The following is a 57,671-nucleotide window of genomic DNA, read 5'->3' on the forward strand; positions in this document are numbered from 1 at the left end:
CCCTCGCCCATTCGGGGGCCCGCCCCGCGGGCCCCGACCACCGGGGCACGCGCCCATGACCCCGGGCGTCCCCGGCGTAGGCTGTGCCCGTGACGACCTACGACCCGCCGCGCCCCTGGATCGCCAGCTACGCCGAAGGGGTTCCGGAGGACCTCGCACCCGTGACCGGCTCCCTTGTCGACATCGTCGATGCGTCGGCACGCGACTACCCGGATGCTGCGGCCCTCCAGTTCTTCGGACGCGAGACGTCGTATCGCTCGCTGCAGGAGCAGATCGAACGTGCGGCCGCGGGACTCCGCGACCTCGGGGTGAAGGCCGGCGACCCGGTCGCGATCGTGCTGCCGAACTGTCCGCAGCACATCGTCGCGTTCTACGCGATCCTGCGCCTGGGCGCGGTCGTGATCGAGCACAATCCGCTCTACACGCCGCGCGAGCTCCGCAAGCAGTTCGAGGACCATGGCGCGAAGCACGCGATCGTGTGGACAAAGGTCGTCGCGACCGTGCAGGACTTCCCCGCCGACCTCGCGGTGACGAACCTCATCTCGGTCGACGTGATCAAGGCGATGCCGTTCGGAACGCGCCTGGCCCTCAAGCTCCCCATCGCGAAGGCCCGCGAAGCGCGCGAGGCGCTGACCGAGAGGGTCTCTGGAACGGTGGCGTGGGAACAGGTCGTCGGATCGTCCCCGCTGCCGGCATCCCACCCGCGCCCCGGCACCGACGACCTCGCGCTGATCCAGTACACGAGCGGCACCACCGGCACCCCGAAGGGCGCCTCGCTCACGCATCGAAACCTGCTCTCGAACGCGGCGCAGGCACGCGCGTGGGTGCCGTCTATCGTGCGTGGAGACGGATGCGTCGTCTACGCCGTGCTGCCGATGTTCCACGCCTACGGGCTCACCCTGTGCCTGACGTTCGCGATGTCGATGGGCGCTCGTCTGGTCCTCTTCCCCCGCTTCGACCCCGACATGGTACTCGACGTCACGAAGAAGCATCCCGCCACGTTCCTCCCGCTCGTCCCGCCGATCGCCGATCGCCTCCTCGAGGCCGCGCGTGAGAAGGGCGTCTCGCTCGCCGGAACCGAAGTCGCGATCTCGGGCGCCATGGCTCTCCCCCACGAGCTCGTCGTGCCGTTCGAGGCCGCGTCCGGAGGATTCCTTGTCGAGGGCTACGGTCTGAGCGAGTGCTCGCCGGTGCTGATGGCCAACCCGGTCGCTGACAACAGGGTGCCCGGCACGGTCGGCCTGCCCCTGCCGGGCACCGAGTGCCGCGTCGTCGACCCCGACGACCCGACCCAGGATGTTCCCGCCGGCGAACGCGGCGAGCTGATCGTGCGGGGCCCGCAGGTGTTCGCCGGCTACTACGGCAAGCCCGAGGAGACCGAGGCGGTGTTCACGGACGGCTGGTTCCGAACCGGCGACATCGTCACGATCGACGACGCCGGGTTCGTGCGCATCGTCGACCGGATCAAGGAGCTGATCATCACGGGAGGCTTCAACGTCGCGCCGACCGAGGTCGAGAATGCGCTCCGCCAGCACCCTCAGGTCGAGGACGCGGCCGTCGTCGGACTCCCGAGCGAGCACTCCGGCGAGGAGGTCGTCGCCGCGATCGTGGTCGCTGGGGGCCAGGAGATCGACGTCGAAGCCGTGCGCGACTTCGCGCGGGGCATCCTCACGCCCTACAAGGTGCCGCGACGCGTCTACGTTGTGGACGAGCTGCCCAAGTCCCTGATCGGCAAAGTGCTGCGCCGTCAGGTGCGCGACCGCCTGCTCGCGCTGAACACGGGATCCTGACGGCTCAGCCCGCGAGCCCGTCGCGCGCGACCGCGATCCGATAGGGATGCAGGGACGCGACGAAGACGCCGGCCGCCACCGCGGGGTCGGCGTTCATGACCGCACGCGCCGCGGGCTCGTCGTCGGCTTCGAAGATCGTGATGCCGAATGTGCCCTCGGTCTCCTGCGTCCGCCCCGCCAGGACGAGGACCCCGCGGTCACGAAGCTCGACCAGGTATGCGAAATGCTCACCCACGATGCGCTGCTCCTCGGGCGTCGCGTCAGCGACCATCTCGGACCGTGAGGGGACGATGCGATAGAGCCACTGCGCCACGCGGTCATCATCCCAGCCGACGCCCGCCGACGCATCGTTCGGAGGGGCGAAGTCAGCCCGCGTCGGGAACCAGGGCGTCGAGCGCCTGGGGTCCTCGCGTCACGAGGATGTGGAATTGCGCGGCATCGAGGATTCGGATGCCGAGCTCCTCCGCCTTCGCGAGCTTCGAGCCGGCACCCGGTCCGGCCGCGACGAAGTCTGTCTTCTTCGACACGCTCGAGGCCGCCTTGCCGCCGGCCTTGAGGATGGCTTCCTGCGCCCCCTCACGGCTGTAGCCCTCGAGGGAGCCGGTCGCGACGACCGTGAGCCCGTCCAGCACTCCCCCGATGCTGACCGCCGCTCCCGGGCCGGGGTGGCCGGGCGTCGCGAGCTGAGCGCCTGCCGCAGCCCACCGCTCGACGATGTCGCGGTGCCAGTCCACCTCGAACCACTCCCGGAGCGAATCGGCGATGATCCCGCCGACGCCCTCGACCGCGGCGAGGTCGTCGCGGGATGCCTCACGGATCGCCGCGACCGAGCCGAACCACTGAGCCAGCGCTCGCGCCGCCACCGGCCCGACGTGGCGGATGTTGAGAGCCACCAGGAAGCGCCACAGCTCTTTGGACTTCGCGCGCTCCAGCTGATCGATCAGCGTGAGCGCCTGCGCCGATGGCTGCAGGTCGGTGATGCCTGCCTTCTTCTCGGCGGGTGTGGGGTTGCGCCGGAACGGCGCCCGCCGAACGACCTCACCGGATCTCTCGTCGACACGAGGCTCACCGGTCTCGGCGTCGCGCACGACCACCTCGATCGGCACCAGCTGCTCCACAGTGAGCTCGAAGAGCGTCGCCTCGGTCTCGAGAGGCGGCACCTCGGGCACCGACGGCTGCGTGAGCGCAGCCGCGGTCACCTCGCCCAGCGCCTCGATGTCGAGCGCACCGCGCGAGCCGATGTGCTCGACGCGACCGCGCACCTGCGCGGGGCACGCCCGCGTGTTGGGGCAGCGCAGGTCGATGTCCCCCTCCTTCGCCGGCGCGAGCGGGAAGCCGCACTCCGGGCAGTCGGCGGGCATGATGAACTCGCGCTCGGTGCCGTCGCGGAGCTCGACCACGGGACCGAGGATCTCGGGGATCACATCGCCGGCCTTGCGCAGCACGACCGTGTCGCCGATCAGCACACCCTTCGCGCGCACGACGTCCTGGTTGTGCAGCGTGGCCTGACGTACCACCGACCCCGCGACGCGCGCAGGAGCCATCACGGCGAACGGCGTGGCGCGACCCGTGCGACCCACCGAGACGACGATGTCGAGCAGCTTCGTGTTGACCTGCTCGGGCGGGTACTTGTATGCGATCGCCCACCTCGGCGCGCGGCTGGTCGCGCCGAGCTCGTCGTGCAGCGCGAGCTCGTCGACCTTGACGACGACGCCGTCGATCTCGTGCTCGACATCATGGCGGTGCTCGCCGTAGTGCCCGACGAAGTCCACCACGCCGTCGATGGCGTCGGACGTGCGGAAGTACGGACTGGTCGGAAGACCCCACTCGGCGAGGAGTCCGTACGTCTCGCTCTGCGAATCCACCGGTGGGCGACTCCACGCGCCGATGCCGTGGACGAAGAGTCGCAGCGAATCCAGCCGAGCCTGCCCGGCCTCGCGCTCCAGGCCGTCCTTCTTGTCGAGCTGCTGACGGAGGCCGCCCGATGCCGCGTTCCGCGGGTTGGCGAACGACGGGAACCGCCGCTCCGCGCTCAGGCGAGCCTTGGCCTCATCGAACGCACGGCCGCGGGCGCGCGTCTCTTCGACGGCGCGGTCGCGCATGTCGGCCTGCAGCGCGTTCAGCGCTTCGAACGCCGCGACCGGGATGAACACCTCACCACGCACCTCGACCAGGTCGGGGTGCCCGCTGCCCTCGAGTCGCTGCGGGATCCCCGCCACGCGGATCGCGTTGACGGTGACGTCCTCGCCGGTGCGGCCGTCGCCGCGCGTCGCGGCCGAGGTCAGCACGCCCCGCTCGTAGCGCAGGCTGATCGCGAGTCCGTCGATCTTGAGCTCGGTGAGCCACCGCACCTTGCGGCCGGCCGCCGTCTCGGTCTTGACGCACCAGTCCCGCAGCTCGTCGAGACTGAACACGTTGTCGAGGCTCAGCATGCGCTCAGCGTGCTCGACCGGGGCGAACATCGAGCTCTCGGCCGCGCCGACCGTCTGCGTCGGCGAGTCCTGGCCCTGGAGTTCGGGATGCAGCCGCTCGAGCTCTTCGAGCCGGCGCATCCACCCGTCGTAGGTCGCGTCGTCGACGAGTTCGGCGTTGCGGCCGTAGTACGCGTCGCGGGCATCGATGATGCGGTCCGTCAGCTCCAGCGCCTCGGTGCGCGAGGCCTCGAGACCGGCGTCGGCGGGGAGGGGAGCCGCCGCATCGAGCGGGGCGGAGGCTGGCGTACCGAGGTCATCCGTCACCGCACCAGTCTAGGAGCGGGGTCGGACACCACCAGGGAGCCGAGGAGTCCGCAGAACCGAGGGGCGCAGCATCCGTCTCGGATCTAGGCGTCGACCGCAACGGCCGAGACGGTGCGATCGATCGTGAACTGCCCGATCACGCGCGTGCCGTCGTACAGCACGGCCGTCTGGCCCGGCGCGACACCGTCGAACGGCTCCTCCGGAACCACCGTCAGCAGGCCGTCTGCGAGGGTCGCGGTCGCCGACACGGGGTCCGCGTGGGCGCGGATCTGCACGTGGCAGGCGAACTCGCCGGCGGGTTGAGGACGCCCGGCCCACGAATACCGCTCCCCCGCGATCTGCGCGGTGGCGAGCGCCTCCTTGGGGCCCACGACCACGGTGTTGGACACGGGCCGCACCTCGAGCACGAACCGCGGCTTGCCGTCGGGCGCCGGAACCCCGAGCTGAAGGCCGCGGCGCTGGCCGACGGTGAAGGCATGCGCGCCGTCGTGCGCGCCCACCACGGCGCCGGTTCGGTCGACGATGTCACCGCGCTCGGCGCCGACCTTCTCGGCGAGCCAGCCGCGGGTGTCGCCGTCGGGGATGAAGCAGATGTCGTGGCTGTCGGGCTTGTGCGCGACGGTCAGGCCGCGCTGCTCGGCCTCGGCGCGCACGAGCGCCTTCGACGGTGTCGCACCGAGCGGGAAGTGCGTGTGCGCGAGCTGCTCGGCGTTCAGGACGCCCAGCACATAGGACTGGTCCTTCGCGGCATCCGATGCCCGGTGCAGTTCGAGACCCTGCGGACCGTCGACCAGCGTGGCGTAATGCCCCGTGCACACCGCGTCGAAGCCGAGCTCGATCGCGCGCTCCAGGAGCGCGGCGAACTTGATCTTCTCGTTGCACCGCATGCAGGGGTTCGGGGTGCGACCGGCGCGGTACTCGGCCACGAAGTCGTCGATGACGTCGTCGCGGAAACGCTCGGAGAAGTCCCACACGTAGAAGGGGATGCCGAGGCGGTCGGCCGCCCGGCGCGCGTCCATGGCGTCCTCGATGGTGCAGCAGCCGCGGCTGCCGGTACGCAGCGTGCCGCCCGCGCGCGAGAGCGCCAGGTGCACGCCGACGACCTCGTGGCCCGCCTCGACGGCCCGGGCGGCCGCGACGGCGGAGTCCACTCCGCCGCTCATGGCCGCAAGGATCCGCATGGGTCCAGTCTACGAACCTCTGCCTGACCGTGGCCCGGATGCCGCCCTCGCGCGCTCGACGACGTCGGGCAGCACCGCGAGCACGGCGTCGACATCGGAGTCGGCGGTGGTGCGCCCCAGCGTGATCCGCAGCACCTGGCGGGCCTCGGCCTCGGTCCGTCCCATCGCGAGCACGACATGCGACGGCTCGGGCACGCCCGCCTGGCACGCCGAGCCCGTGGAGACCTCGACGCCCGCCATGTCGAGCAGGAAGAGCAGCGTCTCGCCCGACGCCCCCGGGAAGAGCAGGTGCGCGTTGCCGGGCACGCGGTCGATCGGGTCTCCGAGCAGCTCGGCATCGGGGATGGTGCTCCGGATGCTGCGCACCAGGCGCTCCCGCAGGGCCGAGAGCCGTTCCGCCTCGGACACGCGTTCCGACTCCGCCAGTTCGGCGGCGACCGCGAAGGCCGCCGCGCCGGGCACGTCCTGCGTGCCGGCGCGCAGCCGCCGCTGCTGGCCTCCGCCGTGCAGGAGAGCGGTGACTTCTGCGCCGCGCGCCACGACGAGTGCGCCGACGCCGGCCGGCCCGCCGATCTTGTGCGCCGAGACGCTCATCGCTGCGAGACCGGCGCGGCCCTCGCCATCGCCCCGCCACCTCCGAAACGACACCGGCACGTGACCGAACGCCGCCACCGCGTCCAGGTGCAGCGGCACGCCCGCCCCGGCCGCCGCGGCCGACAGCGCGGCCGCATCGTTCACCGTGCCGGTCTCGTTGTTCGCGACGAGCGCGGTGGCCAGCGCCGCCCCGTGCAGCGCCGTGGCGAACTCGTCTACCCGGATGCGAGCGGTGTCGTCGATGCCGACATGGCGCAGGAGCGCGCCCTGCGCCTCGAGCCATTCGACCGCGTCCAGCGTCGCGTGATGCTCGCCGTCCGGCAGCACCACGGCGTCGGCGTCCGTTCGGCGCGCCCACCACAGGCCCTTCACCGCGAGGTTGACAGCCTCGGTGCCGCCCGAGGTGAAGACGATCTCGATCGGGTCGGCACCCACCACCGCGGCGACACGCTCGCGCGCCTCCTCGAGCACGCGTCGCGCGTGCTGGCCCGCGCCGTGGATGGACGAGGCGTTGCCCACCGTCGCCGCGGCGTCGACCCAGGCGTCTCGCGCCTCCGGTCGCAGCGGCGCGGTCGCGGCGTGATCCAGATAGATCCGCACGTCGCTCATGACCGGTCGGCCTCCTTCGCGATCGGAGGCGGCGGGCTGCTGCATCCGAGTTCCCTGTCCGGTGGGACCCGGTGCCGTAACACCGCCGACTCGGACCATGGTTATGGTAGTCCGCATGATCAGCCCGGTCTCCGTGATCTCGCCCCCTGACGCGGATCTGCTCGATCCCCGCCTCGACGGACTGGGCGTCGTGCTGCTCGATGGACACGCACGCCTGCGCGTGTGGTCCGACGCGGCGGACGCGATCGACCTCGTCGTCTTCGACGACACCGACCTCGACTGGATCACCGCGACCGAGCCCCTCGTCGCGATCGGCGGGGGCTTATGGGAGATCACGACGCCGCTCCTTCGCCCCGGCACGCGCTACGCGATCCGCGTCGACGGGCCGCAGGCGCCGGGCAACACCTTCAACCGCGGCACGCTGCTGCTCGAGCCCTACTCCCGCGGCCTCGTCCGCACCGGGTACGACGGCTGGCGCTCCGAGGTCGTCGACGGATCGTTCGACTGGGGCGGCGTCGCCAAGCCGGCGATCCCGATGGACCGCACGGTGCTGTACGAGGGTCATCTGAAGGGCCTCTCGAAGCGGCATCCCGACGTCCCCGGCGCACTCCGCGGCACATATGCCGGGCTCGCCCACCCGGCCATGGTGCAGCATCTCCTCGATCTCGGCGTCACCAGCATCGAGCTGCTGCCGATCCACGCGTTCACGACCGAACCGCGGCTGCTCCAGCACGGACTCACGAACTACTGGGGTTACAACTCGCTGAACTTCTTCACCCCGCACGCCGCCTACGCCACCGAGGACGCGTGTCGACAGGGCCCCGAGGCCATCCTCCGCGAGTTCAAGGGCATGGTGAAGCTGCTGCACGAGGCGGGACTCGAGGTGATCCTCGACGTCGTCTACAACCACACGGCCGAGGAGGGCATCGGCGGTCCGCGCTCGAGTCTGCGCGGCATCGACAACCGCGCCTACTACCGCCAGCAGGAGGACGGCGCCTACATCGACGTCACCGGCTGCGGCAATTCGGTGAACACGTCGACGGATGCCGCGGCCCGCCTGGTGCTGGACTCCCTGCGCTACTGGGCGAACGACGTGCAGATCGACGGCTTCCGGTTCGACCTCGCCGCGACGCTCGGACGGGACGCGGGGCACGTGTTCACGCCGCAGCACCCGCTGCTGCGGGCCATCCTCGACGACCCCGCGCTCGCCGGCGTCAAGATGATCGCCGAGCCGTGGGACGTCGGCATGGGCGGCTGGCAGACCGGCAACTTCGGCGACGGCTGGAGCGAGTGGAACGACCGCTACCGCGACCGCGTCCGCAACTTCTGGCTGAGCGACGTCGACTACGCGCGCCGCGCCTCGACCTCCCCGGTCGGCATCGGCGGGTTCGCGAACCGGCTCGCCGGATCCGCGAACACCTTCGCGGACGTCCGCGGTCCGCTCGCCGGCATCAACTTCGTGACGGCCCACGACGGCTTCACGCTGCGCGACCTCGTGTCCTACGACGTCAAGCACAACCTCGGCAACGGCGAGCAGAACCGCGACGGAGCCGACACGAATCGCTCCTTCAATCACGGCGCGGAGGGACCGACCGACGACGAGCGCATCCTCGCGACGAGGCGCAAGGCCATGCGCAACCTCCTGGGGACCCTGCTGCTGTCGGCCGGCGTGCCGATGCTGACCGCCGGCGACGAGTTCGCCCGCACCCAGCGCGGCAACAACAACGCCTACTGCCACGACTCGGTGCTGACCTGGCTGTCGTGGGAACACGCGCCGTGGCAGCAGGACCTGTATGCGCACGTGCGCCACCTGCTCCGCATGCGTCGCGAGAACCCGGCGCTGCGGCCCAGCCGCTTCGCGCGGCTCGGCGAACGAACGCCGTCGGCGTCCGTCATGGAGTGGTACGACGAGCGCGGCGAGACGATGTCGATCGAGCGATGGACCGATCCCTCGCACCGCACGCTGCAGTACGTCGCCGCGTCGACGCCCGAGTTCGAGGGATTCAACCGTGTGCTGCTCATGATCCACGGCACCGAGCGGGCGATCGACGTCACGCTTCCCGACGTGGAGGACGTGACCCGCTACGTCTCGCTGTGGTCGAGCGCCGACGAGACGCCGTCGGAGAGCGGCGAGACCTACGCGCCCGGCGACACCGTCTCGCTCGCCGGCACGTCGATGCGTCTCTTCCGTGCCGAGTAGCTCCGAACCGCCGGGGAGATCGCGGCCCCGCGTCACGTCGCTGTCATCCCGGTCGGGCGCGCGATAGGTTCGACTCGTGGTCACGAAGACGCGCTCCGTGCGCTCCCGCCCGTGGCGGAGCGACTCGGCACTCCCTGTCCGCAAGACCCGCGCCTGGCAGGCGGAACGCGATACCGCAGCGCGGCGCATTCCTCTCGCCCAGCCGACACCGGCGGTCCCGTGGGGCGATTACAAGCCCACGGCGTTCGCCGGCGAGGTCGTGCCGTTCGGGGTGACGTCCTTCCGCGAGGGACATGACCGCATCGGCGTGCAGGTGCGGCTGTTCTCGCCCTCGGGCGACGAATCGCTGCATCGCCTCGAGCCGCTCGAGGACGGCTTCGACCGGTGGCGAACCGAGGTGGCGCTGCTCGAGCAGGGCATCTGGCGCTTCCGGTTCGAGTCGTTCGGCGACGACTTCGCCACGTGGGAGCACGCCGCATCGCTCAAGATCGCGGCGGGTGTGGATGCCCCGCTCATGCGCGAGATGGGCGCTCGCCTGTTCGAGCAGGCCGGCGCCGAGAGAGGCCGCCCTGCGGCGGAACGCCGGGCCCTCGCCGACGCGGCGGCGTCCCTGCGCAACGCCCAGCTCGACGATGCCGGGGCGCTTTCGATCGTCGAGGACCCTGCGATCGCACGGTACTTCCACGACCGGCCGGTGATGTCCCTCGTGACCATCGGCGACGATCTCGAGCTGCTCGTCGAGCGCGAGCGCGCCGGTGTCGGTGCCTGGTACGAGTTCTTCCCCAGGTCAGAAGGGGCCCGTCGCCTCAAGGACGGCACGATCAAGAGCGGCACTTTCCGCACGGCGGCCAAGCGTCTCCCAGCCGTCGCCGACATGGGCTTCGACGTGCTCTATCTGCCGCCGATCCATCCGATCGGCACGCTCAACCGCAAGGGGCCGAACAACACGCTCGACGCGGGTCCGGGCGACCCCGGCTCGCCGTGGGCGATCGGCTCGGCGGCGGGCGGCCACGACACGGTCCACCCCGACCTCGGCTCACTCGCGGACTTCCGATCCTTCGTGCGCCAAGCGCGCGACGCGGGCATCGAGATCGCGCTCGACCTCGCGCTGCAGGCCGCGCCCGACCACCCCTGGGTCGCCGAGCACCCGGAGTGGTTCACGACACTCCCCGACGGCACGATCGCCTACGCCGAGAACCCGCCCAAGAAGTACCAGGACATCTACCCGGTCAACTTCGACAACGATCCGGCAGGGATCCGCGCCGAAGTGCTGAGGGTCGTGCGTCACTGGATCGCCCAGGGCGTGCGCATTTTCCGAGTCGACAACCCGCACACCAAGCCGCTGCAGTTCTGGGAATGGCTGATCGCGACGGTCAGCGCCGACGAGCCCGACGTGGTCTTCCTCGCCGAGGCGTTCACGCGACCCGCTCCCCTGCAGAGCCTCGCGTCCGCCGGCTTCCAGCAGAGCTACACGTATTTCACCTGGCGCAACACCAAGGCGGAGCTCGAGGAGTTCCTGTCGGGACTCGCGCACGACACCTCCGCCTTCCTCCGCCCGAACCTCTTCGTCAATACCCCCGACATCCTCACGGAGTACCTGCAGTTCGGCGGAAGGGCGGCGTATCGCATCCGAGCCGCCATCGCGGCGACCGCCGCTCCCAGTTACGGCGTCTATGCGGGCTACGAGCTCTACGAGAACGTCGCTCGCCCGGGGTCCGAAGAGAACATCGACAACGAGAAGTACGAGTACAAGTTCCGGGACTGGGCCGGCGCGATCGAGCGGGGCGACTCCCTCGCTCCGTTCCTGACGCGCCTCAACGAGATCCGGCGCGCGCACCCGGCGCTGCGGCAGCTCCGCAACCTCAGCGTCCACTGGAGCGACGACGACGCGATCCTCGTCTACGCCAAGCACATCGACGCTGCGCTGTCACCTGACGGACGCAGCGACACGATCATCGTGGTCGTCAACACCGATCCCCACTCGGTGCGTCAGACGATGGTCCACCTCGACACCCGAGTGTGGGGCGTCGAGCCCGGTACGCCGTACGAGGTCGAGGACCTCGTGACCGGCGGCCGATGGACGTGGTCGGATCACAACTACGTGATGCTCGACGCGTTCACCGAACCGGTCCACATCCTCCACGTGAAGGAGCCCCGATGACGCCCACCGACCAGATCCTCGATGCTGTCGCGACGGGCTCGCACCACGATCCCCACGCGGTGCTCGGCATCCATCCCGACACGGATGCCGAGGGCACCGCGACCTGGATCGTGCGCGCCCGCCGGCCATTGGCCCGCAGCGTCACCGCGGTGTTCGCCGATGGCACTCGGGTGCCGCTCGAGCACGTGCACGCTGGGATCTGGGAGGGCACGCGCGCGGGTTCGCCGAGCCGGTACGAGCTGCTGACCACCTACCCCGACGGTCCCGACTTCACCGCCGACGACCCGTACCGTCACTCCCCCACGATCGGCGAGCTCGACCTCCACCTCATCGGCGAGGGACGCCACGAGGAGCTGTGGCGCGTGCTCGGCGCCCACGAGCGCGAGCACGACGGCTCGCTGGGCACCGCCTTCACCGTGTGGGCGCCCAACGCGCGAGCGGTGCGCGTGGTGGGCGACTTCAACGGCTGGGACGGCCAGGGGCACGCGATGCGCTCGATGGGCGCCAGCGGCGTGTGGGAGCTGTTCATCCCCGCCGTCGGCCAGGGCTCTGCCTACAAGTTCGAACTGCGCGCGCGCAACGGCGAATGGGTGCTCAAGGCCGACCCGATGGCCCGGTTCGCCGAGGTGCCGCCGGCCACCGCATCCGTCGTCGTCCAGTCCTCCTACTCGTGGGGCGACGCCGCCTGGCTGGCCGAGCGCGCCACATCGACCCCGGTGTCGCGGCCGATGGCGGTGTACGAGCTCCATCTCGGCTCGTGGCGTCAGGGGCTGTCGTACCGCGACGCCGCCGACCAGATCATCGACTACGTGAGCGCGCAGGGCTTCACCCATGTCGAGTTCCTTCCGCTCGCCGAGCACCCGTTCGGGGGGTCGTGGGGCTACCAGGTGACCGGGTACTACGCCCCGACCAGTCGGTTCGGGCACCCGGATGACCTCCGCTATCTCATCGACCGACTGCACCAAGCCGGCATCGGCGTGATCATGGACTGGGTGCCTGGCCACTTCCCGAAGGATTCCTTCGCCCTGGCCCGCTTCGACGGCGAGCCGCTGTACGAGCACGCCGACCCGCGGCGGGGTGAGCACCGCGACTGGGGTACGTACATCTTCGACTACGGTCGCAACGAGGTGCGTAACTTCCTGGTCGCGAACGCGCTGTACTGGTTCGAGGAGTTCCACGTCGACGGGCTGCGCGTGGACGCCGTGGCCTCGATGCTGTACCTCGACTACTCGCGCGAGGAAGGCGAGTGGGTGCCGAACGTGCACGGCGGCCGTGAGAACCTCGAGGCGATCCGCTTCCTGCAGGAGGTCAACGCCACGGCGTACAAGCGGTATCCCGGCATCGCGATGATCGCCGAGGAGTCGACGAGCTTCCCCGGGGTCACAGCGCCCACCAGCCGGGCCGGACTCGGTTTCGGGTTCAAATGGAACATGGGCTGGATGAACGACTCGCTCCAGTACATCAAGCGCGACCCGATCTACCGGTCTCACCACGAAGGCGAGCTGTCGTTCTCGTTCGTGTACGCGTTCAGCGAGAACTACATGCTCCCCATCAGCCACGACGAGGTCGTGCACGGCAAGGGCAGCCTCTTCTCGCGGATGCCCGGCGACCATTGGCAGAAGCTCGCGAACATGCGCGCCTTCCTCGCCTACATGTGGGGGCACCCCGGCAAGCAGCTGCTGTTCATGGGACAGGAGTTCGGCCAGCTCTCGGAGTGGTCCGAAGGCCGGTCGCTCGACTGGTGGCTGCTCGATCAGCCCACGCACGCCCAGCTTCAGCAGTTCGTGGGGGCGCTCAACCGGGTCTACCGCGAGGAGTCCGCGCTCTGGGCACGCGACAGCGACGGCGCGGCGTTCACCCGGCTGGGCGCCCCGAAGTGGAACCCGAACGTGATCGCTTTCGCCCGCAGAGACTGGCACGGCAACACGATCGTCGTCGCGGCGAACTTCTCCGGGAACCCGATCTCCTCGTACGAGCTCGACCTGCCCGAGACCGGGGTGTGGGACGAGATCCTCAACACCGATGCGCAGCTGTACGGCGGGTCGGGCGTCGGCAACCTCGGCGTGGTCCACGCAGGTGCGGGCGGGCGCGCGTCCCTCGTATTGCCGCCCCTCGCCGTCCTGTGGCTGCGCCACCGGACGGACGCACACATCCCCTCGCCGACGCAGGGCTGAGAATCCTCGGACGCGGACGACGGCCCCGGATGCAGCATCCGGGGCCCTCGTCCGCGAAGCGGATTCCCCCGTCAGGTGCGCGGATCGCTCAGAACAGCAGCGACGCGAGGCGGCCGCGTGCGGCGATGACGCGCGGGTCGGCGTCACCGACGAGCGCGAACAGCTCGAGCAGCCGCTCGCGCACAGGGGTGCGCTCATCAGCCGGAAGCTGGGCGAACAGATCCAGCAGGCGCCCGTAGGCGTCTTCGACGTGCCCGCCGGCGAGGTCGAGATCGGCGACCGTGAACTGCGCGGCCACGTCCTGAGGAGCGGATGCCGCGGCCGCACGGGCGGCCTGCAGATCGACACCCTGCACCCGGTCGAGCAGGCGCACCTGGCCGAGGCCGGCGCGCGCCTCGGCGTCCCGGGGGTTCTCGACGAGTGCCCGCTCGTACGCGGCGATCGCACGGGAGTAGTCGCCCTCCTCGATGGCCGCGAACGCCTCGGCGTGCAGCGGAGGAAGCGGCGGTTCAGCGGGGGCTTCCTGGGGGGCATCCCCGTCGACGGTCGCGGCTCCGGTCACGCCGTTCTGGGCGGCGAGCTGAAGGAGCTGAGCGAACACCTCGCGCACCTGCTGCTCGGGCACGGCGCCCGTGAACATCGGCACCGGCTGGCCGGCGACCAGGGCGACGACCATCGGGATCGACTGCGCGCGGAACGCCTGCGACAGCTGAGGGTTGGCGTCGACATCGACCTTGGCCAGCACGACGCGGCCGCCGAGCTCGACCACGACCTTCTCGAGGATCGGGCTCAGCTGCTTGCAGGGTCCGCACCACTCGGCCCAGAGGTCGACGACCACGGGGACGGTGCGCGACAGCTCGAGCACCTGCGGGAACGTCTCGTCGGTGACGTCCAGCACGAGCGAGGGAACCGCGACGCCGGCGCCGGCGCCGGCCGGAGCCTCCTCACCGGGCGCGGCGGGCGCCGGACGGTTGCGGAGGGAGGACAGGTCGACGGCGCCGCGCAGCGAGGCGCCCAGAGTGGGATCGGTCACTACAGAATCTTCGCATCGAGGATGTCGGACGAGTAACCGAGGAGTCGGATCTTCTCATTCGACCCGGGACCGGGCACGTAGAAGAACACCTGGTCGCTGAAGGTCGTGGCGAATCCGGTCTGCGACTGGTCGACACCGGCGAGCGTCTTGACCGTCCGGTTGTCGTTGACCTTGATCACGGCGTCCGCGTTGGTCGGCTTCACGGTGTCGATCTCGTTGATGTTCACCGCGACGATCGCACCGCTCTCGACCGTCTGCAGGGCGAACGGCGCCTGCACCCCGGCTGCGGAGCTGAACTCCAGGTTTCCGGTCGACGACGCGGTCTTGTTGAACTCCTCGAGCCGCCGCTGACGGTCCGCCGCGATGCTGGCTCGGAGCTGATCGCCATCGGCCTCGAAGAGGTCGTAGTACTGGCTCGACTCGCCGTTGGTGATGATGTCGGCGTAGGCGGCGGCGATCTCGTCGGGCGGCAGCAGGAGGAACGGTGAGTCCGGCTCGACCTGGGGTGCGCCGATGTAGGCGGGCGCCAGATCGGGAAGCGATGTCGATGCCTCGAGGCTTCCGACATACGACAGCTTGTAGTCCGCCCACTGATCCTGCTGCGTGAGCACCATGATGCTCGACGTCTTGGATTCGTCGTCGTCCGCGACGGCGATGACCGAGCGCGGCCAGCCGTCATAGGCCTGCGGCAGGATGATCTCGAGCGGCTTGGCGAGGATCGGAGCCGGCGCCGGGTAGTCGCCGAGGGCAGCGCGCAGCTTGTAGTTGGTGTCACGCGCCGCGAGTGCCGCTCCCTCGAGGCGCGTGTCGGCGAGGTCGCCGTCCATCGCCGCGTCGGCGTCGGCAACCGTGGCGGCGATGCGGGTGAGGATGCGCTCGGCCTGGGCCTTCGTGACGGCCGGTGCCTGCTGGCCGTCAGGGGCGATGACGGTCGCGGTGGGCGACGGAGTGGGCGACGAGCCGAGCTGCGGCCACGCGTCGGCCGAGCAGCCGGAGAACAGCAGCGCCGACACAGCCACCACCGGCAGCACCGCGAACGCCCGTCGCCCGCCGCTCGAGACGGCACGGCGCGTCGGCTTCGCGCTGCTGATCACGCCCTTGTCGTCGTGATCGATCGCGATGTCGATGGGCTCGGTGACAGGCAGCGGCAGACCCTTGCGTCGCGGCCCGCGCTTGCGGCGCGCGTGACGGATGCCCAGGATGTACAGGAACACGCCGACGGCCATCAGGATGCCGCCGCCGACGATGAGCGGCCCCGCCCAGGGCGTCGACGTCTGCAGCGGCCAGGAGACCGTCACCCTGCTCGGCGCGGGAGCGGTTCCGTCCGCGGCGACGAGCACGCTCATGCTCTCGGGCAGCTGCAGCGGCGCGATCAGGAGGTCGGTCTGCTGGTACTCGTCGAGCCAGAGGTCCGATCCGACGGGGCTGCGACCGGCCGTCTCAGCCGTGGCGTCCCCGCTCGTCGTGTCGTCGGCAGCGGCGTCATCTGCTGCGGCATCCTCGGCAGGTGCTTCCGCGGTGGGATCCACGGTCGCGTCGACCTCGGGCTCGACCACCGCTGTCTCGAGACCGCCCTCGTCGTCGAGCGTGACGTGCGTATACGTCGAGTCGGAGAGCCATGCCTCCATGTCCGCTGTGCGGCCGTAGGAGGCGAAGATGTCGCCCTCGGCCTGGGCGCGCAGGGTCTGCGTGCCGGGCATCTGGTTGAGCACGGCGCCGTCGATGAGGAGATACGGAGTCTTCTCCTCGACCGAGATCGCCGTGGTCTCGGTCTTGGGTCCCTGGAAGATCGTCCGCTGGGCGATGCCCGCACCGATCATCACGGTGGCGAGCACGAACGCCGCCACGGCCCACACGAAACGCACGAAGAACACCTTTCCCGGGGCGCGCGGACACGGCGCAACCCTTCGATTCGACAGTTCAGACTAGCGAACACGACCTGTGAGGCGCGTGGGAGGCGGCATTCCCGGGGCTGAACGTCACTGATGCGTATCCTGGGCGGACAGACGAATCGACGCCATGTCGATCTGAGGGGGACCCGATGAAGCTGCACAACCCGTTCCGCACGGCGCTGCTCGCGACGTTGGGAGTCGGCCTCGGGCTGCTGCTCATCGGAAGCATCCAGAACCTCCAGACGATCCTGCTCTATGTCGGCACGGCACTCTTCCTGTCGCTGGGCCTGGATCCGATCGTGGCCTGGCTCGAACGCCGTAAGCTGCCGCGCTGGGCCGCCGTGCTCATCACGATCCTCGGCGTCCTCGCCGCGTTCGCGGGCATCATCCTCATGGTGGTCCCGATCATCGTCCAGCAGATCGGTCAGCTGGTCACGACGATTCAGGATCTGGCCGAGAAGGGCACGTTCGACGACCCCGTCGGCGCAATCCAGGACTGGCTGCACGCGGTCTTCCCTGCTTTGAACGTCGATGAGGTGTGGGGCTACATCGAGGACTGGTATGCGTCGCTCGATGTGGGCGCGATCGGCTCCGAGGTGGGCGGAAGCATCATCACCATCATGGGAGCGATCATCGCCGGGTTCGCCGGCGCGTTCATCGTTCTCATCCTCACGATCTACTTCACGGCGTCGACCCCGAGTCTGAAGCGGGCCGTCTACCAGCTCGTCCCCGCCTCCAAGCGTGCCCGCTTCATGGACCTCGGCGAGCAGATCACCGACTCGGTCGGCTACTACGTCATCGGGCAGTTCTCGCTCGGCCTGATCAACGGCGTGCTCAGCGCCATCTTCCTCACGATCATCAAGGCGCCCTTTCCTGCCGTTCTCGCAGTCATCGCGTTCTTCTTCTCGCTCATTCCCCTCGTGGGAACGCTCACCGGCTCGATCATCATCGTGTTCACGTGCCTGGTGGTGGGCTCCCCCACGACAGCCTTGATCGCCGCGATCTACTACCTGATCTACATGCAGATCGAGGCGTACGTGATCTCTCCGCGCATCATGGGACGCGCGGTGGCGGTGCCGGGCGCGGTCGTCGTGATCGCCGCCCTCGCCGGCGGATCACTGCTGGGCCTGCTCGGCGCACTCGTCGCGATCCCCGTGGCCGCCAGCATCCTGATCATCTACCGGCAGGTCGTGATCCCGCGTCAGAACGAGCGCTGACGCTCAGCCGTCCGCGGCAGGGCCGTGCCATTCGAGCGGCAGCGGCAGGGCGTCGGGGTTGACCGCCGCGACGATCTCGGTGAGCACGCGGCGGGTCTGGTTCTCCCCCACCCACAGGTGCTTGCCGCCCTCGACCGGGATCAGCACGGCCTCCGGGACGCTCGCGAAGCGCTGGGTCGCGGCATCCGGTCGAAGGTAGTCGTCGAACTCGGGGACGAGCACGATCAGGCGGCGCTCGTCGCCCGCCCACGCCGCGACCTCTTCATCGGTCGCACGGTGCAACGGCGGCGACAGCAGCACGGCGCCTTCCACGGCGTGGTCGCGACCGTACTTGAGGGCGAGCTCGGTGCCGAAGGACCAGCCCACGAGCCACGGTCGAGGGAGGCCGCGCTCGCGCACGAAGTCCATCGCCGCGGCGACGTCGAACGCCTCCGCCCGACCGCCGTCGAACGAGCCGTCACTGGTGCCCCGCGGCGAGGTCGTGCCGCGGGTGTTGAACCTCAGGACCGCAAGATCGGCGAGGGCGGGCAGGCGCCCGGCGGCCTTGCGCAGGATGTGCGAGTCCATGAAGCCGCCGGCCGTCGGAAGCGGATGCAGTGTCACGAGCGTCGCGACTGGGTCTCGGGTCTCGGGGAGGGCCAGTTCACCGACGAGGGTCAGCCCGTCGAGCGTCTCGAGCTCGATGTCCTCGCGGCGCGCCGGCAGCAGCATCGGTCCGCGGATCTCCATGTCAGGCCACCTTCCAGCAGTGCTGATGCCAGTGCCGCCGCGCGGCGAGGTCAGCGGCGTCGCCCATCACGCCATCTGCGCGCCACGCCACCAGGTGCGCGACGCCCACGTCGATCTGACGACCGCACCCGGGGCACGTGTAAGGCTTCTGCGCCTGCGCAGGAGAGACCGGCTGCACCGTCCACTCGACACCACGGCGCATCTCGGTGCGCTTCCAGCCTGCGAGCAGGCGCTCGAACGAGTCGTCGCCGCTCGAATCGTGTCGGCGGCGGTTTGAGCGCGGCACGGCTCAGTACCAGCCTGTGCGCTGCGAGTGATCCCACGCGCCGCACGGCGAGCCGTAGCGGCCGCCGATGTAGCCGAGACCCCACGCGATCTGCGTCGCGGGGTTCGTCTCCCAGTCGGCGCCGGCGCTGGCCATCTTGCTGCCTGGAAGCGCCTGCGGGATGCCGTAAGCGCCGCTGCCGGCGTTGTACGCGTTCACGCGCCAGCCGGACTCCTTCTTCCAGAGAGCGACGAGGCAGGCGAACTGGTCGTCGCCCCAGCCCCGAGCCAGCACCATGTCGTAGGCGATGGCCTGCGCGCTGCCCGGATCGGGCGTGACGAACGGTGGACGCCATCCGCCGGATGACGACGACGTGGAGGTCGACGCCTGGACGGTCGGCGTGGGCTTCGGCTTCACGTAAACCGTGTAGTTGCCGCGGTCGAGCGCCGCGGGCTCCGCATCGGCCGCAGCCTCGTCGCCGACGCGGGACTGGACGTCATCGAGCCCGCTGGCGTAGAGCGAGACCTGCGACTCGTCGTCCGCGCTCGCCTGCGCCAGCGCGAGCCCGGTCGGCCCGATGTACGCGACGACGAAACCCAGAACAGCGAAGGCGGCGAACGCGCCGACGACACCACGGCGCCGCGACCAGCGCGGAGCGGTCTTGCGGGGCGGCGAAGACGGCGCCGACAGACTGGATCCTGACACCGCGACCGGCCGCGCAGACCGGGCCGCCACCTCGTGACGTCGGGCGCGTCTGGTCGGGTACAGCTCGTTTCCAGAAGTCACAGTGTCCCGATTCTCGCATACCGGCACGACGAGGTGCCATCCGCGCACCCGCGCGTCTCACTTGACGGCGAGCATCACCTCGACGACGGCATCGAGGACAGCGTCGACCTGGGTCTCACGGTAGCCCCCGCGCTGCATGCGGAACGCGACCGAGCGCACCTGTTCGACAGTGACGGAGTCCCCCGTTTCGAGGAACCGCGCGAGTTTGTCTGTGACGAGGTCGACCTCCGCGATGCGGTAGCCGTAGCGCAGCGGCGACACGCGATCGAAGCGGCGCTTGACCGGCCGGGAGAGGCGGTCCAGCACCTCCTGGGCGAGCTCGCGAGTGTGGCCGACCCACTCCCTGGCGCCCTTGGCCGCGACGGCCGACGAGCGCTCGCGGGCGGCGAAGGCATCCTCGATTCGCCCGAGTGCGGCGTCCACCGATGCGATCGCGTAGCCGTGGCGCACCAGTGGGAACGCGACCTGACGGATGTCGGCGGAGGTGAGTGCGTCGGTGCCGCGCTCGAACGACGCGCGTGCCCGGGCGAGGAACTCGTCGACAGGCTGCTTGTCGTAGCCCTTCTCGCGTCCTCGGGCCTCGGGGAAGGACGTCCGGGCGGTCGTCTCGGATGCCGTCATGATGCCACCATCGGAGTGAAGAGATAGTAGAGGGTCAGCGCCGCGACGACCGACAGCAGGATGGAGTCGAGGCGATCCAGGACGCCGCCGTGACCCGGGAGCCAGGAGCTCATGTCCTTGATCCCGAGATCGCGCTTGATCATCGATTCTCCCAGGTCGCCGACCGTCGCCGTGGCGAGGATGAGGATGCCGAACACGGCGCCCATCCACCACTCGAGGCCGAGCATGAAGAGCCCGACGAGCACGCCGGCGAGGATCGCGGCCGCAGCAGCACCCGCGAAGCCCTCCCACGTCTTCTTCGGGCTGATGCGCGGGGCCATGGGGTGTCTGCCCATCGTGATCCCCGCGGCGTACGCGCCGGTATCGACGGCGACGGCGACGATGATGAACGACAGGACCCACCACTCGCCGCCGTCCTTCGACAGCAGCACGAGCGTGAGGCTTCCGAGGAAGGCGACGTAGAGCTGGAGGAACGTCGCGATGAGCACGTCCCCCAGCACCAGACCGTACGCGCGGCCGTCGTGCGACGCCATCTGGCCGACCAGTCGCCACACCACGACGAACGCCAGTGCGACGAACAGCAGCACCCAGTGCAGCCACGAGTCGACGAAGAACGCCGACAGCACGACCACCGCACCCGCGATGAGCTGCGGGATCAGATCGACCCGGCGACCGCTCGCGATGAGAGCCCGGGAGAACTCGAAGAGCGCGAGCAGCGCCGCCGCCAGGGCGAACGGCACGAACGCCCATTTGACGAACAGCAGCGACCCGAGCAGGACGAGCCCGATCGCGAGGCCGATGAGGATCGCGACGATCAGGTCGCGTCCCGTCCGCTCCTTGATGCGCTCGTTCGCCTCCTCGAAGTCGGCCCGCGCCTGTGCGACGTGGCCCTCCAACTCGCTGCGCGCCGCACGCAGGTGAGACTGCAGTGCGGGGCCCGTGTCAGGGGTCTCGGCGGCACGGCGTGCCTCGCCGGCCTCGCGCCGCGTCTGCGGTGAGGCGGGCTGGTCGCTCCGCGGCGGGTCGGATGCGTCGGTCATCGGCGGACCTCAGACCTCGAGGAGCTCGGCCTCTTTGCGCTTGAGCGCCTCGTCGATGGCGTCGACGTGCGCGCGCGTGAGCGCGTCGAGCTCCTTCTCGCCGCGAGCGAGCTCGTCCTCGCCGACCTCGCCCTTCAGCGCGTCGATGTCGTCCTTCGCCTTGCGGCGGATGCCGCGCACGTGCACCTTCGCGTCCTCGCCCTTGGTGCGCGTGAGCTTCACGTACTCCTTGCGGCGTTCCTCGGTGAGCTCGGGCATCGTGACGCGCACGAGGTTTCCGTCGTTCGTCGGGTTCACGCCGAGGTTCGGGATGTCGCGGATCGCCTGTTCGATCGCCTTCAGCGCCGACTTGTCGTAAGGCGTGATGAGGAGCGTGCGCGCCTCGGGATTGTTGATCGACGCGAGCTGCGCGAGCGGCGTCGGGCTGCCGTAGTAGTCGACGAGGACCTTCTGGAACAGCTGCGGGTTCGCGCGTCCGGTGCGCACCGTGGCGAAGTCCTCCTTCGCTGCCTCGACGGCGCGGTCCATGCGCACTCCGGCATCGGCCAAGACGTCCGCGATCACAGTGTCTCCTTCGCGTAGATGGGGCTGGTCAAGTCTATCGACGCGGGGCGGATCACGCCGTGACCAGCGTGCCGATGGTGTCGCCCAGCAGGGCCTTCGTCACGTTGCCCGCGGGCTCCATGCCGAACACGCGCATGTCCATGCGGTTGTCCATGCAGAGGCTGAACGCGGTCGAGTCGACGACCTTGAGACCGCGCTGCAGCGCGTCGAGATACGTGATGCGATCGATCAGGGTGGCCGAGGCATCCTTCTTCGGGTCAGCGGTGTACACGCCGTCGACGCCGTTCTTCGCGACGAGCACCTCTTGCGCGTCGATCTCGAGAGCACGCTGGGCGGCGACCGTGTCGGTGGAGAAGTACGGCAGACCGGCGCCGGCGCCGAAGATGACCACGCGACCCTTCTCCATGTGCCGCTCCGCGCGACGCGGGATGTAGGGCTCGGCGACCTGCGTCATCGAGATCGCGGACTGCACGCGCGTCGCGGCGCCCGCCTGCTCGAGGAAGTCCTGCAGGGCGAGGGCGTTCATGACTGTGCCCAGCATGCCCATGTAGTCGGCGCGGCCACGGTCCATGCCGCGCTGGCTGAGTTCGGCGCCGCGGAAGAAGTTGCCGCCGCCGACCACGATCGCGATCTCGACGCGGTCGACGGCGGCCGCGATCTCCTGGGCTATCTGGCTGACCACGTCGGGGTTCACACCCAGCTGGCCTCCGCCGAACGCTTCGCCGGACAGCTTCAGAAGGACGCGGCGGCGCCCGGTGTTCTCGTTGATCACTGTGGTCCTCTCGTCTACGACAAACTACCGAAGGGCATGAGAAAAGGCCCGCATCGGCTTGCCGATGCGGGCCTTCTCAGAAGGTCAGGCTCCGACCTTGTAGCGGGCAAAGCCCGTCAGGGTCAGACCGGCGTCCTTCGCGACCTGCGCGACCGACTGCTTGTTGTCCTTCGCGTAGTCCTGGTCGAGCAGCGAGACCTGCTTGAAGAACGCGTTCACGCGGCCCTCGACGATCTTCGGGAGGGCGGCCTCCGGCTTGCCCTCGTTGCGGGAGATCTCGGTGACGATCTCGCGCTCCTTCTCGACCTCGGCCTCGGGGACCTCGTCGCGCGACAGGTACGACGGGTTCGCGAACGAGATGTGCTGGGCGAGGCTGCGAGCCGTCTCGGCGTCGTCGCCCGAGTAGGCGAGGACGACGCCGACCTGCGGCGGCAGGTCCTTGCTGGTCTTGTGGAGGTAGATCTCGAACTTGTCGCCCGAGAGCGTGCTCACGCGACGCAGTTCGACCTTCTCGCCGATGATCGCGGCCTCGTCCGAGATGAGCTCGGCGACCGTCTGGCTGCCGGCGGGCGCGGCGAGGGCAGCCTCGGCCGAGTCTGCGTGCGCGGCGGCCGCGGCGTCGAGAACCTTCTCCGCAAGGGCGATGAAGCGGTCGTTCTTCGCGACGAAGTCGGTCTCGGTGTTGAGCTCGATGATCGTGACCTGACCGTCGACCTCCTTGGCCGCGACCAGCCCCTCGCTCGTGGAGCGGTCGGCGCGCTTGGCGTTGCCCTTCGCGCCCTTGAGGCGGAGGATCTCGACGGCCTTCTCGAGGTCGCCGTCGGCCTCCTCGAGCGCCTTCTTGGTGTCGACCATGCCCGTGCCGAGCTGCTCGCGTAGCGTCTTGATGTCGGCGATCGTGAAGTTTGCCATGGGTGGCGGCTCCTTGAATTGGTGAGTTCTGTGGATGCCTCGGCGGGACCGTCCGGACCGTTCGATCAGGGCGATCCCGCCGGGGCGGAGTGTGTGTGAGCCTTACTCGGCTTCGGTCGCCTCAGCGGCCTCAGCGGCCTCGGGGGCGTCAGCGGCCTCGGCGGCTTCGACAGCCTCCGCGGCCTCGGCGCCTGCCTCGTCGGCGGCCGACTCGGTCGCGGCGGTCTCGACCTCGGCGACATCGGTCACGACCGGCGCGCCCTGCTCGAGCAGCTCGCGCTCCCAATCGGCGAGGGGCTCCGCGTCAGCGGTCTCGTCGGTGGGCTGGTGGCGCTGGATCAGGCCCTCGGCGGCCGCGTCGGCGATGATGCGCGTGAGCAGGCCCACCGAGCGGATCGCGTCGTCGTTGCCGGGGATCGGGTACTGGAACTCGTCCGGGTCGGCGTTGGTGTCGAGGATGCCGATCACCGGGATGCCGAGCTTGGACGCCTCGTCGATCGCGAGGTGCTCGCGCTTGGCGTCGACGACCCAGATGGCCGAGGGGGTCTTCTGGAGGTTGCGGATGCCGCCGAGCGACTTGTGCAGCTTGTCGAGCTCGCGCTTCTTCAGCAGGAGCTCCTTCTTGGTGAAGCCGCTCGCAGCCGGGTCCTCGAAGTCGAGCTCCTCGAGCTCCTTCATACGCGCGAGGCGCTTGGACACGGTCGAGAAGTTGGTGAGCAGACCGCCCAGCCAGCGCTGGTTGACGTAGGGCTGGCCCACGCGGGTCGCCTGCTCGGCGATGACTTCCTGCGCCTGCTTCTTGGTGCCGACGAAGAGGATGGTGCCGCCGTGCGCGACGGTCTCCTTGACGAACTCGTACGCCTTGTCGATGTACGTGAGCGACTGCTGGAGGTCGATGATGTGGATGCCCGAGCGCTCCGTGAGGATGAAGCGCTTGACCTTCGGGTTCCACCGGCGGGTCTGGTGTCCGAAGTGGACGCCGCTGTCGAGCAGCTGGCGAATGGTGACGACGGCCATGGCCGTTCTCCTGTTCCGGCGCGTGCGCGCCTGTTGCGGTTGTTCTCGCGCCGGCTCGTGGCCGGCGTGGCCTGGTGCCCGGCTCATTCCCGCCTCGCGCTCGCTCGCAAGCGTCCGCAAGGACCGTTGGGGATGGATGCCGCGCCGCGCCCTTCGTCAGACTCGGGGCTAGCGGCGCTATGGGCACGCGGAGTCACCCCGGCATGCGGAGTGCGCACCCAGTGTATCAGGAGCGGCCGGGCGGCTCCTCCTCCCCCGGCGACCGAACGCGAGCCTTCTCCACAGGTGTCGGTGCCACCGATCCGCGGATTCGCCAGGAGGGACACGGTGGGATCGTGACGCGGCCCGTTCTCACCCGCAAAGGCGGATCCCGTCGCGGGTCGCGCCGCCGCGCCCTCGGCGCGATCACCCTCAGTGTCCTTCTCGCGGTCGCGCCCACCTCTGCAGCGCCTGCCACCGTCGTCGCGGAGCCCGAGCACCTGCCGGTCGTCGACGGCGGAACGGTGACGCTCACGCGGGACTGGACCTGGCCGGTGCACCCGTTCCGGCTGGTGCGCCCCTTCGTCGCACCGCCGCACGAGTACGGTCCGGGCCATCGGGGAATCGACCTGCTGCCCGCGGGCGACGGCGTGGTGCGCGCCCCGGCACCCGGCGTGGTCGCGTTCTCCGGGCAGGTCGCAGGGCGCGGGGTGATCACTGTGGATCATGGCGACGGCCTGGTGTCGACATTCGAGCCGGTCGACCCCGGGCTCGCGGCCGGGACGCGGGTTGAAAGTTCCATTCCACTGGGCACGATCTCGGTCGGAGGGCACGCCGAGCCCGGCGCCGTGCATCTCGGCGTGCGGCTCGACGGCGTCTACATCAACCCGCTCGTGCTCCTGGGCGGGGTGCCGCGGGCGGTGCTCCTGCCCTGCTGCTAGCCGGTCTTCAGGCCCGCGGGTGCGCGAGGCGGTAGGAGGCCGCCAGCCTCTCGCTGGAGACGTGCGTGTAGATCTGCGTGGTCCCGAGGCTCGCATGGCCCAGCATCTCCTGGACGGCGCGGAGGTCTGCGCCACCGTCGAGGAGGTGGGTCGCGGCCGAGTGACGTAGCGCGTGCGGTCCGACCTGTGCCCCGAGCTCGGGTCCGAGTTCGCGCGACACGAGGTCGTACACCGCGCGCGCGCCGATCCGTCCGCCCCGCGCGCCGAGGAACAGGGCCGGGCAGGGCGCGTCGTCCGCGCGTCTGGCGAGGAGGGACGGCCGACCGCGCACGATGTAGGCGTCGACAGCCCGCAGCGCCGGCCACCCGAATGGCACGATCCTCTCCTTCGACCCCTTCCCGAGGACGCGAGCGGTGCGTCGGTCGCGATCGAGGTCGTCGACGTCGAGCCCGCAGAGTTCGGAGACGCGCATCGCAGCTGCGTACAGCAGCTCGACAATGGCGTGATCGCGCAGCGCGATCGGATCGCCCTCCACCGCGGCCGATGCCAGTCGATCCAGCACCCCGCTCAGGGTGTCGGCTGTCGCGACTCTGGGAAGTGTCTTGCCCCGCTTCGGGGCGACCAGGCGAAGGCTCGGGTCGGACGGGATCGCGCCCGACTCGGTCGCCCAGGCGAAGAGGCCCCGGACCGCCGCGGTTCGCCGCGCTATCGTGGCGCGGCTGTCGCCGCGCTGGACGGCGTGCCACAGCCAGTCGCGGAGGTTCTCGAGATCGACCGCGGCGAGTTCGATGTCTCCGCAGGCGGCGGCAAGTCCCTCGAGGTCGGAGCGGTAGGCCCGCACCGTCGCGGGAGACAGGCGGCGCACGTCCGCAAGGTGGCGCAGGTAGACCGCGGCTCCCTCGTGGATGTCCATGCCTCCAGCTTGCGCCCGCCGGCGCACGCGGCGGTGTTGCGACGCACCGGAGGGCGGTGCGCCGCTCGCCGATCACCCTCCGATCCGTGCCAGCCGCCAGCCCTCGATCCCCGACTCGACCGCGCCATCGAGCGCCAGCAGCCCGAGGATCCCCCCGACGACGTCGGCCGCCATCCCCGCGCGCCGCGCGATCTCGGTGGCATCCCGCCACACGCGGGTGCTCATGGCGTCCTTCACGCGGGTCGCGTCCCCGGTGTACGCCCCGTCTCCGGGGGCTGCGGCATCCGTCTCTCCTGGCATCCCCAGCAGCTCCCGGACGTCATCCGCACTCGTGATGCACTGGGCGCCGTACTCCCGGATGAGCCGGTGCGTACCCGCCGACGTCGCCGATGTGATCTGACCCGGGACGGCGCCGAGGGGGCGCGACAGCGCCGCCGCGTGGCCCGCGGTGTTGAGCGAGCCGCTGCGCCAGCCGGCTTCGACGACGACGGTGGCGGCCGAGAGCGCGGCGATCAGGCGGTTCCGCTGCAGGAAGCGCCACTTCGTCGGCGCGGCGCCGCATGGGACCTCGCTCACCACGACACCTCGTCGGGCGACGTCGTCGATCAGCTGCGTGTGACCCGCGGGGTACGCGCGGTCGGCACCGCCAGCGAGCAGTGCGACGGTGAGTCCGCCGGCGCGAAGTGCGGCGCGGTGGGCTGCCCCATCGATGCCGTAGGCGCCGCCCGACACCACGGCGATGCCGCTGGCCGCCAGTTCGGCGGCGAGCTCCCTCGCCACATGGTCGCCGTAGTGAGAGGCGGCCCGGGCGCCGACGACGGCGACGGATGCCTCGAGCCGGCGCAGCGCCGAGGCATCACCGCGCACCCACAGGCACAGCGGCGCATGTGCGCCGAGGTCGTCGAGCTGCGTGGGCCAGTCCGGATCGCCGCGCGTCAGCAGCGTGACGCCCCGTGCGGCCGCCGCGGCCAGGGAACCGGCGACCGCGCCCGCCGACAGCCGCGGCAGCCATCTCTTGCGCGCGTCGACGAGTTCCTTCGGCGTGAGTTCGGGAAACTCCCCGTCTGCCAGCACGGCTTCCAGCGCCGCGACCGGGCCGCGCGCGCCGATGATGCGGCCGGCGACCGAGTCGCCGGGCTCGATGAGCTGGCACCAGACGGCCGTCGCATACCGTGCCCGCGCCTCCTGCGCGTCGAACTCGATGCCCGCGGGCGACAGCGCCTGCTGGGCGGCGCCTGCGCTCAGGTCGAACGCGATCACAGTGAGATCCCCTTCTTCAGGTACAGGGCGCGCCCGACATGTTCCGCCCCGAGCTGGGCGCGGCCCTCGATGTCGGCCAGTGACCAGGCGACGCGCAGGACCCTGTCATAAGCCCGCAGGGTGAGCGCTCCGCGGTGAAGTGCGGCATCGAGCGGGCGGCGGACGACTGGAGACGGCGCAGCAGGTCCCTCGCGCAGCCATGTGCCCGGCACGTCGGCATTCACCTTCCACGGTGTCTCCGCGAGGCGGCGGCTCGCGCGTGCCCGCGCATCGGCGACCTGCGCTCGTGCGCTCTCGGTGGACACCGTCGGCCCGGTGCCGCGCTGCGCCACTGCGACGCGCGTCAGGGTCAGCTCGATGTCCATGCGGTCCAGGAGCGGTCCGGACAGCCGGCCGAGATAGCGGCGGATCGCTGCCGGTGGACACGTGCACGTGCCGCCGCGGATGCCGTGGTCGCCGCACGGGCACGGGTTCGTCGCCAGCACGAGCTGGAACCGTGCCGGATACTCGGCGTGCGCGCCCGCGCGGTCGATCGTGATGGTGCCGGACTCGAGGGGCTGGCGCAGGGCGTCCAGCGCGCTGGCTGCGAACTCGCCCGCCTCGTCGAGGAACAGGACGCCCTCGCTCGCGCGCGCGATCGCCCCCGGGCGCACCACTCGCGTGCCGCCGCCCACCAAGGCGGCCACGCTCGCGCTGTGATGCGGAGCGACGAAGGGCGGGGTGCGGGAGAGCTCGACCACTCGGGAGCCCGCCAGGCTCCGAATCGAGGCCGCGGTCAGCGCCGCGCGATCGTCGAGTTCGGGGAGGATGCCCGGCAGGCGCCGGGCGAGCATCGTCTTGCCGGCTCCAGGCGGTCCGCACATCAGCAGATGATGACCGCCCGCAGCCGCGACGACGAGCGCCTCGACGGCGTCGCGCTGCCCGATCACCTCCGCGAGATCGAGCGTCGGCTCGGCTGCCTCCTCGTCGTCCGGGAGGGCGACCGGTGCGTCGTCGGCGACTTCGACGTCGCCGCCGTGCCACGCGATCACCTGCGCGAGGTTGACGGCGGCGAGGACCTCGATGCCGTCCACGAGCGAGGCTTCGGGGCCGTTCGCGTGGGGAACCACGACGCGTCGATGCCCCGCTCGCCGAGCGGCGACCACCGCCGGGAGCACCCCCGGCACCGGCCGGAGGCGACCGTCGAGTCCGAGCTCACCGATGTGGATCGCCGACGCGACAGAGACCGCGTCCATGGACGTCTCGGTCGCCAGGGACGCGACCGCGATGGCCACGTCGAATCCGGACCCCTGCTTGGGCAGACTCGCGGGAGACAGGTTCACCGTGAGTCGTCGTCGCGTAAGCGGCGTGCCGGTGTTCGCACAGGCGTTGTGCACGCGTTGGACCGACTCGCCGAGCGCCTTGTCGGGAAGCCCGATGATGCGGAAGTCCGGCTGCTGGTTCGACAGGTCCGCCTCGACCTCCACGCATTCGCCTTCGGCCCCGACGAGGGCGACGGCCCACGTGCGTGCGACCTTCACGGCACCTCCACGTCGACGAGATGCTCCAGGCGCGCGGTGCCGGGATCGGGGCCGATGAGGCCGATCGCGTCGATGCGCAGCCGCCGTCCCTGCACGAGCTCGCGGTGCGCACTCGCCCACGCGATCGAGAGGCGCCAGAGCCTTCCCCGTTTGCGGGCGTCGAGCGCCTCGAACGGGTGCCCGAACCCCTCATCACGCCGCGTCTTGACCTCGACGACGACGACCGTCGAGCGGTCGGCGGCCACGAGGTCGATCTCGCCGTCGCGGCATCGCCAGTTGCGTGCGAGGACGGTGAATCCCCGCGCCTCGAAGTAGCGGGCCGCGCGATCCTCGCCCGCGCGCCCGAGGACGTCTTTATCTGCCATTCCGGCATCGTCGCGCGCGAGTGCAGGCGCGCGGACGCGAGGGTGCGGCATCCGTTCAGAACTCGAGCTGCGTCCCCGAATCGGTGGGCTGGGGAGGAAGCGTCAGGACCGCTCAGGTGTCGAGCGAGAGCTCCTCGGGGAGGTGGAAATCGCGGCGCGAGAGCTCTTCGACGTTGACGTCCTTGAACGTCAGCACGCGCACGGCCTTCACGAAGCGATCGGCGCGGTAGATGTCCCAGACCCAGACGTCGGACATCGAGATCTCGAAGTAGAAATCGTGCTCGGTGTCGCGGCGCACGACGTTGACCTCGTTCGCGAGGTAAAAACGCCGCTCCGTCTCGATCACGTACTGGAACTGCGAGACGACATCGCGGTACTCGCGGTACAGAGCGAGTTCGAGCTCGCGGTCGTAGTCTTCGAAGACCTCGTCATCCATGGTGAATCCATCCTATGGGCGCGGGCGGGCGCGGCGACCCGCATGCGCGTGTGGCGAACGTTCAGAAGAGCGTGGGCGCCTCGCCGATCGACCACGAGGCCCGGTGGTGCCGGCTGATGCCATGCGTGCGGATGGCTTGACGGTGGTCGGGGCTGGCGTAGCCCTTGTTGCGGGCCCAGTTGTATGCGGGGAGCTCGTCGTGCAGTTCGGTCATGAGACGGTCACGCGCGACCTTCGCGATGACGGATGCCGCGGCCGCCGAGGCGCAGTCGCGGTCGGCTTTGATCACCGGACGCACCGTGAGCCCCCACTCGCCGGCGGGACGGATGTAGTCGTAGTTGCCGTCGAGGATGACGATGGCGTCCTCCGGCACGACGCCGTGCGCGCGGAGATCCGCGATTGCACGGATCGAGGCGAGCCCGAGGGCGCGCATGATCCCGATCTCGTCGATCTCCTCGGAGCTCGCCCATCCGACGGCGCTGGCGGCGACCCAGGTGGCCGCGCGTGCCGCGACATCAGCGCGCTTCGGCTCCGGAACGAGCTTCGAGTCGCGCAACCCCTGCGGAATGCGCTTGCGCGATCGCGGGGCGTCCACGACCGCCGCGCCGACCGCGACCGGCCCGGCCAGCGCCCCTCGCCCCACCTCGTCGCATGCGATGACGAGCGCGTGCTCCCGCAGGAGCCGGCGCTCGAGCGTGAGACGGGGCTCGGCGACGGTCACTTCCCGCCGCCCTCCGGCTCCGCGTCGGGAACCCCGGCGAACACGTCGTGGTGGAAGTCCAGCAGTCCGAACCGGTCGAACGGCCACGTCACGAGGAACGCACGGCCCACGAGGTTGTCGATGGGCACGAAGCCCTTGCCTGGCTGATCGGTGTTGTACCGCGAGTCCTTGGATCGGTAACGGTTGTCACCGAGCACCCAGAGGCTGCCCTCGGGAACCGTGACGTCGAAGGGATCACCCGAGGCCGCGGTCTCCCCCGCCGGCAGCTTGAGGTACGCGCTCTCGTCGATCGGCACGTCGTTGACGGTGATCTGCCCGATGGCGTTGCAGCACACGACGTGGTCGCCGGGGACGCCGATGATGCGCTTCACGAGGTGGTCGTCGCTGTCGGGCGCCGCGAGTCCGACGAGCGACAGCACCCACTCGACGCCCTCGACGATCGGAGGACGCGCGGGTGCCGTGCTGGGCGGGAGCCATCCGCCCGGATCCTGGAACACCACGATGTCGCCGCGCTCGTAGCCGCCGAAGCGCGGCGTGATCTCGTCGACGAGGATGCGGTCCTTGACATGGAGGGTGTCCTCCATCGACCCCGAGGGGATGTAGAACGACCGCACCAGGAAGGTCTTGACCACGAGCGAGACGAGCACTGCGATCAGGATGATCACGACGACGTCGCGCACGAACACCAGCCAGCCCCGACGACGCGGCTGAATGGTCGCGGCGGGCTCGGGCCCGGGCGCCGGCTCGGCCGGAGCCGACTTCTCGGTCGTCATGAGTTCCTTCGCGGGCGCCGACGGTCGCGGCGACCCGCCTTCAAGGGTCGCACACTCCGGCCCTTCCGGAGTACGGACGAAGCCCCGGACCTGGTCGGTCCGGGGCTTCGTGACAGCGCTGCGGGGAGAGCGTCAGTTGCTCTCGCGCTTCTCCTTGATCTTGGCCTTCTTGCCGCGGAGGTTGCGCAGGTAGTACAGCTTCGCGCGACGCACGTCACCGCGGGTCACGACCTCGATGTGGTCGATGACCGGGGAGTGCACCGGGAAGGTGCGCTCGACGCCGACCTGGAAGCTGATCTTGCGGACCGTGAAGGTCTCGCGAACGCCATCGCCGGAGCGGCCGATGACGACGCCCTGGAAGACCTGGATACGCGAGCGGTTGCCCTCGGTGATGTTGACGTGCACCTTCACGGTGTCGCCGGCGTTGAAGGCGGGGATGTCGGAGCGGAGTGAAGCCGCGTCGACGGCGTCGAGGATCTGCATGATCGTCTCTCTCTGCGGCCGCCACAGGTCGACCGCGGGAAGGATGGTAAAGGACTGAGCGTGCCGCAGGCCTTCGGCGTGACGCCGTTCAGCTGGTTCCCCTGAGGCAGAACCGGTCAGGGCACAAACAGCCATTCTGCCATGGATGCCGCACCCGGCCAAACCGCGTCAGCTCGCGGGTGGAGTCTGCTTCTCCGAGATGACGATGACCTCGCGCCGAGCCGCCTCCGGCGCGTCGGCTTCTGCGGGGATGTACGCGACGCCCTCGGACGTGTGCAGGACGAATCGCGAGGGCCGCGCCTCGCTCCACAGCTGCCACAGCTCGAGCCAGAAGAGCCCGACGCCCGCGAGGATCGCCACCACCATGACGGGCGCCCACCACGCCTCGGCGAACAAGCCCAGCGAGATGACGAGGAGGTGCCACACGGTGAACCCGAGGACGTCCCACCAGGAGACGGCGCGGTGAGCCCGCACCGTTCCGCGCGCCCGCACCAGCACCGTGAGGAGCAACTGCCACAGGAAGACGCCAGGGATGGCGAGGAACAGCACCCAGAGGAACGCCCAGCCCCCTGCGTTGAACACGGCCCATCCGACCAGGAGCCACAGCGGCAGCAGGAAGGCGGACGGGATCAGCCAGCCGAAGAATGCGCGACGCAGCCACATGCCACCGATGCTACGCCCGCACACGACCCCCGTGGTCCGCTTCCGCGCGCCGCGGAGCATCCTCCCAGCCCGGTGCCGACGGGTCAGACAGAATGGAGGGGAACGAGAGGATCCCCCACATGATCGAGTTGCGCACGCCTGCCGAGATCGAGGCGATGAAGCCCGCAGGGCGATTCGTCGCCGAGACGCTCGCGACGCTGCGCGACGACACGAAGGTGGGCACCAACCTCCTCGCCATCGACCGCCGCGCGCACGAGCTGATCCGCCGCGCGGGCGCCGAGTCGTGCTACATCGACTACCACCCCTCGTTCGGCGCCCGGCCGTTCGGCAAGGTGATCTGCACTTCCGTCAACGACGCGGTGCTCCACGGTCTCCCCTTCGACTACGCACTGCGCGACGGCGACCTGGTCTCGCTCGACTTCGCCGTCTCGATCGACGGCTGGGTCGCCGACTCCGCCGTGTCGTTCGTCGTGGGCACGCCGCGCGACGAGGATCTCTCCCTCATCGCCACCACCGAGCGCGCACTGGATGCCGCGATCGCCGCGGCGACCGTCGGCAACCGCATCGGCGACATCTCGGCGGCGATCGCCGAAGTCGCCCACGGCGACGGCTACTCGATCAACACCGACTTCGGCGGCCACGGGGTCGGGCGGGAGATGCACGGCGACCCCCACGTGGCGAACGACGGCAAGGCCGGACGCGGCTACCCTCTGCGCGCGGGCCTCGTCCTGGCCCTCGAGCCGTGGTTCCTCCAGACCACCGACGAGCTGGTGACCGACCCCGACGGCTGGACCCTGCGATCGGCTGACGGGTCGCGCGGCGCGCACTCCGAGCACACCGTGGCGATCACCGAGGGCGGTCCCATCGTCCTCACCGATCGCTCATGGCTCGGCGTGAACTGACGCGCAGAACGCGCGCTTGCGGTCAGGTGCGCATCTCCGCGCTCGGGGCGTGCGCGGGAGACGTCGTTGGCGTGAGCGCCGCGAGCGACGCCGCGACCGAGTGATCCGCCGCCGCCTCTGCGCGGGGGTGCTCGCACAGCACGATCAGCGACTTCGCGGCCAGGCGGAGCACGTCGCCCGGCTTGACGATGGCGGAGTCCGCGCGCTCGCCGGCGGTGTCGACGAACACCTCCCAGTCCGGGCTGTTCTCGACGACCGGGATGTGGAAGTCGATGATGTCGTCGCCGGCGTTGAACAGCACGATGAAGTGCCGGTCGCGGATCTCGTCGCCGCGGCGGTCGCGCTCGCGGATCCCCCCGCCGTTCAGGAACACGCCGATCGCGCGCCCGAAGCCCGAGTCCCAGTCCTCCGGCTGCATGAGGGTGCCGTCGGGACGCAGCCAGGCGATGTCCGCCAGCGCCCGGCCGACCTCCCGGCGGACGGGGCGGCCCTCGAAGAACCGGCGACGACGAAACGTCGGGTGGTCGCGCCGCAGCCGCGCCAGCGCGGCGGTGAACTCCAGCAGCGGCATGTCCGCGGCATCCCAGTCCACCCACGTGGTCTCGTTGTCCTGCGCGTAGCCGTTGTTGTTGCCGCGCTGGGTGCGTCCGATCTCGTCGCCGTGCAGCAGCATGGGCACGCCCTGGCTGAGCAGCAGGGTCGCGATGAAGTTGCGCTGCTGTCGGGCGCGCAGCGTCAGCACCGCGGGATCGTCGGTCGGCCCCTCGACGCCGAAGTTCGACGAGCGGTTGTCGTCGGCGCCGTCGCGTCCGTCCTCGCCGTTGGCGTCGTTGTGCTTGTCGTTGTACGACACGAGATCGCGCAGCGTGAAGCCGTCGTGGGCGGTGACGAAGTTGACGGATGCCACGGGCCGGCGTCCGGAGTGCTCGTAGAGGTCTGCCGACCCGGTGAGCCGTGAGGCGAACTCGCCGAGCGCCTGCGGCTCGCCGCGCCAGAAGTCGCGCACCGTGTCGCGGTACTTGCCGTTCCACTCCGTCCACTGCGGCGGGAAGTTGCCGACCTGGTAACCGCCGGGGCCGACGTCCCACGGCTCGGCGATGAGCTTCGCCTGCGACACCACCGGATCCTGCTGCACCAGCTCGAAGAACGCCGACAGACGGTCGACGTCGTAGAACTCGCGCGCGAGCGCCGACGCGAGGTCGAAGCGGAATCCGTCGACGTGCATGTCGAGCACCCAGTAGCGCAGCGAGTCCATGATCAGCTGCAGCGAGTGGGGATTGCGCACGTTGAGGCTGTTCCCCGTGCCCGTGTAGTCCGTGTAGAACCGCTTGTCGTCGTCTTCGAGCTTGTAGTAGGCGGCGTTGTCGATGCCGCGCATCGAGAGCGTTGGGCCCAGGTGGTTGCCCTCGGCCGTGTGGTTGTAGACCACATCGAGGATCACTTCGATGCCGGCCGCGTGCAGCGCCCGGACCATGCCCTTGAACTCCTGCACCTGCTGACCGCGGTGACCGGTCGCGGAGTACGCGTTGTGCGGGGCGAAGTAGGAGATCGTGTTGTAGCCCCAGTAGTTCGACAGCCCCTTGTCCTGCAGGATCGCATCGTCGACGAACTGGTGGACGGGCATGAGCTCGATCGCCGTAACCCCCACCTTGAGCAGGTGCTCGATGATCGCAGGGTGGGCGATCGCGCTGTAGGAGCCCCGCATCTCCTCCGGGATGGCAGGGTGCCGCTGCGTGAGCCCGCGTACATGGGCCTCGTAGACGAGGGTCTCGGAGTACGGCGTCCGCGGACGCCGGTCGCCCGCCCAATCGAAGAAGGGATTGACGACGACGCCCTTCATCATGTCGGCGGCGGAGTCCTCGTCATTGCGCGAATCCGGGTCGCCGAAGGTGTAGCCGTACACGGGCTGCCCCCACCGGATGCTGCCCTCCACCGCCTTCGCGTAGGGATCCAGGAGCAGCTTCGCGGGGTTGAACCGCAACCCGTTCGCGGGGTCGTACGGGCCGTGCACGCGGTAGCCGTAGCGCTGACCGGGCTGGATGTTCGGAACGTAGGCGTGCCAGACGTAGGCGTCGACCTCGACGAGATCGACGCGCGTCTCCGCGCCGCGCTCTCCGAACAGGCACAGCTCGACCCGCTCCGCCCCCTCGCTGAACAGCGCGAAGTTCGTCCCGCTCCCGTCGAACGTCGCTCCGAGCGGATATGCCGATCCCGGCCAGGTGTGCACGAATCTTCTCCTTGCCGTCGGGTCGGTACACCTTATCGGAGCAGGATCGCCGAACCCTGGAGCTCACGCGTCCAGCGATCTCGCCGACCGCCCGCGGGAAGCCGTCGAGCGTCGGAACGGCGGAGCGAGCAGCTCGCAGGAGACCGCCCCGCGCGCTCGCGCGCGGCGCAGCATCCATTCCGCTCTTCTCACTTCCTCGCGCCGGGCGGTGTGATCGAAACGTTCGCTCGGGGTAACCGCGCGTGGTCCGACGGTGAAACACCGCGCTCGTAGCGTCAGCTTCACCGAGACGTCCGCCCCCGAGGAGGAGCCATGGCCCACCGCGACCGTGTCAACAGCCGGAAACACGACGCTGACGCTGATGCAACATCGCCGGCGTACGGTGACGGCATGAACGAGACCCCTGCCCTCGGCACCCACGTGGTGATCGTCGGCGCGGGCATGGTCGCGCACCGCTTCGTCGAGAGCCTGCTGAGCCGGGCGGGCGACGAGTGGCGCATCACGCTCATCGGCGAGGAGGGGCGTCACCCCTACGATCGGGTCGGCCTCACCGGATTCTTCGCCGGCGTCTCACCCGAAGACCTCGAGCTCGAGCGCGCGGTGCTCGACGACGAGCGCGTGCGGTTCCTCCGCGGCGAGGCCGTCACCCGCATCGACCGCGCCGCGCGCCGCGTCACGACCCGCAGCGGCACCAGCGTCGCCTACGACCGACTCGTCCTCGCGACCGGCTCGTACGCCGCACGCCTCTCGGTCGACGGCTTCGGGCTCGAGGGGTGCTTCGTCTACCGCACCCTCGACGACGTCGAGAAGCTCGAGCAGTTCGTCGAGCGCCGCTCGGCCGAGCTCGGGCGTCCGCTCGTGGGCACGGTGATCGGCGGCGGACTCCTCGGGCTCGAGGCCGCAGGCGCCCTCCAGGGCCTCGACGTCGACTGCACGGTGGTGCAGTCCTCCGATCGGCTCATGTCAGCGCAACTGGACCTGCCCGCCGGCAACGCGCTGCGCCGTCTCATCGAGTCGCGCGGCATCACGGTCAAGACCGAGGCCGTCACCACCCGGCTCGATCCCGATCGCTCGGGGCAGGTCACCGGCCTGGAGTTCCGGGACGGCACCTATGCCCGCACGGACGTCGTGGTGTTCACCGTCGGCGTGCGCCCGCGCGACGAGCTGGCGCGGGGCGCCGGGCTCGACGTGCACCCCCGCGGCGGCGTGCTGATCGACGCCGGCTGTCAGACCTCCGACCCCCGAGTGCTGGCGATCGGGGAGGTCGCCAACTTCGACGGAATGTGCGTCGGCCTCGTCGCTCCCGGCTATGCGATGGCCGAGGTCGCCGCGACGCGGCTGCTCGGGGGCGAGGCATCCTTCCCCGGCTACGACCTGTCGACCAAGCTCAAGCTCTCGGGAGTCGATGTGGCCAGCTTCGGCGACGCCTTCGCCGAGACCCCCGGCGCGCTCGACGTCACCTACGCCGACCCGGTGGCCGGTGTGTACAAGAAGCTCGTGCTGTCGGACGACGCGAAGACGCTGCTCGGCGGCATCCTCGTCGGCGACGCGTCGGCATACGGGTCGCTCCGCCCGCTCGTCGGAGGCGCGCTCGGCGGTGACCCGGCTGCCTACCTCATGCCCGAGGGCGGTGTGGCCGCGCCGACCGGCGACCTCCCCGACGAGGCGCTCGTGTGCTCCTGCAACAGCGTCACGGCGGGAGCGATCCGGCACGCGGTGCACGAGGAGGGCTGCACGGATGTCGCGGCCATCAAGTCCTGCACGAAGGCCGGGGCCGCGTGCGGTTCCTGCGTGATGATGGTCAAGAAGATCGTCGGCACCGAGCTCGCCAAGTCCGGAGCGGCGCTCAGCAACGCGATCTGCGAGCACTTCGACATGTCGCGCCGCCAGCTGTTCGACGCCGTGCGGGTGTCGGGTCTCACGACGTTCAGCGCCGTCATCGAGCGTTTCGGCACCGGCCGCGGCTGCGACATCTGCAAGCCGGCACTCGCCAGCATCCTGTCGACGCTCGTGCGCGGACACGTGCTCGAAGGCGAGAACGCCACCCTGCAGGACACCAACGACCACGTGATGGCGAACCTCCAGAAGGACGGCAGCTACTCGGTGGTGCCCCGCATCCCCGGCGGCGAGATCACGCCCGAGGGGCTGCTGGTGATCGGCCAGGTCGCGAAGGACTTCGGGCTCTACACGAAGATCACGGGCGGCCAGCGCATCGACATGTTCGGCGCACGCCTCGAGCAGCTGCCCGAGATCTGGAAGCAGCTCGTGGACGCCGGCTTCGAGTCGGGGCACGCATACGGCAAGTCGCTGCGCACGGTGAAGTCGTGCGTCGGCTCGACGTGGTGCCGCTACGGCGTGCAGGACTCGGTCGGCATGGCCGTGCAGCTGGAGCTTCGCTACCGCGGTCTGCGCTCGCCGCACAAGATCAAGCTCGGCGTCTCGGGCTGCGCGCGCGAGTGCGCGGAGGCCCGGGGCAAGGACGTCGGCGTGATCGCCACCGAGGCAGGGTGGAACATGTATGTCGGCGGCAACGGCGGGTTCACGCCCCGCCACGCGGTGCTGCTCGCCGAGGGGCTCAGCGACGACGAGCTCCTCACGGCGATCGACCGGTTCCTGATGTACTACATCTTCACCGCCGACCGCCTGCAGCGTACCGCGCCGTGGTTCGAGGACCTGGACGGCGGGATCGAAGGTCTGCGCGACGTCATCTTCGAGGACGGCCTCGGCATCTGCGCCGACCTCGACGCCGCGATGGCGGCCCACCTCGACTCGTACGAGGACGAATGGAAGGCGACCCTCGAGGACCCCGAGAAGCTCCGCCGATTCGCGTCGTTCGTCAACGCACCGTCGACTCCCGACCCCTCGCTGGCCTACACCGCCGAGCGGGGCCAGCCCCGACCCGCCACCGAGGACGAGCGCGCCGATTCGCGCGTGCTCATCGCCGGAACGACCCTGGAGGTGCGCCGATGACCCTCGTCGACCCGCAGACGGCCGAGTACACCGCCCCCGACGGCTGGGTGCGCGTGTGCGCGCTCGACGATCTCGAGATCGAGCGCGGCCGCGCCGCCCTCCTGGGCGGCACGCAGATCGCACTCTTCCTCCTCCACGGGCCGGACGGCTCCACGGGCCGCGTCCACGCCGTCTCGAACCTCGACCCCTACAGCCACGCGCACGTCATCTCGCGCGGCATCGTCGGCACCCGCCAGGACGTGCCCACGGTCGCCTCGCCGATGTACAAGCAGGTCTTCGATCTGCGCACGGGCGTCTGCCTCGACACCCAGGGCAAGGAGCCGAAGAGCCTGCACGTCTGGCCCGTGGCCGTCGACGACGGACATGTGCTGGTCCGCTGGGAGGGAGAGGGATGACCGGGCGGGCGAAGAGCACCGTCGGCCGCGTCGACCTCATCGGCGGCGGCCCCGGTCCCATCGACCTGCTCACCCTGCGTGCATGGCGCCTGCTGACGCGCGCGGAGGTCGTCGTGATGGACCGGCTCGGTCCGACCGACATCCGCGACCATGTCGGTCCGGACGTGGAGATCATCGACGTCGGCAAGCTGCCAGGCCACCACCCCGTGCCGCAGGACGAGATCAACGAGCTCCTCGTCGACCGCGCCCGCGCGGGCAAGCGCGTGGTGCGCCTCAAAGGCGGCGACCCCTTCGTCTTCGGCCGCGGCGGCGAGGAGGTGGCCGCATGCCTCGCGGCCGGCGTGCCGGTCGACGTCGTGCCCGGCATCTCGAGCGCCGTCGCGGTGCCCCAGGCAGCCGGCATCCCGATCACCCATCGCGGTGTCGCGGGAGCCGTGCACATCATGAACGGGCCGTCAGAGGTGACCGAAGCCACGCTCGCGGCCCTGCGCGACGACAGCGTGACGACGGTCATCCTGATGGGCGTCGGCGCACTGCCCCGCATCGTCTCGGACGCCCTCCACGCCGGCGTTCCCGCGGATCGTCCCGTCGCCATCGTCGAGCGCGGTCACCACCGCGACCAGCGCACGACACGCAGTACTCTGGGGTCGGTCGTGGTCGATGCAGGCCTCGCCGGCGTGCGCAACCCTGCCGTCATCGTGGTCGGCGAGGTCGCCCGAGCCGGGCTGCTGCTTCCCGACCCCCAACTGGCAGGTGACATCGTCCTTTGAGCTCCACCCCACGCCCCACCCTCTCGGCCGCACTCGACGGCTGCACGATCGTCATCGCCGTCGATCGTCGCTCCTCCGAGCTGGCCGCTGCCCTCGAGCGTCACGGCGCTCACGTGCGCCACGCCCCCGCGCTCACGATCGTCCCCCACATCGACGACGACGCCCTCATCGCCGCGACGCGCGAGCTCATCGCGCAGCAGCCCGACGTGGTCGTCGCGACGACGGGCGTGGGCTTTCGCGGCTGGATGGAGGCCGCCGACGAAGCAGGACTGCTCGACGACCTCCACGCCGCACTGTCCCGCGCCCAGATCGTCGCACGCGGCCCGAAGGCGCGCGGCGCGATCCAGCAGGCGGGTCTCACCGCAGACTGGGTGGCGGAGTCCGAGACGTCCGCGGAGCTCGGCGAGTACCTCCTCGCCGAGGGTGTCGCCGACCGGCGCGTGGCAGTCCAGCACCACGGCTCGGGCGCCGACGGCCTCGACGAGCTGTTCGAGGGTGCGGGCGCCGACGTGGTGAGCCTGACCGTGTACCGCTGGGGCCCTCCCCCCGACCCCGCGGCGGTCTCCCGCTCGGTCGTCGCCGCCGCGCAGGGCGAGGTCGACGCGGTGCTGTTCACGTCCGCCCCGGGCGCCGCCGAGTGGATCGCGGCCGCACGGAACGAGGGCGTGCTCGCCGAGATCGTCGAGCGCGAGGTGGAGCGACGCCTGCTCATGGCCGCCGTCGGGCCGATCACGGCGGGCCCGCTCCAGGAGGCGGGCCTTCAGCCGCTGATCGCCGAGCGCGGTCGCCTCGGCTCGCTCGTGCGAGCCGTCGTCACACACTTCGGCGGGGGTGGCGCGGCATCGCTCCCGACCGCTGCCGGCCGTCTCGAGCTGCGCAGCACGGGCATCGTGCTGGACGGCCGGCACATCCCGCTGTCGCGCAGCGCCACCGACATCGTGGCCGCGCTGTTCGACGCCCAGGGCGGCGTGGTCTCGCGGCCGCGTCTGCAGGCGGCGCTCCCGCGCTCGGGCGAGAACACGCACGCCGTCGAGATGGCCGTCGCGCGGCTGCGCGAGTCGCTAGGCGTTCCCGACCTGGTCAAGACCGTGGTGAAGCGCGGCTACCGCCTCAACGTCATCGACCCCGCCTGACGCGTCGCAGGTGATCCTGCGGCGGCCGCCGCTGAGCCCACGCGGCCGGAGGCTCCGCGCCACGCGCCGGCGGCGCGTGGAGGAGCCGTGGGGACCGCCCGCCCTCAGGCCGCAGGATCCGGCTCCGTCAGCAGGTCCGGACGGTGCGCCCGCGTGCGTTCGAGGCTCTGCTCGTGCCGCCATGCGGCGATCGCGCCGTGGTTGCCGCTGAGCAGCACGGGCGGCACCTCGAGCCCGCGCCATTCGGCGGGCTTCGTGTAGCTCGGGTACTCGAGCAGCCCGAGCTCGTGCGACTCCTCGACGAGGCTCTCGGGGTTGCCGACGACTCCCGGGATGAGCCGCGACACGGCCTCGATCACCGCCATCGCCGCGACCTCTCCCCCGTTCAGCACGTAGTCGCCGAGGCTCACTAGCCTCACCCGCCCACCCGCCGAGTAATGGTCGACGACGCGCTGGTCGATCCCCTCGTACCGCCCACAGGCGAACACGAGGTGCTTCTCGTCGGCGAGCTCCCGGGCCATCGGCTGCGAGAACAGTTCGCCGGCGGGCGACGGCACGAGCAGCACGGCGTCGTCGCTCAGCACGTCGTCGAGTGCTTCGCCCCAGGGCTCGGGCTTCATCACCATGCCGGCACCCCCGCCATACGGGGTGTCGTCCACGGTGCGATGGCGATCGTGGGTCCAGTCCCGCAGATCGTGGACATGCATGTCGAGGATGCCGCGGTCCCGCGCCTTCCCGATCAGCGAGACGCCGAGCACGTCGAAGAACGTCGGGAAGATCGTGACGATGTCGACGCGCATGCCTTCGAGTCTAGAAGCCCCGCGTGTTTCCGACGTGTGACGGGGCGCCCACCTCGGGCCGCGGCATCCGTGATCGAGAAGTGACGGAGAGGTAACCGCGCGAGGAGGCGGGCCGAAACACCGCGTTCCTAACGTGGAGACACACTCACCCCCAAGTGTGTGCTCACCTCAGGGAGGCGCCATGACCACGACCGACACGCCGTCGATGACGGATACCGCAGCTCCATCCCGCACCATCGCGCCGGCCGACGCGCCGGTCACGCTCACCCATCGCCCCGGCCGCTGGATCGACGGCTGGAACGCCGAGAATCCGACGTTCTGGGCCGCCTCGGGCCGCGCCATCGCGCGACGCAACCTCGGGTGGTCGATCTTCGCCGAGTTCCTCGGCTTCATCATCTGGCAGCTGTGGAGCATCGTCGTCGTGATGCTGCCCGCCGCCGGGTTCCAGCTCACGAGCTCCGAGTCGTTCTGGCTCATCTCGCTGCCGAGCCTCGTCGGCGCGACTCTGCGCTTCCCGTACACGTTCATGGTCGCGATCTTCGGCGGCCGCAACTGGACGATCGTGTCGGCGGCGCTGCTGCTGATCCCCGCGACGCTGCTCGGCATCGTCGTGTCGAACCCCGAGACCCCGTTCGGCGTGCTGCTGCTCGTCGCAGCGCTCGGCGGCGTCGGCGGCGGCAACTTCGCGAGTTCGATGGCGAACATCACCTACTTCTTCCCGCAGAAGGAGAAGGGCTGGGCGCTCGGCCTGAATGCCGCGGGCGGCAACCTCGGCACGTCGGTCGCCCAGTTCGCGGTGCCGATCGCGGTGACCATCGGCGCCGGTGCGACCCTCAACATCTCGCTCGCCGGCTGGATGTGGATCCCGCTCATCCTGCTCGCGATCTTCGGCGCCTGGCGCTACATGGACAACCTGTCGTCGGCGAAGGCGGACTTCGGCAGCTCCGCCGCGGCACTGCGCGAACCGCACCTGTGGATCATGGCGCTGCTCTACATCGGCACCTTCGGCTCGTTCATCGGGTTCGCAAGCGTCTTCCCGAAGCTCATCGCCGACCAGTTCCCCGAGTTCTCCACGATCCAGGTCGGACAGGCGGCGGTCTCGCTCGCGTTCCTCGGCGCCCTCGTCGGCTCGCTCGCCCGCCCCTACGGCGGCCGGCTCGCCGACCGCTTCGGCGGCGCACGCGTGACGGTGTGCGCCTTCTCGGTGATGGCACTCGGCGCCCTCGCCCTCGTCTGGACGCTGCCGATGCACAACTTCGTCGTGTTCCTGGCCTGCTTCCTCGTGCTGTTCGCAGCGACCGGCATGGGCAACGGGTCCACGTACCGGATGATCCCGAGCATCTTCGCCGCACGCTCGCAGGCGCGGGGCTACGCGCCGGGCACGGCGGAGGCCACGAAGATGATCCGCAAGGCGGCCGCGGCGCTCGGGCTCATCTCGGCGATCGGCGCCTACGGCGGGTTCCTCGTGCCTCAGGTGCTCAACGCCTCCCAGCTCGCCACCGGCGGCTACCAGGCCGCCTTCTACGGCTTCGTCGCCGCGTACGTGGGACTGCTGCTCCTCACGGTGTTCGTGTACGTGATCCCGCGGGCGTCGCTGGCGAAGCAGCGCATCTGACCGCACGTGCCCTGACGAAGAGCGGATGCCTCCACCCGTGGCATCCGCTCTTCTGCATGCCCGTCGGAACCCACCGCCGGAGGGGCTTCCTCCGTCACCTGCGCACGGCGGAACGCGCCGATCGCGGGCACCGGTGACGGACCGACCGGGTGGCCGGCGCTCTCGGGCGCGGCCGGGCGGAGCCCCGGCTCAGTAGACGTCGCGGACGTAGCGCTCGTCGGCGGCGAGCCCGCGGACGTACTCGGCGGCGGCCTCCTCGGAGAGCTTGCCGTGCTGCTGGGCGATGGCGACGAGCGTGGCGTCGACATCCTTGGCCATCCGCATCGCGTCACCGCACACGTATACGTGCGCGCCGTCGTCCTGGAGCCAGCGCCACAGGTGGGCGCCGTGCTCGATCATGCGGTCCTGCACGTAGATCTTCTGCCGCTGGTCGCGCGAGAACGCGACGTCGAGGCGCGTGAGGAAACCGTCCTCGTGCATCTCAGCGAGCTCGTCCCGGTAGTAGAAGTCGCTCGCGGCGTGCTGCTCGCCGAAGAACAGCCAGTTGCGACCGGTGTGGCCGTCGGCCCGACGATCCTGCAGGAACGCGCGGAACGGCGCGATCCCGGTGCCGGGGCCGATCATGATCATCGGGATGTCGCCGGCCGCTGGCGGGCGGAACGCGGGCGAGCGCTGCAGGTATACCGGGGCGGCGAGGGCGTCGCCGTCCGCGAGGAAGGTCGAGCACACGCCGCCGCGCGCGCGTCCGGAGTCGGTCTCGAAGCGGACCACGGACACCGTGAGCTCCACGGTGTCGGGATCGGTCTTGGGGCTCGACGAGATGGAGTACTGGCGGGGCTGCAGTCGCTTGAGCGCGCCGGCCCATTCCGCAGCGGTGGCTTGCACGGGGAAGTCGCGCACGAGATCGACCGCCTGCTGGCTCCACAGGAACTGCTCGAGGCGCCCCTTGTTCTCGCGCCGCAGCAGACCGTTGAGCATGCTGTCGCCGCTGCGCTCCGCGATGAAGCGCACCAGGTCGACGGGGGTCTTCGTGATGTCGAGGCGCGTGCGCAGGGCGCCGGCGAACGTGCGCTCCTCGCCGTCGACCTCCACGATCTCCAGCGGCGGGATGCCCGTCGCAGCGAGCCACTCTGCGACGACCGCCGGCGCGTTGGCGCACACGACGCCGAGCGAGTCTCCGGCCTCGTACGTCGCGCCCGAGTCCGAGAGGTCGAACGCGAAGCGCCGCACCTCTTTCTGCGAACCGGGCCCGCTCAGCAGATCGTTGCGCACGAGCGGCGCCTGCACGGGATTGGCTCGGCTGAACAGACGCTTCGCCGGCGGAGCCTGCAGAGCGACGGATGCCGCACCCGTCGTCCCCTCCGCGGCCAGGGTGTCGAGGATCTGGGCCAGCCACACCTCGCGCGGCTCGTCGGCGTCGGGCTCGAGATCGACCCGTTCCAGGAGTGCGGTCGCGCCGAGCTCGCCCAGGCGAGCATCGAGCCGGCGGCCGTGACCGCAGAAGTCGTCGTAGTTGGAGTCGCCGAGCGCGAGCACCGCGTAGCGGAGACCGGACAGCTCGGGCGCTCCGTCGGCGTTGAGTTCATGCCAGAGCGCGGCGGCATTGTCGGGCGGTCCACCGTCGCCGAACGTGGACGTGACCACGAGCAGACGCTTCACCGCCGTCAGGTCCGTCGCGCGCAGCTCCGCCATGCTCCGGGCACGTGCGGGGATGCCGCGCGCGCCGAGTGCGGCGGTCGCCGCCGTGGCGAACTCCTCGGCGTTGCCCGTCTGCGAGCCCCAGAGCACGACGACCTCGTCCAAGCCCCCGGTCCCCGGCATCCCGGTGCCGACGGACGTGCGGGAGAACGCCCCCGCGAGCACGCCGTCGAACCACGCCCGCACGAGCCCGCCGAGCGGCGCCTCGACGGGCAGCACCGGCACCTCGCCCGGGGCGAGCACCACGGACCGCACCGTGGACAGGAAGCCGGCGAGGTACGCGCCCTCCAGATCGGTCAGCTGCGGCGGTGCGAGGGCCACGCCGGCGCTCGCGAGCGCCTCGTCGGCGGATGCGGTCGGCGCTCCTGCTCCCCCGACCGCCGGGCCGACCCGGCGCAGAGTCACGGCGGCGAACTTGAACTCCGGCTGCGCCGACAGCGGGTCCACCGCGTCGCTCGTCACGGCATTGACGGTGACGTACTCTCCGTGCTCGTCGTTCCAGTGGAACGGCGCGAACAGTCCGCCCGGCTGCACACGGTCCGTGAGCACCGCGGGCACGACGAACCGGCCGCGGCGCGAGGCGACCTCGACCTGATCACCCTCGGCGATGCCGAGCCGCTCGGCATCGACCGGGTGCACCTCGACGAACGGTCCGGGATGCAGCTTCGCGAGCTTGGCGACGCGGCCGGTCTTCGTGAGCGTGTGCCAGTGGTGCGGGAGGCGCCCCGTGTTGAGCACCCAGGGATAGTCGTCGTCGGGAAGCTCGGCCGGTGCGAGGTGCGGCCGCGCGAGGAACTGCGCGCGCCGCGAAGGCGTCGCGAACGCCAGGCGCGGCACCGTGCCGTCGTCCTGCACGTGCAGCGACTGGCTCACCCCGTCGTTGAGGTACCGGATCGGATGCCGCGTCGCGGTGTCGTCGGGCGGTGCCGGCCATTGCACCGGCGTCTCGCGCAGGCGCTCGTAGGTCACGCCGCGCAGATCCCACCCGGTCTGGGGGTTCCAGAAGCGGCGGATCTCGTCGAACACCTCAGCGCTCGTGGCGAAGTCGAACCCCTCGAACCCCATCGCACGGGCGATCTGGCAGATCATGAGCCAGTCCGGCTGCGCCTCGCCCGGCGCGTCGATGACGTCACGCACAAGCGTCAGGGTCCGGTCGCTGTTCACCGTCACGCCCTCGGCTTCGACCCACAACGTGGCCGGCAGCAGGATGTCGGCGTATGCGGTGGTCGCGGTCTCGGTGTAGACGTCCTGCGCGATGACCAGCTCGGCGGTCTCCAGCGCCTCGATCACCGTCTTGCGATTCGCCACCGAGGCGACAGGGTTGCTGCAGATGATCCAGACGGCCTTGATCTCGCCGTCGGCCGCACGGCGGAACATGTCGATCGTTCCCGAGCCCGACTCTGCGCGGATCGCGCCTGATTCCAGCCCCCAGACGTCCTCGACGAACGCGCGGTCGGGCGCGCTGAACACGGCGCGCTGGCCGGGCAGACCCGGCCCCATGTACCCCATCTCGCGCCCGCCCATCGCGTTCGGCTGTCCGGTGAGCGAGAACGGGCCGCTCCCGGGACGGCAGATCGCGCCGGTCGCCAGATGGAGATTGCAGATGGCGTTCGTCGACCAGGTGCCGTGGGTGGACTGATTGAGGCCCATGGTCCACAGCGTCATCCACTCGCCGGCCTCGCCGATCCAGCGGGCGGCGGTGCGGATGTCGTCTTCGGCCAGTCCGGTCAGCTCCGCGACCCGCGCCGGCGGGTACTCGGCGAGGAGCTCGTCCATGTGCTCCCACCCCTCGGTGTGGGCGGCGATGAACTCCTCATCGATGTCGCCTGCCTCCACCAGGAGGTGCAGCAGGCCGTTCAGCAGCGCGAGGTCCGTGCCGGGCCGGATCTGAAGGAACAGATCCGCGCGCTCGGCGGTCGTGGTGCGACGCGGGTCGACGACGATGAGCTTCGCGCCTTGCTTCAGCCGGTCGGCCATGCGCAGGAACAGGATGGGGTGGCAATCGGCCGTGTTCGAGCCGATCACGAAGAAGAGGTCGGTGCGGTCGAAGTCCTCGTACGATCCGGGCGGCCCGTCGGCACCCAGCGACTGCTTGTAGCCGGTGCCGGCCGACGCCATGCACAGCCGCGAGTTCGACTCGATGTGGATGCCCCGCAGGTACCCCTTGACCAGCTTGTTCGAGAGGTACTGCGCCTCCATGCTCATCTGCCCCGAGACGTACAGCGCAATCGAGTCGGGGCCGTGTTCGTCGAGGATCGCACGGAGGCGGGCCGCGGCATCCGTCACCGCATCAGAGACCGCAACGGGCACCGCGGGCTCGCCGCGGGACGGCCGCACGTGCGCCGTGGTCATGCGACCCGGAGCCTGCATGAGCTCGGTGTGGGTCGCGCCTTTGGTGCACAGCCGCCCGCCGTTCGTGGGGTGCGCGCGGTCGCCCGTCACCTTCGCGATGGCGAGCGGATGCCCCGCCCCGGCGTCCGAGGTCGTCACCGAGATCCCGCAGCCGACGCCGCAGTAGGAGCACACGGTGCGCACTTCGCCCATGGCTTCGATGGTCCCGGACGGAGGTTCCGAGGTGTTTCCCGCCGTGTTTCCCGCAGATCACATCTGCCGCACGCTCAGCGGCTGCGCGCAGTGAGGACGAGTCAGTCGGTGGAGTCGTCGGCGTCGGGCGCGGAACGAGACTCGTCGGCGTCGTCCGGGATCTCTTCGAAGAGTCCTGCCGGCGGGGTCACGATGACGCGACCGCCCGCGATGTCGACCTCGGGCACGATCGCCCTGACGAACGGCACGAGCACCTCGTCGTCGCGGACCTTCACGATGAGCAGGTCCTGCGACGGGAAGTGATCCACGCGCGCGACCTTGCCGACGATCTCACCGTCACGCACGACGTCGAGGCCGATGAGCTGGTGGTCGAACCAGGCGTCCTCCTCGGCGGGCGAGGCCTGCATGTCTTCGTCGACCCAGAGGATCGCGCGGATGAGCCCTTCGGCCGCATCGCGGTCGTCGACGCCCTCGAAGAAGGCGACCGGGTGGCTGTTCATCCACTTGAACTCGCGCACCGTGAGGGGCTTGCCGTGCCACGGCGACGACTCGGGCACCTGGAGCGTGAACGTCGCGCCGGGGACGAAGCGTCCGTCAGGATCGTCGGTGTACAGCTCGAGCTTGATCGCGCCCTTCAGGCCGTGCGCCTTCACGAGGCGGCCGACCCGGAGCTGCGTCTTGCCCGCGGGGGGAACTGCGTTCACGGGCTTGCGGGCGTCTGCGCCCGATCCCGTGGTGTCGCCGGCGGACACCTCAGTCGTCCGCGACGTCGACGCGCACGCGGCGGCCGTCGGCGAGGGCAGAGATGAGGGTGCGCAGGGCTTTGGCCGTGCGGCCGCCGCGCCCGATCACGCGACCCCGATCGTCGGGGTGGACGTGCACCTCGAGCACGTCGCCTCGCGGCGACGTGGACGAGTCGATGCGGACGTCGTCCGGGTGATCGACGATCCCCTTGACGACGTGTTCGAGCGCGGCGGCGAGCAACGGATTACTCGGCGGACTCGGCGGCGGCGTCGGCCGCGTCGGTCGCCTCGTCGGCGGGAGCCTCGGCGGGCTCCTCAGCCTTCTTCTCAGCCTTCGGCTTGACGACCGACTTCTTCGAGGCGTCGACCTCGAAGGCGGCCTTGTCTTCACGGGTCTTCACGGTCGAGACCGCGTTCTTGTCGCCCTTGAACTGGCCCCAGTCGCCGGTCAGCTTGAGGATGGCGAGCACCTGCTCGGTCGGCTGGGCGCCGACGGACAGCCAGTACTGCGCGCGCTCCGAGTCGACCTCGATGAACGAGGGCTCCTCGGTGGGGTGGTACTTGCCGATCTCCTCGATGACACGACCGTCGCGCTTGGTGCGCGAGTCGGCCACGACGATGCGGTAGTAGGGCGCACGGATCTTGCCGAGGCGCTTGAGACGGATCTTGACAGCCACGATTCTCCTGAATGTGTGGAAAGTGATTGAACCGGTCGCCTGGAGCGTGGGGTGCACACCCGGCGGAAGCTCTGAAGGAGGACATCACGCTGGATAGAGGGTCGAGCGTGTGGTCCAGCCCTCTATTCTGCCAGATGACGAACCATGCCGTGAACCAAGGGGGTGCGGCGGGTCCCCGTGTCAGACTGTGCCCATGACGGTGCCCTTCGCGACATCCGCCCGATCGTCCGTCGGTCTCGAGTGGGAACTGATGCTCGCCGATACCGCGACCGGAGACCTCATCCCGCGCGGGCCCGAGCTGCTCGCCGCGCTCGAGGAGCGATCGACGCTGGAGCGCTACACGGTGACCGGAGAGCTGCTGACCAACACCGTCGAGTTGACCAGCGGTATCGGCGACACGGTCGCCGCCGCCGTCGACGACATCGCCGACGCGATCGCCGAAGTGCGCACCTACACCGACCCGCACGGCATCGATCTGCTGTGCGCCGGCAGCCATCCGTTCGCGCAGTGGTACGACCAGAGCGTCACCGACAAGACCCGGTACCACAAGCTCATCGAGCGCACCCAGTGGTGGGGTCGCAACATGATGATCTGGGGCATCCACGTGCACGTCGGCGTCGACGACGTCGACAAGGTGTTCCCGATCATCAACGCCCTCGCCGTCTACCTGCCCCACCTCCAGGCGCTGTCGGCGTCGAGCCCGTTCTGGGCGGGTGACCGCACCGGGTACGCATCGAACCGCGCCCTCGTCTTCCAGCAGCTGCCCACCGCGGGACTCCCCTGGCCGCTGCACGACTGGAGCGAGTTCGAGGGCTACCTCGACGACATGGTGAAGACGGGCGTGATGGAGGACGCCACCGAGGTGCGGTGGGACATCCGCCCGGCCCCCCGCTGGGGCACGATCGAGGTCCGTGCCTGCGACGGGATGTCGACGCTCCCGGAGCTCGCCGCGGTCGCCGCGCTCGTCCAGGTGCTGGTCGAGCACTTGTCGCGACGCCTCGACGCGGGGCTTCCGCTCGAGACGATCCAGCCCTGGTTCATCCGCGAGAACAAGTGGCGGGCTGCCCGGTACGGCCTCGAGGCCCGCGTGATCGTGGATCACCTGGGCACGCAGCGCCCCGTCGTGGAACACCTCCGCGAAACCCTGGAGGAGGTCGGGGACATCGCCGTCGAGCTGAAGTGCGCCCGCGAGCTCGAAGGGATCCAGACGATCCTCAGCGATGGCGCGAGCTACTCGCGTCAGCTCGCGATCGCCGACGCCGCGGACGGGGACCTCCGTGAGGTCGTACGTCACCTCGTGGGCGAGTTCCGTTCGGGCCCCACCCTGCGCGAGCACCTCGCCGCGCTCGGCCACTGATCCTGCGCAGACGTGTGAGGGCGCGGATGCGGCGGCCCGCACGCGGGCCCACGCGCCCGGAGACTCCGGGCGACGCGCCGGCGGCGCGTGCAGGTGACGTGGGGACTGTGGCTTCCGATGTCAGCCGCGGCCGAGCATCTTCTGCAGCTCGGCGAGGTCGGCCTCGGTCGGCGCGCCCTTCGCGCCACCGCCGCCGAGCCCGAAGCCGGATCCGGTCGGCGCATCCGCGGCCTGAGCCGCGATGCCGGCGTTCTCTGCGGCGCGCTTCGCCGGATTGCCCGAACGCGAGCCCTTGGCTTTCTGCTGCTTGCCGCGCTTGGACGACGCGCCCGGACGCCCGGCGCCCGGGATCGGACCCATGCCGGGGATGTTCGGCACGCCGCCGCGGGCGACGGTCTTCATCATCTTCGCGGCCTGGTCGAATCGCTGCACGAGCTGGTTGACGTCGGTCACGGTCATGCCCGAACCCCGCGCGATGCGCAGTCGGCGCGAGCCGTTGAGGAGCTTCGTGTTGCGGCGCTCGGCAGGCGTCATCGAGCGGATGATCGCCTCGGTGCGATCGATCTCGCGCTCGTCGAAGTTCTCGAGCTGATCCTTCATGGACCCCATGCCCGGGAGCATCCCGAGCATCTTCTTCATGGAGCCCATCTTGCGCATCTGCTGCATCTGCGCAAGGAAGTCCTCGAGGGTGAAGGTCTCGGTCGCGAGCTTCTCGGCGACCTTCAGCGCCTCCTCCTCGTCGAACGCCTGCTGTGCCTGCTCGATGAGGGTGAGGATGTCGCCGAGGTCGAGGATGCGCGACGCCATGCGGTCGGGGTGGAACGCCTCGAGGTCGTCAAGACCCTCACCCGTCGACGCGAAGATGATCGGGCGTCCGGTCACCGACGCCACCGACAGAGCGGCGCCACCACGGGCGTCGCCGTCGAGCTTCGAGAGCACGACACCGGTGAAGTCGACGCCGTCCTGGAACGCCTTCGCCGTGTTGACGGCGTCCTGACCGATCATCGCGTCGATGACGAAGAGGACCTCGTCGGGATCGGTCGCCTTGCGGATGTCCGCGGCCTGCTTCATGAGCTCGCTGTCGACACCGAGCCGGCCGGCGGTGTCGATGATGACGACATCGTGCTGCTGGCGGCGGGCGACCTCGACGCCGTCCTTGGCGACCTTGACCGGGTCGCCGACGCCGTTGCCCGGCTCGGGAGCGTAGATCGCGGCACCGGCGCGCTGGGCGACGACCTGCAGCTGGTTGACGGCGTTGGGCCGCTGGAGGTCGGCGGCGATGAGAAGCGGCGTGTGGCCGTCCTTTTCGAGCATCTTCGCGAGCTTGCCCGCGAACGTCGTCTTTCCGGAGCCCTGGAGGCCCGCGAGCATGATGACGGTCGGCGGGTTCTTGGCGAACTGCAGGCGACGCTGCTCGCCGCCGAGGATCGCGATGAGCTCCTCGTTGACGATCTGCACCACCTGCTGGGCCGGGTTCAGAGCCCGGTTGACCTCGTCGCCGAGCGCACGCTCGCGCACCTTGGCGGTGAACTCCTTGACGACGGGCAGCGCCACGTCGGCGTCGAGCAGGGCGCGCCGGATCTCGCGGACCGTTCCGTCGACATCCGCGGGCGTGAGCTTGCCCTTGGTGCGGAGGTTGCGGAAGGTCTCGGTGAGCCGGTCGGAGAGGGTGCCGAAAGTCGCCATGATCCCCCGATTCTACGGGAGCGCGCCACATGCTTCGCCGTGCGGTGTCGCCTCGTCCTCGACGCCCGGTTCGTTCAGCTGCGAGCACCCTCCGGTGCCCGCTCATAGCCGTACGGGGTGAGCGTGAGCTCTGCCTGACCACCAGTGAGAGCGCGCAGGTCGAGCACGTACCGCGCGAGCTCCGCGTCCGGAACGATCGCAACGACGCGGGTGCGTCCGTCTGCGTCCGTCTCAGACTGGACCACGCGACCTCGGCGTCCCGACAGGTCCGTCAAGACCTGCCCCTGCTCAGCCGCAGGCACGAGGACGACGACCGTGGAGACGGGTTCGAGCAGAACGGCACCCGCTTGCGCGAGCGCCGCCCTGACACCGATGGCCGCGGCGGTGCGGAAGGCCATCTCCGAGGAGTCGACCGAGTGCGATTTGCCGTCGTACAGCTCGACGCGAACGTCGACGACCGGGTGCCCGAGCGTGCCTCCGGCAGCAAGCGCGTCACGTGAGCCCTTCTCGACGGCCGGGATGTACGAGCGGGGAACGGCACCGCCGACGACGGAGTCGACGAACTCGAAACCCCCTCCGGGAGCAAGCGGGGAGACCCGCAGCATGACGACTGCGAACTGCCCGTGTCCGCCAGACTGCTTCTTGAGCTTCCCCTCGGCCACCGCGCCGTGCGCGATCGTCTCCCGGTAGGCGACCGGCGCCGGGCCGGTCGTGACATGCACGCCGAGCACGCGAGCGAGCCGCTCGACGGCGACGGCCACATGCGTGTCGCCGAGTCCGCGCAGGATCGTGTCGGGCCCGACGCGATCCACGACGAGCGTGGGGTCCTCGGCGAGGAGGCGGCCGAGCGCTGTCGTGAGCTTCGTGTCGTCCGACTGCGACACCGGCTGCAGGCTCATCGCGAACACCGGCGGCCGGGCGGGCAGGCGCGCGGGGCGGGCGTTCATCTGAGGCCGACTCCACAGCAGCGAACCCGAAGGCGTGCCGGCGAGCTTCGCGACGGCGCCGATCTCACCTGCTCGCAGCGCGTCGACCGGCAGGTGGTCGGCCCCCCGAAGCCGGAACAGCGCCGGCATCCGCTCCTCGACGCCCGTCGTGGCGTTGCGCAGGCGATCACCGGGTCGCAGGACTCCGGAGAGCACCTTGAGCATCGCGATCTGACCCACGAACGGGTCTGCCACGGTGCGGAACACGTGGACCAGCTTGTCGCCCGTAGGCTCGGGTGCGACGCTGTGCTCGCTGCCTCCCCCGCCGTCTTCGTCGACGCCGAGAATGATGCTGCTGTCACGCTGCGACACGGCGGGGGCGAGCTCGCACAGGAGATCGAGCACGCGGTCGACGCCCGCCCCGGTCATGGCGGAGCACACGACGACGGGCACGCCGTCGCGGGCGGCCACGGTGCGGGCGAGCGTGCGCCCGAGTTCGGCTGCCGCCGGCTCGCGTCCCTCGAGGTACGCCTCGAGCTGGTCGTCGTCCCGCGACACGATCTCCTCGGTGACCGCCTGATGCAGGCGATGCTCCTCCTCTGCGAGGTCGGCGGGCACCGGTTCTTCGTGCCGGCCGCCGTCGGCGTCGTAGAGCACGGCCTGCTCCGTGAGGACGTCGGCGACGCCCTGGAACGACTGCGCCTCCCCGACGGGCAGCTCCAGCGTCCAGATGCGGTCGCCGAACTCGCCGCGGAGCTGGTCGAGCACTCCCCGGAACGACGCTCGCGCGCGGTCCTCCTGCGTCACGACGACCACCCGAGCCACGCCCGCGCCCTCCGCGGCGGCCCACGCGGTCCGGGCGCCGGCGGTCACGCCGTCGATGGCGCTGACCACGAGCACCGCCACATCGGCGACCGCGAGCGCGGCGTCCACGGCGCCCGCGAAGTCCGGGTGCCCGGGTGTGTCCAGGAGGGTGACTCCGCAGTCCGCGTCGCCGACACGCCACGACAGCCACGCGGGTGTCAGCCCGAGCGTCGTATGCCGCGCGATCTCCTCGGGTTCGTGATCGCACACGGTCGTGCCCTGCTCGATCGCCCCCCGCCGCGAGATCGCTCCCGAACGGTGCAGCAGCGCCTCCGCCAGCATCGTCTTGCCCGATCCCGTCGCGCCGATGAGGGCGACGGAGCAGTGCATGGAGAGTGCGGATGCCGATTCCACGATGACCTCCCACGACGATGTGCGCTGGGCACCATCGTGCACCGTCTCCGATCCGGCTGCCAGAGGACTCCGGAGGAACGCCGTCCAGCGGGTGGTCAGTCGGCGGGACCGAGCTCCTGGAAGAGCGTGAGCTGCAGCCCGGCGGGGCCGCGCAGGCGCGCGTTGACCGAGCGCCAGGGCGTCTCGCGCGCGGATGCCTCGATCTCGGCGCCCGCGTCGGCCAGCCGTGACGCGGTGGTCGCCGTGTCGACCACCTCGAGGGCCAGACGGATCCGGTCGCTCGGAGCATCGCCGTCGGTCTCGACGCGGTCGATGAAGTCCACCTGGGCGGGATTGGCGATCTCGAGCGTCGCGCGACCGGCCGCGAGGATCGCGACTCGCGCGCCGCCGTCCGCCTCGTACGCCTCGGCCTGCGGCATTCCGACGACGTCGCGATAGAACGCGAGGGTCTGGTCGAACGCCGCCGCCTGCACCACGACGCGAAGCTGAGCGACGTCGCCGACCGGAGCCGTCGACGAGACGGGTGACGCCGCGTCGGCCGCGAGGGAGAGGAAGCGGACGAGCGACGTGCGTCCGGCGCCGTCGTGCGCCCACGCCTCGATGGCGGCGAGCACCGCGCCGCCCCACGCCGCTCCGGCGACCTCGGAGCGAACGCGGTCGGCGCCGCCGAGCAGCAGGCGAGCAGCGACCGCTCGCGCCACACGCGCTCGCCGCAGCGCGGCATCGCGCTCGTACTCCGCCTCCAGACCCATCGCACCGGCGTTCACGATCCCGAGGGCGAGGCTGTCGGGCGCGAAGGACTCGGCGATGCCCAGCGTCGCGGCGCGAACGGCGGCGGGGGCATCCGTTCCATCCGCTTCTTCGAGGCGCTGCTCGAAGACCGTGAGCCTTTCGTCGAGTCCTGCCCAGAGCACGTCCGACTTCGATGAGAAGTAGTTGAAGAAGCTGGATCGGCTGACTCCGGCACGACGGGCGATGTCGACGATCGACGTCTGCTCGTACCCCTGCTCGAGGAAGAGCTCGCAGGCGGCCTCGGCGATGGTCTCGCGCGACGACGCCTTGGGGCGCCCCGCGCGCGGCTCGGTGGACATGAAGCCCACCCTATTGGCCGCTTTCGGCGCGCGCCCGGCGATGCCAGGGGATCGGCGTCACCGCGCACGGCGGATGTATTGTTGGACGCGATCCATCAATCGCCGCCAGCGAACAGCGAAGGAGCACGATGCTCGACATCCAGACCGTCGGCCTCTCCCCCGACTACGTGCCGTATCTCGACGGCTGGGCGCTGCAGCGCAGCCTTCACGCCGACATCGTCGCGGGGACCCGGTCCGACACGCTCCTGCTGCTCGAGCACGAGCCGGTCTACACCGCGGGGGCGCGCACCGCGCGCCACGAGCGGCCGACCGACGGCACGCCGGTCGTCGACGTCGACCGCGGCGGCAAGATCACGTGGCACGGACCCGGCCAGCTGGTCGGCTACCCGATCGTCCGCCTCGCCGAGCCGGTCGACGTGGTCGCCCATGTGCGCCGGCTGGAACAGCTGCTGATCGACGCGCTGCACGAGTTCGACGTCGACGGCTACCGGGTCGAAGGACGCAGTGGAGTGTGGGTGCGGCGCCCGCTCGGCGAGGACAAGGTCGCGGCCATCGGCGTGCGCGTGCAGCGTGGGGTCACGATGCACGGCTTCGCGCTGAACTGCGACAACTCGCTGGCAGGGTTCCGCGGGATCATCCCGTGCGGGATCACGGATGCCGGGGTCACGACCGTCAGCGAGATCGTCGGCGCCGACATCTCCCCGAGCGACGTGATCGACACCGTGTCACGGGTCTTCGCCGACGACTTCGCGGGGGTGCCGGCATGAGCGCCTGTGGCACGCCGGGCTCGGCATCCGCCCCCTCGTCCGCTCCCGACGGGCGCAAGCTGCTTCGTCTCGAAGTCCGTAACGCGCAGACGCCGATCGAGCGCAAACCGGAGTGGATCAAGACCCGGGCCAAGATGGGGCCGGAGTACCAGGCGCTGCACTCGCTCGTGAAGACCGAGGAGCTGCACACGGTCTGCCAGGAAGCAGGCTGCCCGAACATCTACGAGTGTTGGGAGGACCGGGAGGCGACGTTCCTCATCGGCGGCTCGCAGTGCACCCGCCGGTGCGACTTCTGCCAGATCGACACCGGCAAGCCCGCCGACTACGACACCGACGAGCCCCGCCGCGTCGCCGAGAGCGTCGTACGCATGAACCTGCGCTACGCCACGGTCACCGGCGTCGCCCGCGACGACCTGCCCGATGGAGGCGCATGGCTGCACGCCGAGACGGTGCGCGCCATCCACGCCGCGAACCCGAACACGGGCGTCGAGATCCTCGCGACCGACTTCAACGGCGACCCGTCGCTGCTCGGCGAGGTGTTCGACAGCCGCCCCGAGGTGTTCGCGCACAACGTCGAGACGGTGCCCCGCATCTTCAAGCGCATCCGCCCTGCGTTCCGGTACGAGCGCTCGCTCGACGTCCTCACGCAGGCCCGGGATGCCGGCCTCATCACCAAGTCGAACCTGATCCTCGGCATGGGCGAGGAACCGGAAGAGGTCGTGCAGGCTCTCGAGGACCTGCACGCGGCGGGCACCGACATCATCACGATCACCCAGTACCTGCGGCCCTCGCCTCGCCACCTGCCGGTGGCGCGTTGGGTCAAGCCGCAGGAGTTCGTCGAGTTCAAGGAGGAGGCCGAGCGCATCGGGTTCCTCGGCGTACTGGCCGGACCGCTCGTGCGCTCGTCGTATCGCGCGGGCCGCCTCTGGGCGCAGTCGATGATCTCGAAAGGCCGCGAGGTTCCGTCCCATCTCGCTCACATCGCGGAGGACGTGCACGTCGACCGCGGGTTCGCGCAGGCGGTCTGAGGGCGGGCGGACGCTAGTCGGCGCTCGTCACCGACAGCACGCCGCCGTCGGAGTCGAGGTTGACGAGCAGCACGTCGTCGGTGGCGTCGGGGTCGAGTGCGTACTCGAGAACGGCGAACGGGTCGGAGCCGCCGTGCTCGTCGGCGAGGATCGTCATGCTCATCAGCTGCAGCGAGCGGATCACGTCGATGTGCACATCGCCCGAGATGTCGACGAGCGTGTCTTCGAGCGCGTCGCCGAGCGCCTCCTGCTGCTGCAGGATGTACTCGGTCACTTCGCTGGTGCGGTCGCTCAGCTCGTTCACCATCGCATTGCGGGCGCTGCGGTCGATGTCCTCGATCGCGGAGATGAGCGCTGCGGCCACGTCGAGAGCCGCCTCCGAGACGTCGTCCTGGTCGGGAGCCGTGAGATCCACCGTGACGGACTGGTCTCCCAGTTCGACGTTCTCCGACCAGAAGATCGATCCGTCAGGCCCCGATTCGAGGAGTCCGAAGTAGTCGTGCTCGATCGCCATGACCCCATGAAACCGCAACGAGCGCGTCCGCGATAGTCCGACCCCGGCATGGCGCGGATTCGGTCGGATCTCCACCGCGATTCAGTCGACGAGGGATGCCGCGAAGACGTGCGGAGTGAAGCCCGTGAGGTCGCCGATGCCCTCGCCCTGGCCGAGCAGCTTGACCGGGATCCCGGTGCGCTCCTGCACGGCGAGGACGAAGCCGCCCTTCGCCGATCCGTCGAGCTTCGTGAGGACGAGGCCGGTGACGCCGGCGTGCTC

Annotated in this window: 50 protein-coding genes (1 of these 50 running past the window's edge); 15 read left to right on the forward strand and 35 right to left on the reverse strand. The window is 70.2% G+C overall.

Going from position 1 to position 57,671, the window contains the following annotated elements:
• Positions 1-89: 89 nt before the first annotated feature.
• Positions 90-1,790 (forward strand): long-chain-fatty-acid--CoA ligase, encoded by a 1,701-nt coding sequence (locus RS82_RS06910; RefSeq protein ID WP_045297870.1) that lies wholly within the window; start codon positions 90-92, stop codon positions 1,788-1,790.
• A 4-nt stretch (positions 1,791-1,794) separates the two neighbouring features.
• Here the strand turns inward: RS82_RS06910 and RS82_RS06915 are convergent, their stop codons facing one another.
• From RS82_RS06915 to RS82_RS06930, 4 genes are all read right to left on the reverse strand, one after another.
• The gene (locus tag RS82_RS06915; protein ID WP_211255880.1) at positions 1,795-2,103 is read right to left on the reverse strand and encodes a YciI family protein; all 309 of its coding nucleotides are present in this window, start codon (positions 2,101-2,103) and stop codon (positions 1,795-1,797) included.
• 52 nt (positions 2,104-2,155) lie between these two features.
• A complete protein-coding gene (gene ligA, locus RS82_RS06920) occupies positions 2,156-4,342 on the reverse strand; it encodes an NAD-dependent DNA ligase LigA (protein ID WP_425411880.1) in 2,187 nt (728 codons plus the stop codon).
• A 269-nt stretch (positions 4,343-4,611) separates the two neighbouring features.
• Positions 4,612-5,709 carry a tRNA 2-thiouridine(34) synthase MnmA gene (mnmA, locus tag RS82_RS06925; protein WP_084695506.1) on the reverse strand — a complete coding sequence of 366 codons (1,098 nt, stop codon included), beginning with the start codon at positions 5,707-5,709 and terminating at the stop codon, positions 4,612-4,614.
• Between the two features lie 9 nt (positions 5,710-5,718).
• Positions 5,719-6,903, reverse strand: coding sequence for a cysteine desulfurase family protein (locus tag RS82_RS06930; protein WP_045297996.1), 1,185 nt, complete (start codon positions 6,901-6,903; stop codon positions 5,719-5,721).
• Positions 6,904-7,027: 124 nt separating this feature from the next.
• Here RS82_RS06930 and glgX (RS82_RS06935) point away from each other — a divergent pair, with 124 nt between their 5' ends.
• The 3 genes from glgX (RS82_RS06935) to glgB all read left to right on the forward strand — a co-directional run bounded on the left by glgX (RS82_RS06935) (position 7,028) and on the right by glgB (position 13,447).
• Positions 7,028-9,112, forward strand: a complete 2,085-nt coding sequence (glgX, locus tag RS82_RS06935; RefSeq protein WP_157005454.1) for a glycogen debranching protein GlgX — start codon at positions 7,028-7,030, stop codon at positions 9,110-9,112.
• 187 nt (positions 9,113-9,299) lie between these two features.
• On the forward strand, positions 9,300-11,273 hold the full coding sequence (locus RS82_RS06940; protein ID WP_045297997.1) for a maltotransferase domain-containing protein: 1,974 nt from the start codon (positions 9,300-9,302) through the stop codon (positions 11,271-11,273).
• Positions 11,270-13,447, forward strand: a complete 2,178-nt coding sequence (gene glgB / locus RS82_RS06945) for a 1,4-alpha-glucan branching protein GlgB (protein WP_045297873.1) — start codon at positions 11,270-11,272, stop codon at positions 13,445-13,447. Before RS82_RS06940 ends, glgB begins: the two co-directional genes overlap by 4 nt.
• A gap of 88 nt (positions 13,448-13,535) precedes the next feature.
• On the opposite strand, the gene RS82_RS06950 is transcribed toward glgB, so the two are convergent.
• Together RS82_RS06950 and RS82_RS06955 are read right to left on the reverse strand one after the other, a co-directional pair.
• Entirely contained in the window at positions 13,536-14,480 is a 945-nt protein-coding gene (locus tag RS82_RS06950; RefSeq protein ID WP_045297874.1) for a tetratricopeptide repeat protein, read from the reverse strand.
• Entirely contained in the window at positions 14,480-16,345 is a 1,866-nt protein-coding gene (locus RS82_RS06955; RefSeq protein WP_045297998.1) for a DUF8094 domain-containing protein, read from the reverse strand. The genes RS82_RS06950 and RS82_RS06955 overlap by 1 nt, the downstream gene beginning before the upstream one ends.
• 176 nt (positions 16,346-16,521) lie before the next feature.
• On the opposite strand from RS82_RS06955, the gene RS82_RS06960 reads away from it, so the two are divergent.
• Entirely contained in the window at positions 16,522-17,589 is a 1,068-nt protein-coding gene (locus RS82_RS06960) for an AI-2E family transporter (protein WP_045297875.1), read from the forward strand.
• A gap of 3 nt (positions 17,590-17,592) precedes the next feature.
• Here RS82_RS06960 and RS82_RS06965 read toward each other — a convergent pair whose 3' ends face one another.
• From RS82_RS06965 to rpsB, 9 genes are all read right to left on the reverse strand, one after another.
• Complete coding sequence (locus RS82_RS06965) at positions 17,593-18,318, reverse strand: alpha/beta hydrolase (protein ID WP_045297876.1); 726 nt, start codon at positions 18,316-18,318, stop codon at positions 17,593-17,595.
• Position 18,319: 1 nt separating this feature from the next.
• A complete protein-coding gene (locus RS82_RS06970; RefSeq protein WP_045297877.1) occupies positions 18,320-18,604 on the reverse strand; it encodes a hypothetical protein in 285 nt (94 codons plus the stop codon).
• A 3-nt stretch (positions 18,605-18,607) separates the two neighbouring features.
• Positions 18,608-19,369, reverse strand: coding sequence for an aggregation-promoting factor C-terminal-like domain-containing protein (locus tag RS82_RS06975; RefSeq protein ID WP_045297878.1), 762 nt, complete (start codon positions 19,367-19,369; stop codon positions 18,608-18,610).
• Positions 19,370-19,426: 57 nt separating this feature from the next.
• A complete protein-coding gene (locus RS82_RS06980) occupies positions 19,427-19,990 on the reverse strand; it encodes a DivIVA domain-containing protein (protein WP_045297879.1) in 564 nt (187 codons plus the stop codon).
• Positions 19,987-21,030 (reverse strand): phosphatidate cytidylyltransferase, encoded by a 1,044-nt coding sequence (locus tag RS82_RS06985; protein WP_045297880.1) that lies wholly within the window; start codon positions 21,028-21,030, stop codon positions 19,987-19,989. Before RS82_RS06985 ends, RS82_RS06980 begins: the two co-directional genes overlap by 4 nt.
• A gap of 9 nt (positions 21,031-21,039) precedes the next feature.
• Entirely contained in the window at positions 21,040-21,594 is a 555-nt protein-coding gene (gene frr / locus RS82_RS06990; RefSeq protein ID WP_045297881.1) for a ribosome recycling factor, read from the reverse strand.
• 52 nt (positions 21,595-21,646) lie between these two features.
• The gene (pyrH, locus tag RS82_RS06995) at positions 21,647-22,366 is read right to left on the reverse strand and encodes a UMP kinase (RefSeq protein WP_045297882.1); all 720 of its coding nucleotides are present in this window, start codon (positions 22,364-22,366) and stop codon (positions 21,647-21,649) included.
• Between the two features lie 84 nt (positions 22,367-22,450).
• The gene (gene tsf / locus RS82_RS07000; RefSeq protein ID WP_045297883.1) at positions 22,451-23,278 is read right to left on the reverse strand and encodes a translation elongation factor Ts; all 828 of its coding nucleotides are present in this window, start codon (positions 23,276-23,278) and stop codon (positions 22,451-22,453) included.
• Positions 23,279-23,380: 102 nt separating this feature from the next.
• Positions 23,381-24,295: a 30S ribosomal protein S2 gene (gene rpsB, locus RS82_RS07005; protein WP_045297884.1), complete on the reverse strand. Its 915-nt coding sequence runs from the start codon at positions 24,293-24,295 to the stop codon at positions 23,381-23,383.
• A gap of 335 nt (positions 24,296-24,630) precedes the next feature.
• Here rpsB and RS82_RS07010 point away from each other — a divergent pair, with 335 nt between their 5' ends.
• Positions 24,631-25,215 (forward strand): murein hydrolase activator EnvC family protein, encoded by a 585-nt coding sequence (locus RS82_RS07010; RefSeq protein WP_052676737.1) that lies wholly within the window; start codon positions 24,631-24,633, stop codon positions 25,213-25,215.
• A gap of 7 nt (positions 25,216-25,222) precedes the next feature.
• On the opposite strand, the gene RS82_RS07015 is transcribed toward RS82_RS07010, so the two are convergent.
• The 9 genes from RS82_RS07015 to RS82_RS07055 all read right to left on the reverse strand — a co-directional run bounded on the left by RS82_RS07015 (position 25,223) and on the right by RS82_RS07055 (position 32,349).
• Positions 25,223-26,128 carry a tyrosine recombinase XerC gene (locus RS82_RS07015; RefSeq protein ID WP_045297885.1) on the reverse strand — a complete coding sequence of 302 codons (906 nt, stop codon included), beginning with the start codon at positions 26,126-26,128 and terminating at the stop codon, positions 25,223-25,225.
• A 72-nt stretch (positions 26,129-26,200) separates the two neighbouring features.
• A complete protein-coding gene (gene dprA / locus RS82_RS07020) occupies positions 26,201-27,388 on the reverse strand; it encodes a DNA-processing protein DprA (RefSeq protein WP_211255882.1) in 1,188 nt (395 codons plus the stop codon).
• A complete protein-coding gene (locus RS82_RS07025; protein ID WP_045297886.1) occupies positions 27,385-28,908 on the reverse strand; it encodes a YifB family Mg chelatase-like AAA ATPase in 1,524 nt (507 codons plus the stop codon). Before RS82_RS07025 ends, dprA begins: the two co-directional genes overlap by 4 nt.
• Positions 28,905-29,273, reverse strand: coding sequence for a YraN family protein (locus RS82_RS07030; RefSeq protein WP_045297887.1), 369 nt, complete (start codon positions 29,271-29,273; stop codon positions 28,905-28,907). The genes RS82_RS07025 and RS82_RS07030 overlap by 4 nt, the downstream gene beginning before the upstream one ends.
• Before the next feature lie 112 nt (positions 29,274-29,385).
• Positions 29,386-29,709, reverse strand: a complete 324-nt coding sequence (locus RS82_RS07035; RefSeq protein ID WP_045297888.1) for a DUF2469 family protein — start codon at positions 29,707-29,709, stop codon at positions 29,386-29,388.
• A 61-nt stretch (positions 29,710-29,770) separates the two neighbouring features.
• Complete coding sequence (locus RS82_RS07040) at positions 29,771-30,430, reverse strand: ribonuclease HII (RefSeq protein ID WP_045297889.1); 660 nt, start codon at positions 30,428-30,430, stop codon at positions 29,771-29,773.
• Positions 30,427-31,203 (reverse strand): signal peptidase I, encoded by a 777-nt coding sequence (lepB, locus tag RS82_RS07045; protein ID WP_045297890.1) that lies wholly within the window; start codon positions 31,201-31,203, stop codon positions 30,427-30,429. The genes RS82_RS07040 and lepB overlap by 4 nt, the downstream gene beginning before the upstream one ends.
• 132 nt (positions 31,204-31,335) lie before the next feature.
• Positions 31,336-31,686 (reverse strand): 50S ribosomal protein L19, encoded by a 351-nt coding sequence (rplS, locus tag RS82_RS07050; RefSeq protein ID WP_045297891.1) that lies wholly within the window; start codon positions 31,684-31,686, stop codon positions 31,336-31,338.
• Positions 31,687-31,854: 168 nt separating this feature from the next.
• Positions 31,855-32,349, reverse strand: a complete 495-nt coding sequence (locus RS82_RS07055) for a hypothetical protein (RefSeq protein ID WP_045297892.1) — start codon at positions 32,347-32,349, stop codon at positions 31,855-31,857.
• Positions 32,350-32,468: 119 nt separating this feature from the next.
• Between RS82_RS07055 and map the strand changes: the two genes are divergently transcribed.
• The gene (gene map / locus RS82_RS07060) at positions 32,469-33,251 is read left to right on the forward strand and encodes a type I methionyl aminopeptidase (protein ID WP_045297893.1); all 783 of its coding nucleotides are present in this window, start codon (positions 32,469-32,471) and stop codon (positions 33,249-33,251) included.
• A 22-nt stretch (positions 33,252-33,273) separates the two neighbouring features.
• Here the strand turns inward: map and glgX (RS82_RS07065) are convergent, their stop codons facing one another.
• Positions 33,274-35,478: a glycogen debranching protein GlgX gene (gene glgX, locus RS82_RS07065; protein WP_045297894.1), complete on the reverse strand. Its 2,205-nt coding sequence runs from the start codon at positions 35,476-35,478 to the stop codon at positions 33,274-33,276.
• A gap of 390 nt (positions 35,479-35,868) precedes the next feature.
• On the opposite strand from glgX (RS82_RS07065), the gene nirB reads away from it, so the two are divergent.
• From nirB to RS82_RS07085, 4 genes are read left to right on the forward strand one after another with little or no spacing between them, the layout of a single operon-like run.
• Positions 35,869-38,448 (forward strand): nitrite reductase large subunit NirB, encoded by a 2,580-nt coding sequence (gene nirB / locus RS82_RS07070; protein ID WP_211255883.1) that lies wholly within the window; start codon positions 35,869-35,871, stop codon positions 38,446-38,448.
• Positions 38,445-38,843, forward strand: coding sequence for a nitrite reductase small subunit NirD (gene nirD / locus RS82_RS07075; RefSeq protein ID WP_045297895.1), 399 nt, complete (start codon positions 38,445-38,447; stop codon positions 38,841-38,843). Before nirB ends, nirD begins: the two co-directional genes overlap by 4 nt.
• On the forward strand, positions 38,840-39,613 hold the full coding sequence (gene cobA, locus RS82_RS07080; protein WP_045297896.1) for a uroporphyrinogen-III C-methyltransferase: 774 nt from the start codon (positions 38,840-38,842) through the stop codon (positions 39,611-39,613). The genes nirD and cobA overlap by 4 nt, the downstream gene beginning before the upstream one ends.
• The gene (locus RS82_RS07085) at positions 39,610-40,746 is read left to right on the forward strand and encodes a uroporphyrinogen-III synthase (protein WP_045297897.1); all 1,137 of its coding nucleotides are present in this window, start codon (positions 39,610-39,612) and stop codon (positions 40,744-40,746) included. The genes cobA and RS82_RS07085 overlap by 4 nt, the downstream gene beginning before the upstream one ends.
• A 104-nt stretch (positions 40,747-40,850) precedes the next feature.
• Here RS82_RS07085 and trmD read toward each other — a convergent pair whose 3' ends face one another.
• On the reverse strand, positions 40,851-41,546 hold the full coding sequence (gene trmD, locus RS82_RS07090) for a tRNA (guanosine(37)-N1)-methyltransferase TrmD (protein ID WP_045297898.1): 696 nt from the start codon (positions 41,544-41,546) through the stop codon (positions 40,851-40,853).
• 181 nt (positions 41,547-41,727) lie between these two features.
• Here trmD and RS82_RS07095 point away from each other — a divergent pair, with 181 nt between their 5' ends.
• Positions 41,728-43,161, forward strand: coding sequence for an MFS transporter (locus tag RS82_RS07095; protein WP_084695508.1), 1,434 nt, complete (start codon positions 41,728-41,730; stop codon positions 43,159-43,161).
• Between the two features lie 189 nt (positions 43,162-43,350).
• Here the strand turns inward: RS82_RS07095 and RS82_RS07100 are convergent, their stop codons facing one another.
• From RS82_RS07100 to rpsP, 4 genes are all read right to left on the reverse strand, one after another.
• Positions 43,351-47,403, reverse strand: coding sequence for a bifunctional nitrate reductase/sulfite reductase flavoprotein subunit alpha (locus RS82_RS07100; RefSeq protein WP_045297899.1), 4,053 nt, complete (start codon positions 47,401-47,403; stop codon positions 43,351-43,353).
• A 101-nt stretch (positions 47,404-47,504) separates the two neighbouring features.
• Positions 47,505-48,107, reverse strand: coding sequence for a ribosome maturation factor RimM (gene rimM, locus RS82_RS07105; RefSeq protein WP_045298003.1), 603 nt, complete (start codon positions 48,105-48,107; stop codon positions 47,505-47,507).
• Between the two features lie 49 nt (positions 48,108-48,156).
• Positions 48,157-48,387 carry an RNA-binding protein gene (locus RS82_RS07110; RefSeq protein ID WP_045276246.1) on the reverse strand — a complete coding sequence of 77 codons (231 nt, stop codon included), beginning with the start codon at positions 48,385-48,387 and terminating at the stop codon, positions 48,157-48,159.
• A 4-nt stretch (positions 48,388-48,391) separates the two neighbouring features.
• Entirely contained in the window at positions 48,392-48,823 is a 432-nt protein-coding gene (rpsP, locus tag RS82_RS07115) for a 30S ribosomal protein S16 (RefSeq protein ID WP_045297900.1), read from the reverse strand.
• Between the two features lie 193 nt (positions 48,824-49,016).
• On the opposite strand from rpsP, the gene RS82_RS07120 reads away from it, so the two are divergent.
• The gene (locus RS82_RS07120; protein ID WP_045297901.1) at positions 49,017-50,180 is read left to right on the forward strand and encodes a glutamate--cysteine ligase; all 1,164 of its coding nucleotides are present in this window, start codon (positions 49,017-49,019) and stop codon (positions 50,178-50,180) included.
• Positions 50,181-50,300: 120 nt separating this feature from the next.
• Here the strand turns inward: RS82_RS07120 and ffh are convergent, their stop codons facing one another.
• The 3 genes from ffh to RS82_RS07135 all read right to left on the reverse strand — a co-directional run bounded on the left by ffh (position 50,301) and on the right by RS82_RS07135 (position 55,101).
• Positions 50,301-51,866 (reverse strand): signal recognition particle protein, encoded by a 1,566-nt coding sequence (gene ffh, locus RS82_RS07125; protein ID WP_045297902.1) that lies wholly within the window; start codon positions 51,864-51,866, stop codon positions 50,301-50,303.
• 74 nt (positions 51,867-51,940) lie between these two features.
• Positions 51,941-54,010, reverse strand: a complete 2,070-nt coding sequence (locus tag RS82_RS07130) for an elongation factor G (RefSeq protein WP_342666933.1) — start codon at positions 54,008-54,010, stop codon at positions 51,941-51,943.
• Positions 54,011-54,105: 95 nt separating this feature from the next.
• Positions 54,106-55,101, reverse strand: coding sequence for a TetR family transcriptional regulator (locus RS82_RS07135; protein WP_045298005.1), 996 nt, complete (start codon positions 55,099-55,101; stop codon positions 54,106-54,108).
• Between the two features lie 128 nt (positions 55,102-55,229).
• Between RS82_RS07135 and lipB the strand changes: the two genes are divergently transcribed.
• Positions 55,230-55,868, forward strand: coding sequence for a lipoyl(octanoyl) transferase LipB (lipB, locus tag RS82_RS07140; RefSeq protein ID WP_045297903.1), 639 nt, complete (start codon positions 55,230-55,232; stop codon positions 55,866-55,868).
• Positions 55,865-56,896: a lipoyl synthase gene (gene lipA, locus RS82_RS07145; protein WP_045297904.1), complete on the forward strand. Its 1,032-nt coding sequence runs from the start codon at positions 55,865-55,867 to the stop codon at positions 56,894-56,896. The genes lipB and lipA overlap by 4 nt, the downstream gene beginning before the upstream one ends.
• A gap of 13 nt (positions 56,897-56,909) precedes the next feature.
• Here lipA and RS82_RS07150 read toward each other — a convergent pair whose 3' ends face one another.
• Both RS82_RS07150 and ftsY read right to left on the reverse strand, forming a co-directional pair.
• Positions 56,910-57,410 (reverse strand): DUF2004 domain-containing protein, encoded by a 501-nt coding sequence (locus RS82_RS07150; protein WP_045297905.1) that lies wholly within the window; start codon positions 57,408-57,410, stop codon positions 56,910-56,912.
• Positions 57,411-57,491: 81 nt separating this feature from the next.
• A protein-coding gene (gene ftsY / locus RS82_RS07155) for a signal recognition particle-docking protein FtsY (protein WP_045297906.1) crosses the window boundary here: on the reverse strand, positions 57,492-57,671 show its 3' portion. Its footprint extends 693 nt past the window's final position; the window shows 180 of its 873 coding nt (coding positions 694-873); the start codon falls outside the window, past its right edge; it ends in the stop codon at positions 57,492-57,494.

The organism is Microbacterium trichothecenolyticum, assembly GCF_000956465.1.
Lineage (GTDB): Bacteria > Actinomycetota > Actinomycetes > Actinomycetales > Microbacteriaceae > Microbacterium > Microbacterium trichothecenolyticum.

Excerpts from the sequence above, each read along its gene's own strand:
- ligA (WP_425411880.1), bottom strand. The coding sequence starts at position 4,342 with ATGCGCCGGCTCGAAGAGCTCGAGCGGCTGCATCCCGAACTCCAGGGC.
- mnmA (WP_084695506.1), bottom strand. The coding sequence starts at position 5,709 with ATGCGGATCCTTGCGGCCATGAGCGGCGGAGTGGACTCCGCCGTCGCG.
- glgX (WP_157005454.1), top strand. The coding sequence starts at position 7,028 with ATGATCAGCCCGGTCTCCGTGATCTCGCCCCCTGACGCGGATCTGCTC.
- glgB (WP_045297873.1), top strand. The coding sequence starts at position 11,270 with ATGACGCCCACCGACCAGATCCTCGATGCTGTCGCGACGGGCTCGCAC.
- RS82_RS06960 (WP_045297875.1), top strand. The coding sequence starts at position 16,522 with ATGAAGCTGCACAACCCGTTCCGCACGGCGCTGCTCGCGACGTTGGGA.
- RS82_RS06965 (WP_045297876.1), bottom strand. The coding sequence starts at position 18,318 with ATGGAGATCCGCGGACCGATGCTGCTGCCGGCGCGCCGCGAGGACATC.
- RS82_RS06980 (WP_045297879.1), bottom strand. The coding sequence starts at position 19,990 with ATGACGGCATCCGAGACGACCGCCCGGACGTCCTTCCCCGAGGCCCGA.
- RS82_RS06985 (WP_045297880.1), bottom strand. The coding sequence starts at position 21,030 with ATGACCGACGCATCCGACCCGCCGCGGAGCGACCAGCCCGCCTCACCG.
- tsf (WP_045297883.1), bottom strand. The coding sequence starts at position 23,278 with ATGGCAAACTTCACGATCGCCGACATCAAGACGCTACGCGAGCAGCTC.
- rpsB (WP_045297884.1), bottom strand. The coding sequence starts at position 24,295 with ATGGCCGTCGTCACCATTCGCCAGCTGCTCGACAGCGGCGTCCACTTC.
- RS82_RS07015 (WP_045297885.1), bottom strand. The coding sequence starts at position 26,128 with ATGGACATCCACGAGGGAGCCGCGGTCTACCTGCGCCACCTTGCGGAC.
- RS82_RS07030 (WP_045297887.1), bottom strand. The coding sequence starts at position 29,273 with ATGGCAGATAAAGACGTCCTCGGGCGCGCGGGCGAGGATCGCGCGGCC.
- RS82_RS07035 (WP_045297888.1), bottom strand. The coding sequence starts at position 29,709 with ATGGATGACGAGGTCTTCGAAGACTACGACCGCGAGCTCGAACTCGCT.
- lepB (WP_045297890.1), bottom strand. The coding sequence starts at position 31,203 with ATGACGACCGAGAAGTCGGCTCCGGCCGAGCCGGCGCCCGGGCCCGAG.
- rplS (WP_045297891.1), bottom strand. The coding sequence starts at position 31,686 with ATGCAGATCCTCGACGCCGTCGACGCGGCTTCACTCCGCTCCGACATC.
- RS82_RS07055 (WP_045297892.1), bottom strand. The coding sequence starts at position 32,349 with ATGTGGCTGCGTCGCGCATTCTTCGGCTGGCTGATCCCGTCCGCCTTC.
- map (WP_045297893.1), top strand. The coding sequence starts at position 32,469 with ATGATCGAGTTGCGCACGCCTGCCGAGATCGAGGCGATGAAGCCCGCA.
- nirB (WP_211255883.1), top strand. The coding sequence starts at position 35,869 with ATGAACGAGACCCCTGCCCTCGGCACCCACGTGGTGATCGTCGGCGCG.
- nirD (WP_045297895.1), top strand. The coding sequence starts at position 38,445 with ATGACCCTCGTCGACCCGCAGACGGCCGAGTACACCGCCCCCGACGGC.
- cobA (WP_045297896.1), top strand. The coding sequence starts at position 38,840 with ATGACCGGGCGGGCGAAGAGCACCGTCGGCCGCGTCGACCTCATCGGC.
- trmD (WP_045297898.1), bottom strand. The coding sequence starts at position 41,546 with ATGCGCGTCGACATCGTCACGATCTTCCCGACGTTCTTCGACGTGCTC.
- RS82_RS07095 (WP_084695508.1), top strand. The coding sequence starts at position 41,728 with ATGACCACGACCGACACGCCGTCGATGACGGATACCGCAGCTCCATCC.
- RS82_RS07100 (WP_045297899.1), bottom strand. The coding sequence starts at position 47,403 with ATGGGCGAAGTGCGCACCGTGTGCTCCTACTGCGGCGTCGGCTGCGGG.
- RS82_RS07120 (WP_045297901.1), top strand. The coding sequence starts at position 49,017 with ATGACGGTGCCCTTCGCGACATCCGCCCGATCGTCCGTCGGTCTCGAG.
- ffh (WP_045297902.1), bottom strand. The coding sequence starts at position 51,866 with ATGGCGACTTTCGGCACCCTCTCCGACCGGCTCACCGAGACCTTCCGC.
- RS82_RS07135 (WP_045298005.1), bottom strand. The coding sequence starts at position 55,101 with ATGTCCACCGAGCCGCGCGCGGGGCGCCCCAAGGCGTCGTCGCGCGAG.
- lipB (WP_045297903.1), top strand. The coding sequence starts at position 55,230 with ATGCTCGACATCCAGACCGTCGGCCTCTCCCCCGACTACGTGCCGTAT.
- lipA (WP_045297904.1), top strand. The coding sequence starts at position 55,865 with ATGAGCGCCTGTGGCACGCCGGGCTCGGCATCCGCCCCCTCGTCCGCT.
- RS82_RS07150 (WP_045297905.1), bottom strand. The coding sequence starts at position 57,410 with ATGGCGATCGAGCACGACTACTTCGGACTCCTCGAATCGGGGCCTGAC.